This window comes from Corynebacterium sp. 045007 (assembly GCF_040743205.1).
Lineage (GTDB): Bacteria > Actinomycetota > Actinomycetes > Mycobacteriales > Mycobacteriaceae > Corynebacterium > Corynebacterium jeikeium_D.
The window spans coordinates 1-57,671 of the sequence record NZ_JBFLKW010000001.1; the positions used below are offsets into that span (position 1 = coordinate 1).

At 57.7% G+C, this 57,671-nt stretch carries 51 protein-coding genes and 2 tRNA genes (1 of these 53 running past the window's edge); 12 read left to right on the plus strand and 41 right to left on the minus strand.

What is annotated here, in order from left to right; all coding sequences use genetic code 11:
* Positions 1 to 158: 158 nt before the first annotated feature.
* Positions 159 to 243 (minus strand) — tRNA-Leu (locus AB1Z34_RS00005).
* A 202-nt stretch (positions 244 to 445) separates the two neighbouring features.
* Here AB1Z34_RS00005 and AB1Z34_RS00010 point away from each other — a divergent pair.
* Positions 446 to 841, plus strand: a complete 396-nt coding sequence (locus AB1Z34_RS00010; protein ID WP_016422268.1) for a hypothetical protein — start codon at positions 446 to 448, stop codon at positions 839 to 841.
* A gap of 33 nt (positions 842 to 874) precedes the next feature.
* Entirely contained in the window at positions 875 to 1,228 is a 354-nt protein-coding gene (locus AB1Z34_RS00015) for a DUF3817 domain-containing protein (protein WP_005511118.1), read from the plus strand.
* Positions 1,229 to 1,250: 22 nt separating this feature from the next.
* Here the strand turns inward: AB1Z34_RS00015 and AB1Z34_RS00020 are convergent, their stop codons facing one another.
* The 8 genes from AB1Z34_RS00020 to clpS all read right to left on the minus strand — a co-directional run bounded on the left by AB1Z34_RS00020 (position 1,251) and on the right by clpS (position 7,364).
* Positions 1,251 to 1,952: a non-canonical purine NTP pyrophosphatase gene (locus AB1Z34_RS00020; protein WP_016422267.1), complete on the minus strand. Its 702-nt coding sequence runs from the start codon at positions 1,950 to 1,952 to the stop codon at positions 1,251 to 1,253.
* On the minus strand, positions 1,949 to 2,710 hold the full coding sequence (gene rph / locus AB1Z34_RS00025; protein WP_016422266.1) for a ribonuclease PH: 762 nt from the start codon (positions 2,708 to 2,710) through the stop codon (positions 1,949 to 1,951). Before rph ends, AB1Z34_RS00020 begins: the two co-directional genes overlap by 4 nt.
* A 68-nt stretch (positions 2,711 to 2,778) precedes the next feature.
* Positions 2,779 to 3,561, minus strand: coding sequence for an MBL fold metallo-hydrolase (locus AB1Z34_RS00030; RefSeq protein WP_042388494.1), 783 nt, complete (start codon positions 3,559 to 3,561; stop codon positions 2,779 to 2,781).
* Between the two features lie 73 nt (positions 3,562 to 3,634).
* On the minus strand, positions 3,635 to 4,465 hold the full coding sequence (gene murI, locus AB1Z34_RS00035) for a glutamate racemase (protein WP_042389205.1): 831 nt from the start codon (positions 4,463 to 4,465) through the stop codon (positions 3,635 to 3,637).
* Positions 4,466 to 4,609: 144 nt separating this feature from the next.
* A complete protein-coding gene (locus AB1Z34_RS00040) occupies positions 4,610 to 5,284 on the minus strand; it encodes a rhomboid family intramembrane serine protease (protein WP_016422263.1) in 675 nt (224 codons plus the stop codon).
* A gap of 16 nt (positions 5,285 to 5,300) precedes the next feature.
* Positions 5,301 to 6,404 (minus strand): P1 family peptidase, encoded by a 1,104-nt coding sequence (locus tag AB1Z34_RS00045; protein ID WP_187400559.1) that lies wholly within the window; start codon positions 6,402 to 6,404, stop codon positions 5,301 to 5,303.
* 84 nt (positions 6,405 to 6,488) lie between these two features.
* Positions 6,489 to 7,040: a DUF2017 domain-containing protein gene (locus AB1Z34_RS00050; RefSeq protein WP_016422261.1), complete on the minus strand. Its 552-nt coding sequence runs from the start codon at positions 7,038 to 7,040 to the stop codon at positions 6,489 to 6,491.
* 30 nt (positions 7,041 to 7,070) lie between these two features.
* Positions 7,071 to 7,364 carry an ATP-dependent Clp protease adapter ClpS gene (gene clpS, locus AB1Z34_RS00055; RefSeq protein ID WP_005511165.1) on the minus strand — a complete coding sequence of 98 codons (294 nt, stop codon included), beginning with the start codon at positions 7,362 to 7,364 and terminating at the stop codon, positions 7,071 to 7,073.
* A gap of 81 nt (positions 7,365 to 7,445) precedes the next feature.
* On the opposite strand from clpS, the gene AB1Z34_RS00060 reads away from it, so the two are divergent.
* From AB1Z34_RS00060 to AB1Z34_RS00070, 3 genes are all read left to right on the plus strand, one after another.
* Positions 7,446 to 8,756 (plus strand): nicotinate phosphoribosyltransferase, encoded by a 1,311-nt coding sequence (locus AB1Z34_RS00060; protein ID WP_016422259.1) that lies wholly within the window; start codon positions 7,446 to 7,448, stop codon positions 8,754 to 8,756.
* A 137-nt stretch (positions 8,757 to 8,893) separates the two neighbouring features.
* On the plus strand, positions 8,894 to 10,873 hold the full coding sequence (locus AB1Z34_RS00065; protein ID WP_172620254.1) for an ATP-dependent DNA helicase: 1,980 nt from the start codon (positions 8,894 to 8,896) through the stop codon (positions 10,871 to 10,873).
* Positions 10,874 to 11,055: 182 nt separating this feature from the next.
* A complete protein-coding gene (locus tag AB1Z34_RS00070) occupies positions 11,056 to 12,639 on the plus strand; it encodes an AMP-binding protein (RefSeq protein WP_042388489.1) in 1,584 nt (527 codons plus the stop codon).
* Here the strand turns inward: AB1Z34_RS00070 and AB1Z34_RS00075 are convergent.
* The 11 genes from AB1Z34_RS00075 to AB1Z34_RS00125 all read right to left on the minus strand — a co-directional run bounded on the left by AB1Z34_RS00075 (position 12,630) and on the right by AB1Z34_RS00125 (position 26,407).
* Positions 12,630 to 13,433 (minus strand): peptidyl-tRNA hydrolase, encoded by an 804-nt coding sequence (locus tag AB1Z34_RS00075; protein ID WP_367157712.1) that lies wholly within the window; start codon positions 13,431 to 13,433, stop codon positions 12,630 to 12,632. The two genes, AB1Z34_RS00070 and AB1Z34_RS00075, sit on opposite strands and share 10 nt — an antisense overlap.
* Complete coding sequence (gene serB / locus AB1Z34_RS00080; RefSeq protein WP_042388485.1) at positions 13,433 to 14,725, minus strand: phosphoserine phosphatase SerB; 1,293 nt, start codon at positions 14,723 to 14,725, stop codon at positions 13,433 to 13,435. Before serB ends, AB1Z34_RS00075 begins: the two co-directional genes overlap by 1 nt.
* Positions 14,726 to 15,004: 279 nt before the next feature.
* Positions 15,005 to 16,705, minus strand: coding sequence for a cytochrome c oxidase subunit I (gene ctaD, locus AB1Z34_RS00085; RefSeq protein WP_005511131.1), 1,701 nt, complete (start codon positions 16,703 to 16,705; stop codon positions 15,005 to 15,007).
* 330 nt (positions 16,706 to 17,035) lie between these two features.
* Positions 17,036 to 18,052 carry a class 1b ribonucleoside-diphosphate reductase subunit beta gene (gene nrdF, locus AB1Z34_RS00090; RefSeq protein WP_016422253.1) on the minus strand — a complete coding sequence of 339 codons (1,017 nt, stop codon included), beginning with the start codon at positions 18,050 to 18,052 and terminating at the stop codon, positions 17,036 to 17,038.
* A gap of 337 nt (positions 18,053 to 18,389) precedes the next feature.
* The gene (locus AB1Z34_RS00095) at positions 18,390 to 19,835 is read right to left on the minus strand and encodes an MFS transporter (RefSeq protein WP_016422252.1); all 1,446 of its coding nucleotides are present in this window, start codon (positions 19,833 to 19,835) and stop codon (positions 18,390 to 18,392) included.
* A 50-nt stretch (positions 19,836 to 19,885) separates the two neighbouring features.
* Complete coding sequence (gene deoD / locus AB1Z34_RS00100; protein WP_016422251.1) at positions 19,886 to 20,611, minus strand: purine-nucleoside phosphorylase; 726 nt, start codon at positions 20,609 to 20,611, stop codon at positions 19,886 to 19,888.
* Positions 20,612 to 20,846: 235 nt separating this feature from the next.
* Positions 20,847 to 22,991 carry a class 1b ribonucleoside-diphosphate reductase subunit alpha gene (nrdE, locus tag AB1Z34_RS00105; RefSeq protein ID WP_172620253.1) on the minus strand — a complete coding sequence of 715 codons (2,145 nt, stop codon included), beginning with the start codon at positions 22,989 to 22,991 and terminating at the stop codon, positions 20,847 to 20,849.
* A 173-nt stretch (positions 22,992 to 23,164) separates the two neighbouring features.
* Positions 23,165 to 23,587 (minus strand): class Ib ribonucleoside-diphosphate reductase assembly flavoprotein NrdI, encoded by a 423-nt coding sequence (gene nrdI, locus AB1Z34_RS00110; RefSeq protein WP_016422249.1) that lies wholly within the window; start codon positions 23,585 to 23,587, stop codon positions 23,165 to 23,167.
* Between the two features lie 85 nt (positions 23,588 to 23,672).
* Positions 23,673 to 23,897, minus strand: a complete 225-nt coding sequence (nrdH, locus tag AB1Z34_RS00115) for a glutaredoxin-like protein NrdH (protein ID WP_005511161.1) — start codon at positions 23,895 to 23,897, stop codon at positions 23,673 to 23,675.
* 753 nt (positions 23,898 to 24,650) lie between these two features.
* The gene (gene ykgO, locus AB1Z34_RS00120) at positions 24,651 to 24,773 is read right to left on the minus strand and encodes a type B 50S ribosomal protein L36 (protein WP_005511141.1); all 123 of its coding nucleotides are present in this window, start codon (positions 24,771 to 24,773) and stop codon (positions 24,651 to 24,653) included.
* A 251-nt stretch (positions 24,774 to 25,024) separates the two neighbouring features.
* On the minus strand, positions 25,025 to 26,407 hold the full coding sequence (locus tag AB1Z34_RS00125) for a sugar porter family MFS transporter (RefSeq protein ID WP_042388477.1): 1,383 nt from the start codon (positions 26,405 to 26,407) through the stop codon (positions 25,025 to 25,027).
* 137 nt (positions 26,408 to 26,544) lie between these two features.
* Between AB1Z34_RS00125 and nadE the strand changes: the two genes are divergently transcribed.
* Positions 26,545 to 27,396: an ammonia-dependent NAD(+) synthetase gene (nadE, locus tag AB1Z34_RS00130; RefSeq protein ID WP_016422247.1), complete on the plus strand. Its 852-nt coding sequence runs from the start codon at positions 26,545 to 26,547 to the stop codon at positions 27,394 to 27,396.
* 51 nt (positions 27,397 to 27,447) lie between these two features.
* Here nadE and AB1Z34_RS00135 read toward each other — a convergent pair whose 3' ends face one another.
* Both AB1Z34_RS00135 and AB1Z34_RS00140 read right to left on the minus strand, forming a co-directional pair.
* Positions 27,448 to 28,044, minus strand: coding sequence for a TetR/AcrR family transcriptional regulator (locus AB1Z34_RS00135; RefSeq protein WP_224784081.1), 597 nt, complete (start codon positions 28,042 to 28,044; stop codon positions 27,448 to 27,450).
* Between the two features lie 176 nt (positions 28,045 to 28,220).
* Entirely contained in the window at positions 28,221 to 28,655 is a 435-nt protein-coding gene (locus AB1Z34_RS00140; protein WP_016422245.1) for a pyridoxamine 5'-phosphate oxidase family protein, read from the minus strand.
* 280 nt (positions 28,656 to 28,935) lie between these two features.
* On the opposite strand from AB1Z34_RS00140, the gene AB1Z34_RS00145 reads away from it, so the two are divergent.
* The gene (locus tag AB1Z34_RS00145) at positions 28,936 to 29,181 is read left to right on the plus strand and encodes a hypothetical protein (RefSeq protein WP_367157713.1); all 246 of its coding nucleotides are present in this window, start codon (positions 28,936 to 28,938) and stop codon (positions 29,179 to 29,181) included.
* A gap of 879 nt (positions 29,182 to 30,060) precedes the next feature.
* On the opposite strand, the gene AB1Z34_RS00150 is transcribed toward AB1Z34_RS00145, so the two are convergent.
* The 12 genes from AB1Z34_RS00150 to pgm form a co-directional block, all read right to left on the minus strand.
* Positions 30,061 to 30,228 (minus strand): hypothetical protein, encoded by a 168-nt coding sequence (locus AB1Z34_RS00150; RefSeq protein WP_367157714.1) that lies wholly within the window; start codon positions 30,226 to 30,228, stop codon positions 30,061 to 30,063.
* A gap of 379 nt (positions 30,229 to 30,607) precedes the next feature.
* Positions 30,608 to 31,243, minus strand: coding sequence for a helix-turn-helix domain-containing protein (locus tag AB1Z34_RS00155; RefSeq protein ID WP_367157715.1), 636 nt, complete (start codon positions 31,241 to 31,243; stop codon positions 30,608 to 30,610).
* A gap of 578 nt (positions 31,244 to 31,821) precedes the next feature.
* Entirely contained in the window at positions 31,822 to 33,165 is a 1,344-nt protein-coding gene (locus AB1Z34_RS00160) for a hypothetical protein (RefSeq protein ID WP_367157716.1), read from the minus strand.
* Positions 33,165 to 33,791 (minus strand): hypothetical protein, encoded by a 627-nt coding sequence (locus AB1Z34_RS00165; RefSeq protein WP_367157717.1) that lies wholly within the window; start codon positions 33,789 to 33,791, stop codon positions 33,165 to 33,167. The genes AB1Z34_RS00160 and AB1Z34_RS00165 overlap by 1 nt, the downstream gene beginning before the upstream one ends.
* 3 nt (positions 33,792 to 33,794) lie before the next feature.
* Positions 33,795 to 34,160 carry a hypothetical protein gene (locus AB1Z34_RS00170; protein WP_367157718.1) on the minus strand — a complete coding sequence of 122 codons (366 nt, stop codon included), beginning with the start codon at positions 34,158 to 34,160 and terminating at the stop codon, positions 33,795 to 33,797.
* A 2-nt stretch (positions 34,161 to 34,162) separates the two neighbouring features.
* Positions 34,163 to 34,417 carry a helix-turn-helix domain-containing protein gene (locus tag AB1Z34_RS00175; protein ID WP_367157719.1) on the minus strand — a complete coding sequence of 85 codons (255 nt, stop codon included), beginning with the start codon at positions 34,415 to 34,417 and terminating at the stop codon, positions 34,163 to 34,165.
* 302 nt (positions 34,418 to 34,719) lie between these two features.
* A complete protein-coding gene (locus AB1Z34_RS00180) occupies positions 34,720 to 35,196 on the minus strand; it encodes a hypothetical protein (protein WP_367157720.1) in 477 nt (158 codons plus the stop codon).
* Between the two features lie 4 nt (positions 35,197 to 35,200).
* Positions 35,201 to 35,614: a tyrosine-type recombinase/integrase gene (locus AB1Z34_RS00185; protein WP_367157721.1), complete on the minus strand. Its 414-nt coding sequence runs from the start codon at positions 35,612 to 35,614 to the stop codon at positions 35,201 to 35,203.
* A 1,018-nt stretch (positions 35,615 to 36,632) separates the two neighbouring features.
* Positions 36,633 to 36,708 (minus strand) — tRNA-Ala (locus AB1Z34_RS00190).
* 175 nt (positions 36,709 to 36,883) lie between these two features.
* The gene (locus AB1Z34_RS00195; RefSeq protein WP_016422244.1) at positions 36,884 to 37,615 is read right to left on the minus strand and encodes a thioredoxin domain-containing protein; all 732 of its coding nucleotides are present in this window, start codon (positions 37,613 to 37,615) and stop codon (positions 36,884 to 36,886) included.
* A 144-nt stretch (positions 37,616 to 37,759) separates the two neighbouring features.
* The gene (locus AB1Z34_RS00200) at positions 37,760 to 38,200 is read right to left on the minus strand and encodes a MauE/DoxX family redox-associated membrane protein (protein ID WP_048733317.1); all 441 of its coding nucleotides are present in this window, start codon (positions 38,198 to 38,200) and stop codon (positions 37,760 to 37,762) included.
* A gap of 54 nt (positions 38,201 to 38,254) precedes the next feature.
* Positions 38,255 to 39,910: a phosphoglucomutase (alpha-D-glucose-1,6-bisphosphate-dependent) gene (pgm, locus tag AB1Z34_RS00205; protein WP_367157722.1), complete on the minus strand. Its 1,656-nt coding sequence runs from the start codon at positions 39,908 to 39,910 to the stop codon at positions 38,255 to 38,257.
* Between the two features lie 282 nt (positions 39,911 to 40,192).
* Between pgm and AB1Z34_RS00210 the strand changes: the two genes are divergently transcribed.
* The 3 genes from AB1Z34_RS00210 (at position 40,193) to AB1Z34_RS00220 (ending at position 42,531) form a co-directional block, all read left to right on the plus strand.
* Complete coding sequence (locus tag AB1Z34_RS00210) at positions 40,193 to 40,612, plus strand: CrcB family protein (RefSeq protein WP_224433822.1); 420 nt, start codon at positions 40,193 to 40,195, stop codon at positions 40,610 to 40,612.
* Complete coding sequence (locus tag AB1Z34_RS00215; RefSeq protein WP_367157723.1) at positions 40,609 to 41,034, plus strand: CrcB family protein; 426 nt, start codon at positions 40,609 to 40,611, stop codon at positions 41,032 to 41,034. Before AB1Z34_RS00210 ends, AB1Z34_RS00215 begins: the two co-directional genes overlap by 4 nt.
* Before the next feature lie 69 nt (positions 41,035 to 41,103).
* Entirely contained in the window at positions 41,104 to 42,531 is a 1,428-nt protein-coding gene (locus AB1Z34_RS00220) for a sodium:alanine symporter family protein (protein WP_048733326.1), read from the plus strand.
* 38 nt (positions 42,532 to 42,569) lie between these two features.
* Here the strand turns inward: AB1Z34_RS00220 and AB1Z34_RS00225 are convergent, their stop codons facing one another.
* Positions 42,570 to 43,643, minus strand: a complete 1,074-nt coding sequence (locus AB1Z34_RS00225) for a PDZ domain-containing protein (protein WP_367157724.1) — start codon at positions 43,641 to 43,643, stop codon at positions 42,570 to 42,572.
* Positions 43,644 to 43,782: 139 nt separating this feature from the next.
* Between AB1Z34_RS00225 and AB1Z34_RS00230 the strand changes: the two genes are divergently transcribed.
* A complete protein-coding gene (locus tag AB1Z34_RS00230) occupies positions 43,783 to 45,261 on the plus strand; it encodes a zinc-dependent metalloprotease (RefSeq protein ID WP_367157725.1) in 1,479 nt (492 codons plus the stop codon).
* Between the two features lie 4 nt (positions 45,262 to 45,265).
* Here the strand turns inward: AB1Z34_RS00230 and AB1Z34_RS00235 are convergent, their stop codons facing one another.
* Positions 45,266 to 45,796, minus strand: a complete 531-nt coding sequence (locus AB1Z34_RS00235; protein WP_016422236.1) for a YgjP-like metallopeptidase domain-containing protein — start codon at positions 45,794 to 45,796, stop codon at positions 45,266 to 45,268.
* 68 nt (positions 45,797 to 45,864) lie between these two features.
* Here AB1Z34_RS00235 and AB1Z34_RS00240 point away from each other — a divergent pair, with 68 nt between their 5' ends.
* Positions 45,865 to 46,800, plus strand: a complete 936-nt coding sequence (locus AB1Z34_RS00240; RefSeq protein ID WP_255467777.1) for a TOMM precursor leader peptide-binding protein — start codon at positions 45,865 to 45,867, stop codon at positions 46,798 to 46,800.
* 26 nt (positions 46,801 to 46,826) lie between these two features.
* On the opposite strand, the gene AB1Z34_RS00245 is transcribed toward AB1Z34_RS00240, so the two are convergent.
* The 5 genes from AB1Z34_RS00245 to AB1Z34_RS00265 form a co-directional block, all read right to left on the minus strand.
* Positions 46,827 to 48,896 carry an ATP-dependent DNA helicase UvrD2 gene (locus AB1Z34_RS00245; RefSeq protein WP_255467789.1) on the minus strand — a complete coding sequence of 690 codons (2,070 nt, stop codon included), beginning with the start codon at positions 48,894 to 48,896 and terminating at the stop codon, positions 46,827 to 46,829.
* A gap of 119 nt (positions 48,897 to 49,015) precedes the next feature.
* Entirely contained in the window at positions 49,016 to 50,083 is a 1,068-nt protein-coding gene (locus AB1Z34_RS00250) for a TrkA family potassium uptake protein (protein ID WP_016422233.1), read from the minus strand.
* Between the two features lie 115 nt (positions 50,084 to 50,198).
* Positions 50,199 to 53,693 carry an ATP-dependent helicase gene (locus AB1Z34_RS00255; RefSeq protein WP_367157726.1) on the minus strand — a complete coding sequence of 1,165 codons (3,495 nt, stop codon included), beginning with the start codon at positions 53,691 to 53,693 and terminating at the stop codon, positions 50,199 to 50,201.
* A gap of 2 nt (positions 53,694 to 53,695) precedes the next feature.
* Positions 53,696 to 57,046, minus strand: a complete 3,351-nt coding sequence (locus tag AB1Z34_RS00260) for an ATP-dependent helicase (RefSeq protein WP_367157727.1) — start codon at positions 57,044 to 57,046, stop codon at positions 53,696 to 53,698.
* A 103-nt stretch (positions 57,047 to 57,149) separates the two neighbouring features.
* On the minus strand, positions 57,150 to 57,671 hold the 3' portion of the coding sequence (locus tag AB1Z34_RS00265) for a TIGR02569 family protein (protein ID WP_049191104.1). It continues 330 nt past the right edge of the window; only the last 522 of its 852 coding nucleotides appear in the window; its start codon lies beyond the right edge, outside the window — the gene reads right to left on this strand; its stop codon occupies positions 57,150 to 57,152.

The window sequence follows — 57,671 nt, forward strand, 5'->3', positions numbered from 1 at the left end:
CGACACCGACTACACCCACTCAATCGGCATTCAAAAAGGCCAAATCTAACCCCCGCGACACGCCGAGCCAGACACACATTTTGACCCTTAACCCGGAAAATCTGGCGGGCTGGAGAACGAAAACACCCCGTGACCTGCATAGTCACGGGGTATTTATGTGGTGCGCCTGGGGAGACTTGAACTCCCACGCCCTAAGGCACTGGAACCTAAATCCAGCGCGTCTGCCAATTCCGCCACAGGCGCCCGTCGCGAATCCGTGACAGTTACGTACAGTCCCCGTAAGCATGGACTACCTATTAGCCACCTACAGGCACAACGAACTTTCACAGCTCATTTGGACTGTACACACTTTAACGGGTTTGCCGCAGATTTCCTAATGTCCCATCCCCTGCCTATCCAGCGAGCGCGCTAGCTTGGCAGGTCACGGACTAGCTATGGTGGTTATGTGTCCACTTCACAGCATTCCAATACCACTGACAAGCCAGCGAAGATTCCCACTCGTACCCGCGTGGTGCAACTAATCTTCTTGGCTCTTGCAGTCGGCGCCACTCTTGCACTCGCCTACTGGCAGCTCAGCAGGTGGAACACAACCAGCTCATTCCAAAACCTGGGCTACGCACTGCAGTGGCCAGCTTTCGGCCTGTTCTTTATTTGGGCCTACCGCAAATACATGGAGTACGAACGCGAACGCCTGAGCGGCAATAGCGAGGCCGCATTTGAGGCTAAAGACGATGTCATGACGGAAATTCCAGACGAATTCCTGCCGACCAACCCAGATGGCTCGCGAAAGGTGCAGCGTGTGGATGAGACACAATCGACGGATTCTGGCACCAACGCCTAGGCGATAACTGCTTATTCGAGAAAAGGACTTTTAGTGACCAACATCAATCCAGATCGTCAAGAGCGCGTAAGGAAGGCACTGACGTACTTCTCCGTCACCGCCTACTTCACGGGTGTGATGCTGCTCTTGCTGTGTGCCGAGATGATTTACAAGTACCTCATCCTCGACAACTCCGCCGACGCGCCGCGGTGGTTCTTCTACACCGCCCAGATTCACGGCTTCGGCTACATGGCATTCCTCATTGCCACCGTAAACCTGGGTACCAAGGCCCGCTGGGAACCAGCAAAGTGGATTATCACCGCGCTCGGTGGCGTGGTCCCGTTCCTCTCCTTCTTCGTCGAGAAGAAGCGTCGTGAGGAAGTCGAGACCGCTTTCCAGCTGAAGTAGCGGGCTCTCGGCAGCCCGAGGGCTACCCCTTAGCCTCAACCTCAGCCAGAATTTTCAGCGCCGGAGTCAAGGCACGCAGTGCACGCCCCCTGTGGCTAAAAGCGTCCTTGTCTTCGGCGCTCATTTGTGCCGCAGACAAGGCCCCCTCAGCTTCGTTGCCCTCCCCAACTGCGGGCGCGAACACCGGATCGTAGCCGAACCCATTGTCCCCAACAGGCTCGCGCAGAATGGCGCCAGGCCAGCGGCCCTCTACAACCAGCAGCAGATTACCGGCTTCATCGAGGACGGCTGGGAAACCGCCGTCGGCAAGCGCGGACGGCACCTCCTTGACACCGGGGACGACCAACGCGCAGGCGGTACGGAAGGACGCCGTACGACGCTCATCTGGGCAGTCCCCCATCTGGGCGAGCAGCAGCTCGTAGTTAGCGACATCGTCGCCGTGAGTGCCGGACCAGCGCGCCGAGAGCACACCCGGCATGCCGTTTAGCTCATCGACGCTGAGCCCCGAATCGTCTGCCAAGCACGCGTAGCCGGTATGTGTCGCACCATCGAAAGCCTTGATGTAGGCGTTGTCCGCAAAAGTGCGACCGGTTTCGGGGCGCTCTGGGTACTCCGGGACGTCGCTAAGCGAAAGAAGTTCCACCGAATCAATACCCGCCGCACGCAGGATGCGGTCGAGCTCGACTAGTTTTTTAGAATTTCGGGTAGCGACGAGGAGCTTCACGGCAGCTCACCCGGGTACGGCGCACGCAGAACTTCCTGCTGCAGGGCAACGAGCTCACGCAGACCCTTTTCCGCCGAGTCGAGCATGTCATTCAGCTGATCGCGGTCGAAGGTGCCTTCCTCGCCAGTGCCCTGGATTTCGACGAACTTGCCCTCTGCGGTCATCACCACGTTGAGGTCGACCTCAGCGCGAGAGTCCTCCTCGTAAGGCAGATCCAGGCAGACACGGCCGTCAATAATGCCAACCGAAACAGCTGCGACTGGTGCCTTCAGCGGGGTGCCCGGAACAGCGCCCACTGCATGCAGGTAGGTCAGGGCATCAGCCAGCGCGACGTACGCACCGGTGATGGAAGCGGTTCGGGTACCACCATCCGCCTGCAGAACATCACAGTCGATGTTGATGGTGTTCTCACCGAGTTCCTTCAAGTCGATAGCAGCTCGCAAGGAGCGACCGATCAGACGGGAAATCTCGTGAGTGCGACCCTTGACCTTGCCGCGCATTGACTCGCGGGGCATGCGCTCGTGGGTAGAGGCCGGCAGCATGGAGTACTCAGCGGTCAACCAGCCCTCGCCGGAGTCACGCTTGAATCGTGGCACCGACTGTTCGACGGAAGCGGTGCACATTACACGCGTATTACCGAAAGTAACCAGCACAGAACCGGCCGGATTGTCGGTGAAGCCGCGAGTGATGGTCACCTTGCGCATTTCATCAACCGCGCGTCCATCGGCACGGCGAAAATCGGAATTAGCTGTAGTCATGCCAACTACCCTACCGCCCGGCGCGGAAGCGGTGCGACAGCTGTACGGAAACCCGATAGTCGCTGTGACTAGCCGCCTAGCTCCATGCCCAGGTAGGCCAATTCAACGTCACCGGCAAAGGTACTCTTCGCAGCACGTAGTGCTTCTTCACCGTCGGCGTATGGCGGAATGTGAGTCAGCACCAGCTTCTTAACCCCCGCCAGCGTCGCTGCCTTTCCGGCCTCAAAGCCTGTCAGGTGCATGTCCGGTGGGGTGCCCTCTTCGTTGCTGCACCATGTGGCTTCGCAGATGAAGATATCCGCATCCCGCGCCAGCTCCACCAATTCATCGGTCCACGCAGTATCTCCGGTGTACGCAATGGTCAGACCATCTGCTTCAATGCGATATCCAACAGCTGGCACCGGGTGGACCATGTTATACGGCGTGACGACGGCGCCTCCGTCCGCTTCGCCCCCACCGACTAACAGTGGCTCACCGGGGTTACTCACAACCTGATCAAAAGTGTCTTCCAGGTTGGCATCTTCTTCACTTCCCAGTGCTTTGCACATGGTGCCTATCCGGTCGTGAATGTCTCCGGGGCCAACCAGGAGATTCCGGGAACTCGCCGGGGCTGTCGGGTGGAAGCGACGCCAGACGAGCAGCCCTGGAATGTCTGCAGTGTGGTCTGGGTGCACATGAGTTAGTAACAAATCACAAGCTGCAGGATCAGAGATCTTCTGCAATTCGGCGAGGACACCGGGACCCAAATCAATGACAAAGGTTCGACCGTTATCCAGCTCAATGAGGTAGCCAGATGCTGGCGCCGATGGGCCACCCATGCTGCCTGTACATCCCAGAACCTTCAATCGCATACTTCAAGCTTGCCATGTAATTGATCAAAAACGAGCAAAAAACCAATGGAGTGTCTGGATTTAATAAGAAAGGTCACATTTGGGAATGCATAGTGACCTGGCTAATACCCGGCCCAAGGAAGCGCTTTGCCAGGGATGCAAAAACTTGCGGATCTCCAGTGGATTCGAATGTGCGCACAGGGTTCGGATTGCTCTCCGGGTCAGCGAGCATGTCGGTCTTTGTGAGGATGCGCAGAACATCCTTCGACGTCTCCTCCGCCGACGACACTAGGGCGACGTCCTCCCCCATAGCCAGCTGAATCACACCAGACAGCAGCGGATAATGGGTGCAGCCCAGAACGAGGGTGTCTACACCATCGGCCTGCAATGGCGCGAGGTAGCCCTCCGCAAGTCCCAGAATCTGGCGACCAGAGGTGATTCCTCGCTCGACAAAGTCCACGAATCGCGGGCAGTCGACCGCAGAGACATCCACGCCAGGCACTGCATCAAAGAGATCTTGGTAGGCACGAGAGCGAATTGTGGCGGCGGTACCGATTACGCCGACTTTTCCATTCCTGGTGGTCGAGACCGCACGGCGCACAGCGGGCAGAATGACCTCGACTACTGGGACTGGGTAGCGCTCGCGGGCATCACGCAAAAATGCGGCCGAAGCCGTGTTGCAGGCAATGACAATCATCTTGCAGCCGCGTGCAACCAGTTCATCGGCAATCGCTTCCGCGTGCTGACGAACCTCGGCGATGCGCAACGGGCCGTAAGGGCCGTTGGCAGTATCGCCGATGTACATAATCGACTCGTGCGGCAGCTGATCCATGATGGCACGTGCCACTGTCAGCCCACCGACGCCGGAGTCAAAGATGCCAATCGGCGCTGTTCGGTCGGGGAAGCCGCTATCCTGCGCTGTCAGCTGATTGACTGCCTGAGTTTCTGCTCCTGCTCCCACCGCTATCTGGACTCCTCATATCGTTGGTCAAACACCGAAGCTCCTATTCTAGGCCGATTTCGTCAGGAGCTGATGCCACGTACCTCGGGCTCTTAGCGACGTGCACTCTTAGCCACGTGCACGACCGCGCTTAAACATCACCGCAGCCCAGATGCCCGCAAGCCCACCGAAGAGGTGCATCTGCCAACTAACAGCCATCTGTGTTGGCAGCACTCCCCAGATAAGACCCGAATACATCGATGCCAGAATCACGCCCAAAATAATCTGCATCACCCGACGATTCACGAAACCGCGTACGACCAAAAACGCCAGCCAGCCGTAAATCAGGCCGGACGCACCGATGTGGACGGTATTTACACCGCCGACCAGCCAGGTCAGACCGCCACCAACGACCGTAATCAAGAGTGTGACCTGCCAAAATAGCCGCTTCGACGACATTGCAATCAAACCGGCGAACAACGCCCCGGGCAGAGAGTTCGCCACAATGTGCCCGTAATCTGCGTGCAGCAGCGGTGCGGTCAAAATTCCCCACAGCGTCGAGGTTTCGCGTGGGCGCACACCGAAGTTGTTCAGCGCCCCACCAAAGATGAATTCGTTGACAAGAAAGACCGTCCAGATAAGTGCCAGGTACCCAATAGCCGTACTGATGGCCGCCCCGAGCCCGCCGTCGCGATCCTGTGGAACAATCTGATTATTCCGCCGCGTCTGCACGGGACCGCCCATCGGGTACTGCGCATAGTTCTGGTAATTCTGCTGTTGTCCCGAGCTCCATTGCGGATTCATTGGCGAACTTCCTTCACTACTTGTCCAGCATCTCTGACAGCGCGGCTACTCCCGCGCGTCCCGTTGCACTCATCACGGCATCGACAATAGCCATCTGCACCGCATCGGCCGCCATCGCAGCCAACAGGGCCACCACATCCGAGCCCACGGGTTCAGCGTTTCCGCTATCCGCCGCCTCGGCCGAGCTGAGGGCAAACAGCGTGTCACCGTCCATCGGCGCATGAGCCGGCCGAATCGCTCGCGCCAACCCGTCATGACCGCACATCGCCAACCGCTTCAACTGCGCAGTTGTCACCGGCGCATTGGTTATCAACGTGCCAATCGTTGTGTTTCGCGTGCTTGCCGACGATTCCCCGTGTCCAGCCGCATCGGCGAGAATCTTGGTCCTACCGACGAAAACCTGGTCCAGCTGGGCCAATGCCTCCTTGCTGGCACCGGCAGCCGCGGGCATTCCGTAAAGGTGTCCCTCCGGGTCAATGACCGCACCAAAGGAGTTGACCACCATTGCGGCAGCCACAAAGTACTTACCATCGGCGGAGGTCACACGGGCTTGTCCAAAACCACCCTTGATTGCCCCGGCCATAGCGCCGACACCGGCACCTACTGTCCCGGAGGGAGTGTCCTCCGGGACGTCGTCAAGCGCGTGAGACAACGCCTCGCGCCCTAGTGCAGCGGTGGGCAGCGTCGGCTCCCCCAACAGCAAGTCGAAGATGACAGCACCGGGAACGATGGGCACGAGGATATCCGGACGAGTTGGGGTGACCTCAAAGCCAATGCCGCGGTCGCGCAGTTCGCGCATAGCTCCGTCGGCAGCTGCGAGGCCGTACGCGGAGCCGCCAGCCAAAACGACAGCGTGGGCGCGTTCGACGGTATTCTCCGGTGCGAGCAGGTCGGTCTCGCGGGTGCCCGGACCGCCGCCGCGGACATCGACAGCGCCGATCGCACCGCCTGGAGCGGCGATGACGGTGACTCCGGTATCCCCCTCAGCAGCATGGCCGATGGAGATGCCGTCGATGGAGTCGAGACAGCCTGCGCCGATGTCGATGCTCGTGCCCAGCGCAGCACTGCTGGCTTGGTGTCGAATGTCGGTGGGGCTGATTGCGAAGATCTCAGAATTCATTGTCGACCACGGCACCTTTCACCACAGTTCATGGCAGCTAGCCTCAGTTGATTACTGCATCCTTCGGGGTTTTGCTCGGATTCGTTACTCACCCATGAGCTGATCCAGCAGTGACTCTTGGTTGTAGGACAGCCACTGGTACATCGCGTCGGCCTGCTCGATCTGCTCGATGGAGCCATTGAGGTTCTCCATGGAAACATGCAGGTAAATACGTAGGTCATTGATACCCGCCACCCAGGCATGGGCATCACTTTCCGAAATGGATACCTGCCCCGACTCGGCGGGCTCCAGGGCGTCGATAATCGCACGCAGGGAATGGAGCTTGCTCTCTACAATCTCCGATTCATGCAGCTGGCGCATGAGGGCGTTTTCCCCCTCCACGCTCTCCTCACCCGGCTTGGTGAAGTCCGGCAACAGTCGCGCAAGCTTCGGATCGGATGGGGCCTCGGAGTGTCCGACAGGCATTCCCGTCATTTCCGCGAGCTCATCCTTCGGCGCCGACCGGGCTCGCTCCATCAGCGAGTCCGCCACAGTAGCAGCCAGATTCAGCAGCAAATCCCGCTCCGTGCCTTCAAAAGCCGTGACGTACTTGACGCCACCGCCGAGAAGGGATCGCTTGCGCTTCCAAGGACGCATGTAAATTCTCTCCCGCTGTCGAATATCGGCTTAGTCAGCCTGCTCCATTGTTGCCCACAAGCCTGCCTTGTGGAGCTTCTTCACATCGGCCTCCACCTTGTCACGCTCACCGGAAGACACGATTGCCTTACCCTCCGTGTGAACCGTCATCATCAGCGCGTGCGCCTTCTTTCGGTCCATGCCGAAGAGCATCTGAAACACGTAGGTGACATAACTCATCGAATTAACCTGGTCATCCCACACAATGCACTGCCAGGGTCGGTTCGATTCCGTCACGACATCGGCATCCATAGTGGGCATCGGTGTTGCTGCTGGCATGCTCATAGGCACCAGGATAGTACGGAGTGGCGCGCGCTCGCCGGAACCGACTGCCCCGGCCCGCTTCAGCCGACTAGACTGTTGACCGTGATTGATAAGCATTCCTCCACCGCCCTTCTCACCGATAAGTACGAGCTGACGATGCTGCAGGCATCGCTTGCCGACGGATCCGGCGAGCGCCAGGTCGCCTTCGAGGTGTTTGGCCGTCGCCTGCCGAATGAGCGTCGCTATGGCGTTGTCGCTGGTACAGCGCGTGTGTTGGATGCTATCCGCAACTTCCGCTTCACCGAGGAACAGCTGGCTTCGCTGGACTTCCTCGATGACAGGACGCTGGATTACCTGCGTAACTATTCCTTCAGTGGCCAAGTCGACGGCTACCGCGAGGGAGAGCTCTACTTCCCCGCCTCGCCCATTTTGACGGTGCGAGGCACTTTCGCCGAGTGCGTCATTTTGGAGACTGTTATTCTCTCCATTCTCAATGCGGACTCCGCCATCGCCTCGGCAGCAACCCGAATGGTCACGGCTGCCGGTGGGCGCCCGATTATTGAAATGGGTTCGCGTCGCACTCATGAAGAAGCAGCTGTGACTGCTGCCCGCGCCGCCTACCTGGCAGGTTTTAGCGCCACCTCCAACTTGGAGGCAGCGGCACGGTACAACATCCCAGCCTCCGGTACCGCTGCGCACGCGTGGACTCTGTTGCACACCAACCCAGATGGCACGACGAACGAGGCTGCGGCCTTCAAGGCTCAGATTGACACACTGGGAACCGACACCACTTTGTTGGTGGATACCTACGACATCACCGAGGGCGTCAATACGGCTATTGAGGTCGCGGGTCCGGAACTCGGCGGTGTACGTATTGACTCCGGCGACCTCGGAGTTCTCGCTCGCCAGGTGCGTCAGCAGCTGGACTCGCTGGGTGCACACAACACCAACATCGTAGTGTCCTCTGACCTCGACGAGTTCGCCATTGCGGCGCTGAGGGCAGAGCCGGTCGATGTCTACGGCGTGGGCACCTCTGTAGTCACTGGCTCCGGCGCACCGACTGCGGGCCTGGTCTACAAGATGGTCGAAGTTGATGGGGTGCCCGTCGCCAAGCGTTCTCTGGATAAGCGGAGCCATGGTGGCGTGAAGGCGGCGATTCGTACCTGTCGCCGTTCCGGTACCGCCGTGGAGGAAATCGCTTTCCCGCTCGGCTCGGAAATCCCGGATGTGGGCAACCTGCACTACCGCGATCTGACCATTCCGATGATGCGCGATGGCGAGGTCGTCGATGGTCTACCGACCTTGGAGGAGTCCCGCGATCACTTGGTTAAAGCGCTGGTCAGCCTCCCGTGGGAGGGACTTGCACTTTCCCGTGACGAGCCGGTACTGTCCGTCCGTTTTCACGGCGTTTAGGCGGCGGGGGAACTGTGTCGGACAGTACCGAGCACGCAGATTTTGCTGAGCTATCGGACGACTTTGAGGACTTTGACGATGTTGACGATGTTGACGAGCTAGCTTCACCGAGAGCCAGCGTCCATAACGCGGATAGCATCGAAGCTCTTCTCGATGCGGCAGTGAAGGGACTCGGCGGAACGACTCGACCGAATCAGGTCAAAATGTCCCGGTCGGTGGCCTCCGCCTTTGCGCGCGAGCGGCACCTAGCGGTACAGGCAGGTACCGGTACGGGTAAGTCGCTGGCCTACCTGGTGCCTGCCATTGTGCAAGCAATGGAGTCCGACGAGTCAGTAATCGTTTCCACGGCGACCATTGCGCTGCAACGCCAGCTGGTCGAACGCGACTTGCCGCGGCTAGTCAGTTCGCTGGAGCCACACTTGTCCCGCACGCCGACCTTCGCAATCCTCAAAGGCCGCTCGAACTACCTGTGCAAGTCCAAGGTCGGAAATGTCATCAAAGATCCTGTCATGGACGGTGATGAATCCGAGCCGACAGCTATGGGCGGCCCAACTGCTCTACTCAGCGAAGCGCAGCTCAGCCGAACCGCTGCCGAGGTCATGCGGCTACGCGAGTGGGCCAATGACACCGACACCGGCGACCGCGACAGCCTGGACAAGGGCGTTTCCAACGAAGCCTGGCGGCAGGTCTCCGTCACGGCTCGCGAATGCGTCGGTGCCATTTCCTGCCCTTTCGGCGAGGAGTGTTTCGCCGAACAAGCCCGCCGCGAGGCCTCCAACGTCGACATCGTTGTCACCAATCACGCACTGTTGGCCATCGATGCGCTCTCCGACGCCATGATTTTGCCGCAGCACGACTGCGTTGTCATTGACGAGGCTCACGAGCTCGACGGTCGAATCACCTCTGTTGCCACCGACGAGCTCTCCCCTGCCGGTATCACCATGATGGCCCGGCGCGCCCGCAAATTCGGCGCCGCAGAGCAGGTGGATGATGTCACCGATGCCACGGATCTACTCGGCGAGACCGTCGCATTGCTTGCCGACGCCTACAGCGGCGCACTCGAAGAAATTCCCGGTGAGCTTGGAGCAGCGCTAGCTTCGCTCCGCGATAGCCTGTGGCAACTACAGACCACGCTAGGCACCTCTAGTTCAGGCAGCTCTGGCGGGTCGGGCTCCGGTGGTTCGGGTTCTGACTCTGACAACACCGAGCGTCAGACCGTCCGCGCTGCCGTGGAGAATATGCACGACACAGTCGTGCGAATTCTAGAGTTCAGCAGCGACGATGTCGTATGGCTTGGCGAGAACAAGACAGTTTATGTCGCTCCCCTGTCCATCGCAGCACTGCTTCGCGAACGCCTCTTCGGCGAATCCACCGTCGTTTTGACCTCAGCAACACTTGCTCTTGGCGGCAAGTTCGATGCCATGGCCGCCGCTTGGGGGCTTCCCTCCGGTGGGTGGGATGGCTTGGACGTCGGCACGCCCTTTGACCCGCAGAAATCTGGCATCCTCTACGTCGCACGCGACCTGCCACGACCTGGACGCGACGGCGCCACACCGGAGCAGTTCGCGATCATGGAGCGCCTCATCCGCGCCGCTGGTGGGCGAACGCTCGGGCTGTTTTCTTCTCGCCGAGGCGCCGAGGCAGCGGCGGAGGAAATGCGCAAGCGCCTGCCTTACGACGTGCTGTGCCAAGGCGATGACTCTATCGGTGCTCTGGTTGATCGCTTCGCAGCTAATCCGCAGACATGCTTGTTTGGCACGCTGACGCTGTGGCAAGGCGTCGATGTTCCTGGCCCATCGCTATCGTGTGTCATCATCGATCGCATCCCGTTCCCCCGCCCCGACGACCCGCTTTTGTCCGCGCGCTCCGATGCGGCTAATGCCGCTGGCCGAAACGGTTTTATGGAGGTCTCAGCGACACATGCAGCGCTGCTGATGGCGCAGGGTTCTGGTCGTCTGCTACGCCAAGTCGATGACCGCGGGGTTGTTGCGGTACTGGATTCACGGTTGGCTACAGCACGCTATGGTTCCTGGATTGCCGCGTCGATGCCTGACTTCTGGCGGACGACCAACCTGGATATTGCGGCTGGAGCGTTGCAGCGGCTGACCCAAAGCTGATTCAGAGGGGGCTGTCTGGGCTCACGAGGTGACGCTGGATTAGGCATAGTTTCTGGAAAAAATCCCACGCTTTTCTATCCAATACATTATTGTGATGTGAAACACAGCACTGCTACAGTGCCCGAGCTAATGAAGCAGGACACTTGGCAGCCGTGCACGAGATTAGAAAGGCGATTTCCTGCATGCCCCTTTCCAGCAACCTCCCCGACATCGACATCCCGGAGACCTCACTCTTTGAGTTCCTCTTCGGAGAAATTGAGCCACGTCACCAGGACAAGCTTGCAATCGTTGACTCAGGCTCCGAGGTCACCTTCGGTGATCTGAAGGCCAGCATTGAGAAGTTTGCGGGTGCGCTGGCAGCACGTGGGATTAAGAAGGGCGACGTTGTGGCTCTCCACTGCCCCAACTCGACAACCTTCGCGGTCGCTCTTCACGGTGTCCTACGCGCGGGGGCTGTCTGCACGACGGTCGCATCGCTGGCAACTGCGGAGGACATTGAAAACCAACTCCGGATGTCTGACGCGAAGATGATGCTAACGACCTCCTCAATCGGTTGGGCTGGCGCCCACGGCGCTGAGGCTGCTGGTCTGCCGGAAGAGATGATTATCGGCCTGACGGGTCTCCACGGCATGGGCGAGCTGCTTGCCGAGGGGCACGCAGCCCCGGACGTCGACGTATCACCCGATGACGTTGCCGTGATTCCGTTTTCCTCGGGAACCACCGGTGTACCGAAGGGCGTCCAGCTCACTCACCGCAACTTGGTGGCCAACGTCGCTCAGGCGGGTGGAGCTACAGTCAACGCGCTGACCGAGGACACCCCGGCTGTCACTATCCTGCCGTTTTTCCACATCTACGGCCTGACTGCGCTGCTGAATCTGTGCCTGTGGCGCCGCACGACGCAGTACACCATGGGCAAGTTCGACCTCGTCGATTTCCTGTCCATCATCGCCGAGCACAAGGTGAAGTTCGCGTTCATCGCACCGCCTGTAGCTGTGGGTCTGGCCAAGCACCCAGCTGTCGATTCCTTTGACCTGTCCAGCCTGGAGACAATCTTCTCGGGTGCCGCTTCTCTCCAACTTGACCTCGCGGAACAGGTGGAAAAGCGCCTTGACTGCGTGGTCGCACAGGGCTTCGGCATGACCGAGTCCTCGCCAGCAGCTCACATCCGCATCGGCCACGATAGTCCGCTGGACTCGATCGGTCGCGCAGTCCCCAACACTCAGTACAAGATTGTCAACCTTGACTCCGACAGCTTTGAGGAAATCCCGGTTCCCGCCGAGGGGCGCTCGGAGGCAGGTGAGCTATGGATTCATGGTCCACAGGTGATGAAGGGCTACCTCAACAACCCGAAGGCGACGGCAGAGACGCTTGTCGACGGTTGGCTGCGTACCGGCGACGTTGCGGAACTCGACGAACACGGGAATGTGTACATCGTCGACCGCTTCAAGGAACTGATTAAGTACAAGGGCTACCAAGTTCCACCGGCCGAGCTCGAGTCCGTGCTGCTCAGCCACCCGGATATTGCCGATGCCGCCTGCAGTGGTGTCGTTCGCTCTGACGGTGAGGAGATTCCTAAGGCTTACGTCGTCCTCAAGGCGGGCAAGCAGGTGACTGAAGACGAGATTATGGACTACGTCGCCGACCGCGTCGCACCGTACAAGAAGGTGCGAGCAGTCGAGTTCATGGATGAAATCCCGAAGTCGGCGACGGGCAAGATTCTGCGCAAGGATCTCAAGGCCATGGAGGCAGCACGCGCTCAGTCGTGAGTTACTGCCCCAGGGGTCACCGCCACGGTGACTGAACCGGGTGCAATCTCGGTAAACCCGGCATCCTGAACCTCAACCGCGCGGAGCTCTGGCGCTGGCCACTGCTCCCGCGGTACTTCTTTCACATCCAGCGCGTAGCCACTTTGCGCCCACGCCCAAGCGTCCTCGACCGACAGACTGGCCGCATAGAGCATTGAGCCGTGTCCAACTTGCGCGGCCACCTTTCCTACGGACATATTCAGGTTTTTGTCCACCCAAATCACTGGCGGAGCAAAGGTGTCAGCGCTCTCATGGTCGCCCGGGGCGCCGGGAGATGTGTTCTCCGGGTCGTCGTAAGGCAAATCGGTGCCGGAAATTTGTAGTTTGGCAATCTCCGGGTAGGTTTCGTCGACAGGAGTTGGCACTAGTGCGCGAGCTTGCGCGCCGTCGACGTCCACGGTGACACCCGGTGCAAGCTGAGCGCGTTGCCAGCCGATATTGCGAGCGCGACGTGTGAGCTTGCGGATGCGCGCACCGTGCCAAGACGCCAGACCTTGTTGATAGGCAGAAGTGTCATCGCCTGCGCGTTCGTCCAGGCAACAAGCAACAACAGCCATCGCGGCAGCGCGGAGCAGCGCAGTGCGCGAGGGGCGTTCCTTCTTCGGAACCTCAAGCACAATAGCCATTGCCCACGGCACATCCTCGCCGTGGTCTTCCCTATCGGGTTGCGGCAGGAGGTTATGGGCGATACGGAACCACTCCGGTACCGATGATGCGTCCGTGACAGCTGGATTCTTGTGATCCTCGCGTTGCACTACTGCTCCAACGGCACGCGGCGGAAGGTGCCATCTTCGCGGTCGGCATCGTCGATTTCATCGCGGGAAATGCCCAGCATGAACAGAATCGAGTCCATGAATGGAACGTTGACGGACGTGTCAGCGATTTCCTTTAGCGCCGGCTTGGCATTGAAAGCAATACCAAGGCCTGCGACCGACAACATATCGATGTCATTGGCCCCATCGCCGACCGCAACGGTCTGATGCATCTGAAATCCCGACTCTGCGGCGAACGTCTTGAGGCTGCGGGCCTTCTCCTGCCTATCGACGACATCGCCGACCACGCGTCCAGTCAGCTTTCCGTCCTCGACCTCGAGGGTATTCGCCTTGTAAAAGTCCAGACCGAGATCCTTTGCCAGCGGCTCCAAGATCTGGATAAAGCCACCGGAGACAGCACCACACTTGTAACCGAGGCGCTTCAGCGTGCGGATCGTGGTGCGGGCGCCTGGAGTCAGCTCGATGGAGTTAGTGACTTCCTCTAGGACGCTGACCGGCAGGCCAGCCAGAGCCTTAACTCGCTCATGCAGTGACTCGGCGAAGTCCAGCTCACCGCGCATAGCGCGCTCTGTAACCGCTGCAACCTCCGCCTCGCGACCAGCATGGGCGGCCAGCATCTCAATGACCTCACCGGTAATCAAGGTCGAGTCCACATCGAAACAAATCAAGCGCTTGGAGCGGCGCTGCAAACCAGCGCGTTCAATTGCGATGTCAATGTCCTGGTCCTGTGCAAGCTCGGCCAGTGCCTTACGCAGCGGAATGCCCGCACCCGGCTTCGGGTCCGGAATAGAGACCAGCAATTCCAGGCCAGTGACTGGGTAGTCAGCAATACCGCGAATGGAATCGATGTTTGCACCGTAATCAGCAAGAGTGCGGCCGATACGGGAAATATCCTCAGCGTTGACCGGATTGCCCAACACGACAAGTGCGTGGGTGGAGCCATCGCTGCGCTCCATCGGCGCATCCAGCTGGAAACTGACAGTCATGCCGTGAGGCTTCAGTGTTTCAATGAGTCCCTCACGGAGAACACCGACCTTTTCTTCTGTGACACCAACAAGCGCACCGAGGCTCAGATTAGAGCGGAACACCGACTGTTCCACATCCAAAATTTGAACTCCGTGGGCCGCGAGCACGCGGAAGAAAGCTGCGGAGACACCCGGGCGGTCTCGGCCAACAGCGGTAATAAGCACCGGAGCTAGTCCCGGTGCCAACGAAACCGATAGAGCATCGGTATCTACAGACTGACTGGGAGAGGTAATTACCTGTTCATTCACCAATCCAGTATCGCATGAAGCCCCGGCAGAGCGCTCATCGCATAGTGGGATTCCGCACTTCAGTGGGTGGCCAGCGACAGGCGCTAGCCATCGCCTTGCTCTCTTGCCCTTCTGGCGCTCCCTGCGCCCCCCCTGCTCTTACTGCGCTCTCTTACTGCCTCTTCCCTAGGAAAGACTCTCAAAGACAAGACTAAGGCCCCATCACGGAGAACCGTGATGGGGCCTTAGCTTCGCGTAGTTATTAACTCAGAGTTGCATCAGCCATGTAGCCACTAGCTCTTAGAGCTGACGACCAACGTGGGCCTCTGCGCGCTGACGCTCAACCATGTGCGGGTAGTGCAGCTCGAACGCCGGGCGCTCCGAGCGGATGCGCGGCATCGAGGTGAAGTTGTGGCGCGGCGGCGGGCAAGAAGTAGCCCACTCGAGGGAGTTACCGTAACCCCACGGGTCATCAACAGTGACGACCTCACCGTAGCGCCAGGACTTGAAGACGTTCCAGACAAACGGGATAACAGACAGACCCAGGATGAACGCACCAACGGTGGAGATCATGTTCAGGGTGGTGAAACCGTCAGTCTCGAGGTAGTCGGCGTAACGACGCGGCATACCCTCGTTACCCAGCCAGTGCTGGACCAGGAAGGTCAGGTTGAAGCCGATGAAGGTCAGCCAGAAGTGAACCTTTGCCAGCTTCTCGTCGAGCATACGACCAGTCATCTTCGGGAACCAGAAGTAAACGCCCGAGTAGGAAGCGAAGACCAGGGTACCGAACAGGGTGTAGTGGAAGTGCGCCACGACGAAGTAAGTATCAGAGACGTGGAAGTCCAGCGGTGGGGAAGCCAGCATAATACCGGTCAAACCACCGAACAGGAAGGTCACGATGAAGCCGAGAGCGAAAGTCATCGGAGCCTCGAAGGTCATGTGGCCACGCCACATGGTGCCCATCCAGTTGATGAACTTAACACCGGTCGGGACCGAAATCAGGAAGGTCATGAACGAGAAGAACGGAAGCAGAACGCCACCGGTCACGAACATGTGGTGTGCCCACACAGCCATGGACAGACCTGCAATAGACAGGGTTGCGAAGACCATACCTGCGTAGCCGAACAGCGGCTTACGGGAAAAGACCGGAACGACCTCGGTGATGATGCCCACGAACGGCAACAGCAGGACGTAGACCTCTGGGTGACCGAAGAACCAGAACAGGTGCTGCCACAGCATTGCGCCACCGTTTGCCGGGTCGTAAATGTGACCGCCCAGCTTACGGTCGTACAAAACACCAAGAGCAGCTGCAGTCAGAATCGGGAAGATCAGCAGAGCCAGGATCGAGGTAACCAGGATGTTCCAGGTGAAGATTGGCATACGGAACATGGTCATGCCTGGTGCACGGAGGCACAGGACAGTGGTGGTCATGTTAATGGCGGAAGCGATGGTACCGACACCACCAACACCGACACCGACAATCCACAGGTCAGAACCGACACCCGGAGAGTGAATCGGGTCAGACAGCGGGGAGTACATGGTCCAACCGAAGTCAGCAGCACCACCCGGGGTCAGGAAGCCCGACAGCATCAGAATGCCACCAATGGTGGTCAGCCAGAAGCCGAAAGCGTTCAGACGCGGGAAAGCCACGTCCGGAGCACCAATCTGAAGTGGCAGAATGTAGTTAGCAAAACCCCAAACAATCGGGGTACCGAACAGAAGCAGCATCACCGTGCCGTGCATGGTGAACATCTGGTTGAACTGCTCGTTAGAAAGGAACTGAAGTCCTGGGGCGAAGAGCTCAGCACGGATAAGCAGAGCCATCAGACCGCCGACAAAGAAGAACGAGAAGGACATAATGATGTACATGATGCCCAGCTTCTTGTGGTCGGTCGTGGTCAGCATTTCCCACGCCCAGCTGCCCTTACGCTCATGTCCGAACGGCTGCGGCCGTTCCGGCGCTACAACGCCATGATCTGGACGAGGCGCTACTGCAGTCATTCTTCCTCCTTACTACGCGAAGATTTCCTGTAACTCACTACAGGGATTTTAAGTTTTGTCCTTGTGAGAATAGTGCAGGCGAGTACGCGACGGCGAACCCACCTACCGCTATGTGCCAGATTCTAGTCTGAACCTTGGAAAAAGTTAAGGCTAAGGGATTTTCCGGCTCACTTCCCCACTCAGCTAAGCACACTATTAGTTTCCTGAGAATTGTCTTAACCTGGGCTAACGCCTATTTAGCAGGAACCGTCGAGGCTAGGACTACTACCCCCGTGTGTGTGCTGTCACCAGAGTGAGGCTCGATGCGGAATGTTCCCTACACCTGTGCTTTTAGAAGTCCCAGTCCTCATCCTCGGTTACTTCAGCCTTACCCATGACGTAGGAAGAGCCGGAACCCGAGAAGAAGTCGTGGTTTTCGTCAGCATTCGGCGACAGGGCCGACAGGATCGACGGCGAAACGCGAGTCTCGTCGGCCGGGAACATACCCTCATAGCCCAAGTTGTTCAGAGCCTTGTTGCCGTTGTAACGCAAGAAACGCTTGACATCCTCGGTCCAACCGAGTTCGTCGTACATCTCTTCGGTGTACTGAATCTCGTTGTCGTAGAGATCAAACATGAGGTCGAAGGTGTAATCCTTCAGCTCGTCACGTTCGGCCTGGGTCAGACGCTCCAGGTTGCGCTGGTACTTGTAACCGATGTAGTAACCGTGAACTGCCTCATCACGAATGATTAGGCGAATAATGTCCGCGGTGTTGGTCAGCTTGGCGTGGCTGGACCAGTACATCGGCAGGTAGAAGCCCGAGTAGAACAGGAAGGACTCCAGCAAAGTGGAAGCAACCTTCTTCTTCTGCGGATTATCGCCCTCGTAGTAGTCGAGGATAATCTTGGCCTTCTTCTGCAGGTACTCATTCTCCTCGCCCCAACGGAACGCATCCTGAATCTCAGGAGTCGACGCCAGCGTCTGGAAAATCGACGAGTAGCTCTTTGCGTGCACCGATTCCATGAAGGCGATATTGGTGTACACAGCTTCCTCGTGCGGAGTCAGCGCATCTGGAATGAGTGATACTGCACCTACCGTGCCCTGGATGGTGTCCAGCATGGTCAGACCAGTGAACACGCGCATCGTGGTGCGCTGCTCCAGTGCGTTGAGCGTATTCCAGCTCTTGATGTCATTCGACAGCGGCACCTTTTCCGGCAACCAGAAGTTACCGGTCAGACGATCCCAAACCTCGAGATCCTTGTCATCAGGAATCGTGTTCCAGTCAATAGCCGCAACTGGGCATGCACGCGACTCTGGATTCTTCTCACGGTGGGCCGGAGTCGAGGGTGGGCAATCATCGAAACTCACGTGGAAACCTCTCCCTTTTTCATTGATATTGCCGTTTTTCGAACACACCTTATATATAAGGAACGTCCTTCACTCTTTACGAGTTCAAACAGCGACTGCAGCGGTGGCTATTCCAGCCTTGTCCCACTACAAAACGTCAGGCTCCCGATGAAAGGAGCCACTACCCTTAGCAGCTTACCCACACCCGCATTATTAAGCACGCGGCCTAGAAGAAATCGCCCCACTTGCCGAGTCTTGTTCCCGGTGCCCCTCCCCTAACCCCACGTCACACAAAGAACAAGGTGCTTGACGACGCAATGTCCGTCGTCAAGCACCAAGCGCAAGATGTTGCGCGAACCTAGGCGTGAACCTTCTCTCGGTTTTCCGCCGTGTCGTTGATGATGCGGTCGGAGATGACGTACACCAGCAAACCTACGACAGCCATGAGCGCGAGCAACCAAGCGATGGTAGCGGAGACCCCTTCTGCTTCAGACTGCGCGATGGAGAGGGTGCTGAAGAAGGCCGGTCGAGAATCAACAAGCATGGCCGTTAACGCGATGCCAACCGGTACGGCAATGTTGATCGTCAGATTGTAGAAACCGATTGCAACACCGGACTTGGCGGCAGGAATGTTCTGCAGTGCGGTCGCGACCAACGGCGCATACATGAGCGCGAACCCTGATGGGAACAGAATCATGGAGACGATAACCGTGGCAACACCGGCCCCCGGCAGCACTGCGGGGATGAGCAACGCCACGATGATGATGCTGATAGCCGCGACAATGGCCTGCTTCGAGGGCAGGAACTTGGCAACCTTGCCAGACATTACACCGACGATGACAGCGCAGAGGTAGCCCGGCGCGAGGATATAGGCAGCACCGTCGAGGTTGATGCCATAGAGCTCGTCGACCATATACGGCAACAGAATGGCCGAATACCCCAACTGGACCATGTAAACCACGAGCACAACAATCAGCGCGCAAACGTAGCGAGCATTGGTAAAGAACGACGGGCTGACCACGGCGTTGTCATGTGTCCGGATGTGCCAGACAAAGAGCGCGACGCCCAGCGCAGCGGCAACCAGCCACCACCATTGGAACTGCTGCATGAACAGCATCACCGCAGTGGCGATGACCGCGATGAGGAACAGGCCAAAGATATCCAGGTGACTCTTCTGCTGCTGCTCCTCCGGAACTGTCTTGATCAGGAACGGAATGGCAACTATCAGAATGAGCGAAATCAGGAACATAGCCGGCCAGGAAATGTAGGTAGCCACGATTCCCGAGGTCAACGTTCCAATCAGCAGCGCGGCTTGGAAGGCCGCGGTGGAAAAGCCGAGGTAGGTTTTCTGATCTTCTGGGCTTAGGTACTTGGTGACATAGATGACGTAGAGTGTCTCAGCCGCCGCCAGGCCGGCAGTTTGAATAATGCGGGCAGTAAGCACGATTGGCCATACTCCCTGGAAGAAATAACCCAGTAGAGAGCCCACGGCGACGAAGCCGATACCGACAATCATCAATTTGCGGATACTGATGCTGTCCGCCAATGCGGCGTACACCACCGCTCCAATGCCAATCAAGATACCGGCGAGTGTCGCCTGCAGACTGGCCGTGGAGACACTGAGGTCCAGAGATTCCGCAATCGGCTTGGTCATGAACTTAAAGCCATTGTCCAAGACCAAACAGAATACAAAGGAAAACAGCAAGACCGGGACTGCGGCCTTAGGGTTTGGCGCGGCAGCCTTGGACGCTGCGCTTTCACGGGGATTCACGTTCAAGCTGGTATTGCTGGCGGGATTGCTCATCGCACTGTACCTATTTCACACTTCAAGCCAATTGATTGCGGACCAGGACACTAGAGTCGAGCCAGCGGCAATGCCAGCTCCATCATCGTCGTGAAGGCCTTCTCACGTTCTTCCGGAGTGGTCTTTCCACCGGTGACGATGTTGTCCGACACAGTGAAGATTCCCATGGCCTCCACACCGGCCTCGGCGGCGGTGGCATAAAGGCCAGCAGATTCCATCTCCACCGCCAGCACACCCATGCGTGCCCAACGGTCGTTCACATCATCCTGGAAGTTGTAGAAAATATCGCTGGACAAGATGTTGCCGACGTGTGTAGTGATGCCCTGCTCGCGGGCACGATCGCGAACATCTTCAATCAGACGGAAAGATGCGGACGGGGCGAACGTTCCCGGCAAGTTGTACTGCGATAGAAAATTGGAGTCCGTCGATGCCGTCTGGCCGATAACCACGTCATACAGGTCCAGCTCCGGCTGCAACGCGCCGCAGGAACCGACGCGAATCAGCTTCTTGCAGCCGAAAACATGGATAAGTTCCCAGGAGTACAGCGAGATAGACGGAATGCCCATACCGGATCCCATGACGGACACTTCCTGCCCCTGGTAGGTGCCGGTAAAGCCCAACATGTTGCGAACTTTGTTGAACTGAACGACATCGTCCAAATAGGTCTCCGCAATGAACTTGGCACGCAGCGGGTCACCTGGCAACAAAATGGTTTCTGCAATCGGCGCACCCTTTGGGTTGATGTGTGGAGTGCTCTTACCAGTGGTATCGGACATGGCTTCCAGCCCCTTCCCCCACTAGCCGTGGGTGAAAATTATGCGAACATTGGTGTACCACTGCCCAGGTTAATTACCTGGATTACAACCGTCAATAGTGATATTTACATTTGTTCCCAATTGGGTGGAGTGACGAAAAAGGCGCGAGAATCTCCCGGCAAAACTCCGGGAAATTCTCGCGCCTTCAATGCGCTACAACTGAAGCACTAGATGCCTAGCCCTCAAGCACGCTTGCTTAAAGCATGCAGGATACGCAACCCTCGACCTCAGTACCCTCCAGCGCAACCTGACGCAGGCGGATGTAGTACAGAGTCTTAATACCCTTGCGCCATGCGTAAATCTGCGCACGGTTGAGGTCACGAGTGCTCACCGTGTCCTTGAAGAACAAGGTCAGCGACAGTCCCTGGTCAACATACTTGGTAGCGACCGCGTAAGTGTCAATGATCTTCTCGTAGCCGATTTCGTAGGCGTCCTGGAAGTACTCACGGTTGTCATTGTCCAAGTGCGGAGCCGGATAGTATACGCGACCGATCTTGCCCTCCTTGCGAATCTCAATCTGAGATGCAATCGGGTGAATCGACGAGGTCGAGTTGTTGATGTAGGAAATCGAACCGGTCGGCGGCACTGCCTGCAGGTTACGGTTGAACAGGCCGTACTCCATGACGTCGGCCTTCAGTTGCGCCCAGTCCTCAGCGTCCGGAATGTGCGCGGTGGAGTTCTCGAAGATCTCCTTGACGTGCTGAGTCTTCGGCTGGAACTCTGCCGGATCGAAGTTATCGAAGTACTTGCCGCTGGCGTAGTCAGAGTTCTCAAAGTTGACGAACTTCTGACCGCGCTCGCGAGCAATCTTGTTGGATGCGCGCAGGACTGCGTAGAGCACTGCTGCGAAGTAGGCGTTGGTGAAGTCCAGGCCCTCTTCCGAGCCGTACATAATCTTCTCGCGGCCAAGGTAGCCGTGCAGGTTCATCTGCCCCAGGCCGATGGCGTGAGATCCGTCGTTGCCCTTGCGAATCGATGGCACCGAGTCAATAGAAGTCTGCTCACTGACCGCAGTCAGGCCACGGATGGCAGTCTCGACAGTGCGACCAAAGTCCGGCGAGTCCATGGTCATCGCAATATTCAGCGAACCGAGGTTACAGGAAATGTCCTCACCCACGTGCTCGTAGGACAGGTCCGCATTGTAGGTCGACGGGGTGTTGACCTGCAGAATCTCCGAGCAGAGGTTCGACATGTTAATGCGGCCCTCAATCGGGTTCGCGCGGTTAACCGTGTCCTCGAACATGATGTACGGGTAGCCGGACTCAAACTGAATCTCAGCGATGGTCTGGAAGAACTGACGCGCGTTGATCTTCTGCTTACGAATACGCGGGTCCTCGACCATATCCGCGTAATTCTCGGTGATGCTAATGTCCGCGAACGGCTTACCGTAGACACGCTCGACATCGTACGGGCTGAAGAGGTACATGTCGTCGTTACGCTTGGCCAGCTCGAACGTGATGTCCGGAATGACAACGCCGAGCGACAGCGACTTGATGCGAATCTTCTCGTCCGCGTTCTCACGCTTGGTATCCAGGAAGCGCATGATGTCCGGGTGGTGCGCGTGCAGGTAGACAGCGCCTGCTCCCTGGCGAGCACCCAGCTGGTTAGCGTAGGAGAAGGAGTCCTCCAGCAGCTTCATAACCGGGATGACACCGGAAGACTGATTCTCGATGTGCTTAATCGGAGCGCCCTGTTCACGCAGGTTGCTCAGCAGCAGCGCCACACCACCGCCGCGCTTGGACAGCTGCAGCGAGGAGTTGATGGCGCGGCCAATGGACTCCATGTTGTCCTCGATACGCAGCAGGAAGCAGCTCACCGGCTCGCCGCGCTGGGCCTTACCGGAGTTGAGGAATGTAGGAGTAGCAGGCTGGAAGCGTCCGGCGATGATCTCATCAACCAGGTGCTGCGCGAGCCCCAAGTCGCCGTCGGCAAGCGTAAGAGCAACCATGCACACACGGTCTTCGTAGCGCTCCAAGTAACGCTTGCCGTCGAAAGTCTTCAGCGTGTACGAGGTGTAGTACTTGTAAGCACCCAGGAAAGTCTGAAAACGGAACTTGTGGGCGTAGGCCTGCTTGAACAGCGCCTTGACGTCCTCAAATTCGTACTTCTCCAGAACCTCAGCCTCGTAGTAATGGTTCTCTACCAGGTAATCGAGCTTCTCCCGCAAGTTATGGAAGAACACAGTGTTCTGATTGACATGCTGCAAGAAGAACTGTCGCGCAGCCATGCGGTCCTTATCGAACTGAATCTTGCCGTCTTCACCGTACAGATTCAGCAGCGCATTGAGCGCGTGGTAATCCAGCTTGTCCTCGCCCACCGGCTCCGCGACCTGCTTGCCCATTTCCGACACGTTGACTCCTTTAATATTCATTTGCCTGCGCAGGGTCTGTTCAATCACTGCCCAGAGCAATCCAATCTAGCTATTTTCCTCGCGCACCGCTTTACGACGGCTTCCGCGAGCGCACCCATTCGGTTGTCTCAGTGCCCCTTCCCTCGACACTGAGGCTAGCCAACTTAAGCGCTGGCTCTACCGTGGAAGAACTCCTCTAGCCCTTCTCTGACTCGCTGCACATCATGGTCGGTTCCCATCAGCTCGAAGCGATATAAATATGGAACCTTGCACTTGTAGGAGATGACATCCCCTGCTTTACAGAAGTCCTCACCGAAGTTGAGATTGCCGGCAGCAATCACACCTCGGATGAAAGAGCGGTTGTGCTCATTATTAAGAAATTTGATGACCTGCGGAGGAACTGGCCTTGAGTTACCGCCGCTGATGGAAGCGCCGCCACCATAAGTCGGGCAAATGAGGACGTAGGGCTCATCGACGATAAGCTCCGGCTCATTACGACGGATGGGAATGCGGGCATTTTTGATATCTAGCTTTTCAACAAACTTGTGTGTATTCCCCGTCGCCGAGGAGAAATACACCACCAGCATGAGAGCTTCACCCTTTACATCGCAAAACCCCCGCAATCTTCGTTTCCCGGGTGGTCAACGAAATCTGCGGGGAGGTGTGTGATTCTTAAGCTGCCTGGAGAGCCTTGATGCGGTCCGGGCGGAAACCCGACCAGGTCTCAGTGCCAGTGTCAACGACCGGCGCCTGGAGATGACCGAGAGCCATGACGTAATCCCGAGCCTCATCATCCATGGTGATGTCGACGATATCGTAGGCAATTCCAGCCTTATCGAGGGCGCGAGTGGTAGCGCGGCACTGGACACATGCAGGCTTGCTGTAAACGGTAACCATGACTCTCACAAACTTTCTGGCTTTGAGTAAGACCAATGAATCGGATCGACTTCGTACAAACAACGGAAGCGGCCGAGGAATCAGCGGATTGATTGAATGACTGAAAGCTCCCGGAGGTCCATGAGAAACCGAGTACGGGTGGCCGACAGATCCTTTTAGCTATCCTTGGCTCGACATCGAAAACACTACACTTGGTGCCTAGAAAACTCTAGTCATACTAGATGTAGTACTCACAACCATGGTATTCCCTGTTCGGAGATCTCTGGCGCACAAGATGTTGTACACAGACGCACCACAACCTTGTAATTTCACGCTAAAAATTCTAGAAAATCGTAGAAAAACAACTATCGGCGCATTTTGGTTAAACCAATTACTGCAAGACGGCTCGAGGCCAATCACACCAATACCAGGCGCCGCACCGCCCCTCCCCTTCCCTGTCCCTCCCCTGCCCAACTTCGGACTCAGCAGCGATCTCAAAAAATCACGGGCTGCACATGTGAACACGGGCTGCACATGTGAAACTGTGTAAGTTTATGACACTTTCAAGCCATTTTTCGAGCCATTTCTGTCATAAACGTAGTCAGTAACTTCCATGGCCCCACCGCCGCCAGCCATAAACGCAGTAACCGCCTGAACCTCCCCTCCCTAAAAACCAAAAACCGCAACCTTTAGCCACAGTAAAACTGCGACTTCAGATTGCGGTTTTGGCAATAAATGAGGAAGCTATTTGCTTCGCGCTAGCCTAAATAAGGCTTAGCCCTGGCGGGCCTTGAAGCGCGGCTCCTTCTTGTTGATCACGTAGACCTTGCCACGACGGCGCACGACCTGAGCGCCCGGCTTGTTCTTCAGCGACCGAAGGGACTTGCGGACCTTCATTCGGGCGCTCCTTTCTACTCGGCTCCGAAACGGGAATGTGCACACTGCACTCTCCCCGGACAATCACCCCAGTGACTGCCTGGCAACGCACCCTTCCTGATAATCCGAAGAAATATCAAAGAGTATGCGTTACGACACGAGTTGCCATACTACCTAATAAGCGGAATAACTCCAAAAATCCGGGGGAAACATGTCCTTTGACGGTCAACCCCAAGATTGCAACTCCCCACGTTGCAACTGCCTCCGCTTCTCTATTTGGCAGCGGCAATCATGTACTCGCGGACCTCGGCAAGTGTCTTGCCAGAAGTCTCCGGCACCGCCTTGATGGTGAATACCAGCGCAATCGCACCCGTGATGGCAAAGAAGAAGAATGACCACGCACCACCGACAGCATCCACCATCGGGAGAAATGCCTGCGCCACAAACCAGTTCGCAACCCAGAGCGCGAGCCCTGCCAGCCCCATACCCAGGCCACGGGCTTCTGTCGGGACAATCTCGGAAATCAGGAGCCAGGTCGCCACCGACACAGCCGCCTGCTGAAATACGATAAATACAGTCATCAGCAGAAGCGACATCATGGCACCCGTCGAAGAGTTACTCGACAGGCCATAGACGGGCGCCAGCACGAGCAGCGAGCTTGCACAGCCCACCAAACCGATAATCAGCATTCGCCGGCGACCAACGCGGTCAATAATGCTCATACCGATTGCACACGAGATCACCGAGGCGATACCGATGATGATGGAGGTGTAGACAGAGCTTTCCGTCGACAAGCCAACCTTGTTCATCATCGTCGGCGCGAAATACATAATCGCGTTCGCACCCGTGACCTGCTGCGTCACGCCAATCAGCATCGCAATGATGACGGTGCGTCGCACCCACGGGGTTTTCACAGCCAGACGCTCTGCTGCACGCTGATCGGCGCTTGACGACGCCTCACCAACGGCAACCTCAGCCAAGGTCGCCTCATCTCCCTGCATCTGACGCAGCACGGCCAGCGCCTTGCCCTCCTGTCCTCGACGGACGAGGTAGGCCGGTGTGTCCGGCAGAACCAGCATGCCGATGAGCAGCACGATGCCGGGGACAGCGCCGAATCCAAGCATGAGTCGCCAGTTACCGGAGGAGGCTAGGGCGGAGTTGGTGAGGAACGCCACCAGCTGACCAATCACGATCATCAGCGAGTTCAGGCTGACCAGGCGTCCACGCACATGCGGTGGTGCCATTTCGGAGATGTACATCGGTACGACGATGGAAACACCACCGATACAGACGCCGAGCAAAGTACGCGCAGCACCCAGCGAAAACGCACTAGCAGCGAAAGCGCACCAGATACTGCCGATGATGAAGCCGACCGCTCCGAGCAGGATGGTGCCACGGCGCCCCAGGGAGTCCGCTACGCGACCGCCCAGGAACGCACCGATAGCCGCACCGACCAAGAGCATGGCGGTGACAGTGGACTCCTGTCCTGGAGTCAGCTCAAAAGAGCGCTGGATATACAGCAGCGCGCCCGAGATGACACCGGTGTCGTAACCAAAGAGGAGGCCGCCCAGAGCGGCGATGATAGCCACGGCTATCGACCGAGATGTGGTGGTTTCCCGGTTCGGTCCAGTCTTATTCTGTTCGGTTGTACTCACGCTGGAAATCTTGCCACCGTCCAGGCAAAGACCCCCTATCCGAACAGCACTTACTCGATAAAGATGAGAGTTTTGGCACTCTTCTGGCAGGAAAATCATCCCTTTTCCCGTCCGGAACTAGCGGTAGAGTGAGGCTCATGACCCCAGTAGGCACACAGGATTTCCCGCATCCCCTCCAGTCGGAGATTATTAACGACCTCCACGTCCAGCCCACCATCAATGCCGCCGAGGAAATCAGCCGCCGAGTCGATTTTCTCTGCGATTATTTCCGCACCGCGCACGCCAAGGGATTCGTGCTCGGAATTTCTGGCGGCCAAGACTCCACGCTGGCCGGGCGTCTAGCGCAGTTGGCCGTCGAAAAGCTTCGCGACGGCGGTGAGGATGCCACTTTCATTGCCATTCGCCTCCCCCACGGCGTCCAGGCCGATGAGGACGACGCACAGGTGGCACTGCAATTCATTCAGCCTGACCAAAGGCTAACTATCGATATCGCACCGGCCACCGCCGCGATAACCACCCAGGTCACCGATGCCCTGGCCGGCAGCGCTATCAGCGATTTCAACAAGGGAAATATTAAGGCCCGCATGCGAATGATTGCCCAGTACGCAGTGGCGGGTGTTGACGGCGCTTTGGTCATCGGCACAGATCACGCCGCGGAGGCGGTCACCGGCTTCTACACCAAGCACGGCGACGGCGCCTGCGACCTCGTCCCGCTGCAGGGGCTGAGCAAGCGCCAGGGCGCGGCCTTACTCCGTCACCTCGGCGCACCAGCCAGTACGTGGGAGAAGGTGCCGACGGCCGACCTGGAAGAAGACCGCCCTGCGCTTCCCGACGAAGTTGCGCTCGGGGTGACCTATACCGCCATCGACGACTACCTCGAAGGCAAGGCTGTCTCAGATGAGGATGCCGCGCGAATCGAGCACCTCTACTCCATTTCCCGGCACAAGCGAGCCGTCCCGCCCGGACCGGCCGATTCCTGGTGGCGCTAGGCTACTGCCCCGGGCCACCGATCTAGCGTCCCGGACAGAGCAGCAAACCCCTTAAGAGAAGGCCTCCGCGCCAGCGTCCCAAATAGCCCCAACTGCGGCCAAGCTGTCTGCCGCACCGGCTTCAGCGCTGGGTTCCAGCGCAGGTGAACCATCCTGGACGAGCTCGGCGGTCACCAAACCGTGGGCGAACGCCCACATAGCCAATCCCTTAGGCTCATCGCCGGCAACCTTAATGAATGCATCGCGAATCCAGGCATCCAACGACGAAGGCGAGACGACATTCACGAAATTAGTGCGACTCATCAGCCGGTAACCATGCGGATCGTCGAGAACTGCCTGGCGGTACGCCTGCAGCAGAGACGCCGAAGTGCATTCCTCATCAATGGCAGCATGAATACGCTTGCCCAGATTCTCGAGGCTCTCGGTCAGCAACAGCTGAAGGAGCTCTTCTTTACCGCTGATGTGCTTGTACAGCGATGGCGCCTTCACATCGAGCCGCGCCGCTAGGCGGCGCATGCTGATAGCACTCCAGCCCGATTCGCGCAGCATCGCGCGCGCTTCATCTACGATCTTCTGCATACGTGGAGACTGCCTGCGCACATCGGGCTGCGCTGGCACCCCATCGGTCGATTCTATGGTGCACGTCACATTTGCGACTGTAACGGGTTGAATCTCACTTAGGGCGCTTTTGGGTAATTTAACCCAACAATTTTAAAAAAACAGCTAACGGCGGTGCTCAGTCGCTAAAAGCTGCCTTTGCACGCTACAAGCTTTGCTTCACGACGGACCCCACCGTCGTCAAGCAAAAGCGCCATATGCCGCGGCTACACTTCGTAGCGATTCGGCTCCTCACCGAGGTGGAAATGGCGACCCGAAACATCGTTCGGGGTAATGCGCACGTAGTTGTACTTCAACGTCGGCAGCCAGGGCTTCAGCGGCAGCTCATCTGCAGCGTTAATATCCGCGCGGGAGGTGAGAACCTCTGCGTCCCCCTTAACGATGACCGACCAGGCCTTCTGAGCATCCTTGTCAACAAAGTCGGCCTCAAAAAGAACATCGTGGTTCAGAGAAACAGTAAAGAGCTTCGACCCCTCGGCAGTGCGGAAGTAAATGCTCCCCTCATGAACGACGTAGTTCAGCGGGAAAAGGTCCATATCGTCTTTACGACGAACAACCAGTCGCCCAAAAGTCTGCGTAGCCAGCAGCTCAAGGGATTCTTCGGTGGACAGTTTCTGAATAACGGAGTCGTTGTGTGCCATACCCCCAGTATTCCACCGTTCAGACAAAGTTGCTACAGCCATACGGATTACCAATCATTGAGGTAAACGGCGAGCACACTACCCCAGGGCAGATACAAGAAAACCCCCGGTCATAACGACCGAGGGATTTCATACTGGTGGAGCTAACGGGGCTTCACAAACTAGCAGCCTTTACGCAGGTAGACGGCTTACGGAAAAAATTAACCGTTCGGGCGTGCCAGATTTGTGCCACATTTTCCAAAAACAGCCGCCGAACCAACTAGAAAGGATCAACACAATTATGTCCAGCTACACCGCCCACGCGCTCCGAGAACTGCAGGAACTCACCGTGAGTATCGTCTGCCCCGAGCTCCCACTAGCCGAGGAACTCCAGGAGGGCGTACCGCTCACCATTGAACACGTGAACACCCTCACCGACACGCTTAGCCGTATCGCAGGCCGTGACACACACAAGGAAGTTCAAATGGCTCTTGAAGCCGCCCGTGACGCGCACCAAGCCGCGCCGGGCGATACCAACAACGACTAGAGAATTAAGCGGCCGGCCCGAGCCCGCTAAGTGTAAGAATCACGAGATTTTTACATAATCGCTGGTTGGGCCGGTGCTGTAGAACGCCCTGTAAGCGATTAAGGGGTGTTAGGGTACGTGCTGCCGTCGTTCAACGCCTTAGAACGCGTTTGTGAACAGGGGTTTTAGGTCGTGATTCCAACTTAAGCCCTACACACGCACGGAAGCTATTCCGGTAAATCTACCGATACTGCAGCCCCACACATGAAGTGTTAACTCTGGCGTTAATAACGCGCGATAAGCCCAAGACACGGGAGCTATAAGGTGGTGAACCACCACCCCACGGCAATGCCAGCACGGAAACTATGCGCGGATAATGGAGAATCCTCCAACACGCGGAAGTTCTTCCGAGTTACCAAGGGGTCAAATTGACCCCTTGCATAAGTCAGTAGCACGGGTGAACCTATGCCCGAATCCGGGCAATCCATCCAAGACACAACGGGGTAGCGAATCACGACACCCCAGGAGCTATTACCAACACCGCGCAATTCCCAAATTGGGATTTTCCACCCCGGTCATTATTGGCCGTGCAGGCGCTCACTTCCGAGCACATGCGCAACCGCGGTCATTACGGCCATGGTTGCCAGGAAACCAATAAAGGGCACGCACTCACCGCGTAACCCTGTAATTCAAAATCCAGAATTATGGATTATGACCAAGGTTCACGGGAACACATCGAGATATTTACAACTTTTAAATAGCAGGCAATTGGGCCACCGTCACCAGCGCCGAATCTTGAAAGTTTTAAAATCCTTAACATTCACAGCTTCACGGGTTCAAAACTGAACACCTGCCAGGGCCGCCCAAATTTCACACCGGTGTGAAATTCACTCCAGCCACCTACCGCCTGCCAAACGGGGAACGCTCCAGCTCCTCAATCGCACGCGCCCGCTGCGCATACGCCGCCACAATCTCTTTCGCAGGCTTAGGCTCCATTGCTTCCAGCGACCGGATCAGCGCCGTGAGCTCATCAAACTGCAGTTGCCACTTACCAGCTTCTAACTTCATGCAAACACCTCACATGCCCTTTACGTTTTGACACCGATAGTTTACGGCAACCCACACCCTTAAAACAGCCCGCCACCTGCAGCAACCGCCACCGATTAGCAGCGACCCGACCCCTGTTTTTGGGCCCGTTCACCACCGCTAGCCGCCGGGGGAGGTACCGCAACAACGCAGTGCCCTTTAGCGCCGTGGGCACCGCCAGGGCTACCTCCCCACCGCATTAATTAGCACTACAAAACACAAGGAGAGAGAGACAAGCCAGCACCAGGAGCCGAGAGAGTCGCGGGCGAGCCACCGCCCTAAGATTTCCCGGGGGCCTGCACGGTTAAGATGACCGCACACCGGGTGCAGACTGCAGCACGCCCGGCTTATCCAACACCGACTACCCCGCCTGGCGCGCCGCCATTTCTTCTTTCACCCTCAGCACGTCACTGGTTCTGTAGGTCCACTTTTTGCCGTTCCAGAATCCTTGTAGTTTTCCAGCGCGCCGCCAATTGCGGACCGAGGTAGCAGACACATCACACCAGGTTGCGACCTCTAGCGTGCTGCCTGCTGGTGGGTGCTTTTCGGGTGGGTTGATAGCGTTCTGCAGGGTATCGGCATACAGCTCTACTTCATCGAGCCAACTAACCCCGTTGCTGCCCGAGCGCAGGGACCACCACGGGGCCGAGGTAACCCACTGTAGGGCTGCTAGTTGGTTGCTGTGGCCTGCTAGCCACCAAGCAAGTGCTTCACCGCTGCGATCGCGTGGAACGCCTGTAGCGCCGTCAGCGCGCGCCTGCAGCACGCCGCACTTGAGTAGGTCCTGCAGCTCTATCGACAACTGCAGCCAAGACAGATTGCACGGTGGTGTTGAGCGTGGATTACGCCGCCTGATTTCCCCGAACCTAGCGACACGGCCATGACCGCCGATTAAGTCATTAAGGTTTTCTGCCAGGCGCGCAATAGTGGTTAGTGCTGTGGTGAGTCTGGTTTCAATGGCCTGTTGTTCAGGTGTGTTTGTGGTGTGAACCATCATGTTTTCATACTAGTTCACTTCGCAAACGTTTTCGCGTGGTGTTGAACCGTCTCACACTGCTATCTGCTGCCACTCACCGGAAAAGTGCGGAAACAACCAAACCCGTACATAACCAGCGCAGCAATGCCCTCCGGCCGGCAGGTCAGACTGGGGAGGGGGTCACCCCCTGGGCCTGGATCCCCACGGTCAGGCACAGCCCTAGCGCCTATGCCTACCGGGGGCCATGTGTCCTGGGGCCGGGGGTTATCCCCCTGGGGCATATAACTCCAGACCTGTAACCGGCCCTCACACCTACGCCACCGGGGCCGGGACCAGCTTCACGGAGGGTATCGCCCCCAGGGTCTTTCACCACAGGACCGCCCGGCGCGCCGGGCTGCTCCCTTTCGCCTAGGACGTCCTTTTTCTTACCCCCCTGTCCTAGGTGACCTAAGTGTCCTATGTGCTGGTCAGGGCGTTTTTTGGTGTCCTATGTGGTGTCCTATGGTGTCCTATCTTCGTGTCCTAGGTTAGGACGGGTTAGGACGGTGGTTAGGACACTGGAAACCACCGCCTACCTGGGGTTAGGTCGGATAGGACGGTTAGGACGGGGTACTAAGTGAGGTAGTGAATTCCCGCCATGCTTCACCCTTACCGATAACCCAACACTGCTTATCGACGTAGCGAATAGCCTTAGCGTCGATCAGCTCAGTGACCATTTCTTTCGCGTCGTCCCGATACCTACGACAAGCATTAGTGATCCTGCTTACGCGCGCCTGGTCGCTGTCTTTCAACGCTTCATAGACCTTTTGGCACACGTGATTCATGCGAGCCCTGTACTCCGATTCTTCACGCGTCATTTGCTTGACCACGGCTGAGGTCTGCAGGCGTTCGTTACAGGACTCACGTACTTTCTTTGAGTACGCTACGAGCGCGCCCGCGCGCCGCCAATCATCATCGGTAAAGCCGTGCTCTTCCGCGTGCCCTCTAAACACTGCCAGCAGTGCAGCGACACGCACCCGAGTTAACAACAGGTGCGAGTCAAGCCCGCCTGTATAGCCCTTAGTGAGCCGCAACCTACTGCGCTGCTTCACCTGGCTACTTGCCTTACCGCATGCCTGAATCGCTGTTCCCGCCTTAGGGAATTGCACCGCGTCCAACTCTGGCCCAACCTTAGGCAACTGGCTAGGCACGTTCGGATCTAGCAACTCCGTCCACATGAACCGGTGGGGCAATCCATCATCGGGGTTATCCAGCAGCGCCCCTACCCTGCCCCGCTGGGCTCCGATAATCAGCCCGGTGGAATACGTGCCCCCGGCTACGGTGTCCACACTGTTTTTCGTCGCATTACCGACAGTGCTACCGCTGTAGAGCTTCAGCAGGTTTTGCCTAAGTGTGGCACCGTCGCGCCTCATCAAGGCTTCGGCGTTGCTGATTTCCGTCTCCGTAAACAGCACCCGGGGGTTAGGTTTAGGGGCCGGGTCATCTTTGCCCGGCGCGGGTGGCACAAACGCGGATACCAGCGATTCACCCGAGCCTAGCGGCCGCTCTTCCAGCACTTCCGGGAAACTGGTGCGGATCAGTGAGCAGGCCTTAGTAGACCGACTGATTACCGAGTCCTTGCCCATACCGGAATCACCGACCAACACAAGATAGGCGTTAAGTGGCGTGGGCCCCAGCCCAGCGTTAACGGTAGTTGGGTAGCTTGCCGCCGCAATCCTTGTCAGCGTCACAAGCAGGAATGCAACCGGTGGCACATAGTGAGCCCGGGCGTAATCCCGTAGGTGCTCGAGCGTGTCTGAGCCGTCGAATACGTCCCTATGCAGCTGCTCCCACTCTTGTGCGGTTAGTACCGAGTCCAGCGGAATATCCGCACCGACCCTATCCGCGGTTGCTTCCGCGCGCTGCATTGTCTGCTTCACGTCGCTTGCAGTCATCTTAGGCATTAGGCCACCCCCTGAGCTGGAGAGTAAGCCCGGACCTGCTGCCCGTTAATCAGCGTGCGTTGCCCCGCTGACTGCGCATACAGAACACGGTCCACCACTTCACCAGTACCGACCAAAGTTGCTTCATCTAAGCAGCGTTGGATACCCGCCTGAGCCTGCACCAGGGACGCAAAACCAGACTGTTCAACCAGCAGGCAGGCCGCAACATTAATCAGCCCAAGCTCAGCGAAACACAGTGCCTTGCCGTCGCTGTAGCAATCACTTCCGGTAATCCGCTGCATTACCCGGACGCTTACCGAGCCTTGCCGCTCATGCAGGCGCTGCCCGAACTGCACAATGTTCACAGTCTCCTGGCCCCGGCCAGTCTCCAGCAGCTCCAGGACACCACCTAGCAGCACCTCAAACGCCGGTTGATACAACCGAGGAAACGCCTGCACGGTTAAACCGCGCCGGGCGATAGCGTACTGCACTGTTTCCGCCGTGCTGGAGACAAGATAGGCAAGTGTTTGTACCGCAAAGGACTCCCACACGCTAGGTGTTCCCTGCCCTACTGGGTTAGTATGGCGGTAGAAACTTGCTTGATTGTCCCCGTGCTGGCCCGGCGCGGGGATATTCTTTTCAGCCATGGGTTACGCCACCTCCCCGCCGTTGTCGATAGCCGGGTGGGTTACCGCACCACTGGGGTGCATACAGGTGGTGAACGGGCGTACTCCTGTATGCCGCACGCCGTCGGTATCGACTTCTTCATACGGCTCTAGCCCGGTGACACGCAGGGGAATGTCATTGCTGTAGTGCGTGGCTGTATCAAGCCGGTGTACCCGAACTTCATACGCGATAATCTTCTGCAGGGTTTCCAGGACAGTTACCGCAAGGTCTGCCTGTTCGGACGCGCTCATATCGTCTGCGAGTGTGTACAGCGCTTCTATGGCCGCGTCGATTAGCCCGTTTTCCTTGAGGTAGGCAAGTGAATCGGCTGGGGTGTAGTTGGTAGTCATTGTTACGCCACCACCTTGCGGGTGGCGCGGGACTCCATGAGGGTATCCAGCTCGAGCATGTCCACACGCAGGGTGCGGGGTGTCGGATAGTAGCCGACGAGCTCCCCGGCGTTGACCATGCGCCGGATAGTTTTCTCGCTGATTGCCCAGCGGTCTGCAGCGTCTTTTACACTGCCCATAAGCCGGGGCTTAAGCTGCTTGCCGCGGGCGGCTGCGGTGGTGGTTTTCGTGGTGGCGCGAGTTGCTACGCCTGTCATTGGGTAAAACCCTCTCCCCCGCACCTGTTTTAGGCACGAGTAGTAGCCCTCCGACGAATCAGAGGAAGTACTACAAAGCGCCTACTTTCGACGCTAGGGGTAATGGAGTCTTTACCATCTACCGTTATTAACCTATTCCCGGAACTGGGGAGCGCGCCGCTCCTCCCAAAAGGAAGAAGCCCAGTCACTACACGCTCAAACGTCGCACCATGAAGTTTTGAACCGTTCTTTCAGTGGTGCTAGAGATAACGGCTACATCTCCTACTTCGAGACCTTAGCACACCCCTGGGTGCTAGAGCCCACTACATTGAAAGCGCTGCACGCAAGTGCGCATACTCAACAATCAGCACCCGCTTTTTCTGTAACGCTGCAATCTTCGGGGCTAAAGTCTCTTGCTTAATCCTAAGTTCTGGCAACGCGCCCCTGTGCCGCTCACCCCGCTTTAACGGCTGGCGTGGGAAAACTATGTACACCTGCGTGCTGTCCTTATTGCGACCGTATTCCAGCCGGATTTGCCGACGCATATCCCGCCCGGTCACTTTTCGACTGCCACCAACGAGACGGGGAACGCCGTGCTCAAAACTTCCGTCTATATGCGCGCCCTGGTCTGCCTTAGTGTGTACTAGCACAAAACGGCCGTCAGCATTGCGGCCCCGCGCACCTATCGCAGTGCGTGGCACCGCGCTTAGGTCGCCCATAATAAAACCGTCATGCACTACACGCACGACAGGCCGCCCGAGAATATCAACCGGCCACCGCTCACTTTTCTTTTTTGCCATGCCCCTACTCCTGCCCTGCCCGGCGCGCCGCCGTAACCGACACGTCCACCACGTCCATAAGCTCCGTTGTCCGCTCAGCCCGAACCTGCATGTAAATGCCCATAATCACACTCAAATCATCATCACCGAGAATGCGGCCAATCTCTTTTACATGCGCACCCTCTTCCGCAAGCCGGGTCACCAACCAGCGCCGCCCCGAATGCGGTTTAATCCGCTCAGACACACCCGCCCGCTTAGTAGCACGATCCAGCACCGACCGGTAAGACGTGTCCATAACAATTTCGCCCGCCCCGGTGGTGGTGAGCAATCGCGCCGGGCGTGTGCCACCACCGAGCTCATCAGCCAGATTAAGGGCCACCGGGTCCGGGGCAACATGCTTAGCCAGGTGCTCCCACAACAACGGCACCATTGACGGCATAAAAGGGACCTCCCTGTTACCCGCCTGACTCTTAGGCTTTTGCACCAGCATGTACGTGCTACCGCCGTCCGGTGTAATCCGCTGGGCATTCTGCCTAACCCGAATCGAGTACCGGGGGCATACGGCACCGGTACATCGCAAATAATATCGCCTACCTCCAGGGCGATTGCTTCACCGATACGCAGGCCGTGGAACAGACACAGCACGGTTAGCAGCTTGTACGACGGCTTCATTGCAGACACCACGGTATGTAGTTCTTCCGTGGTTGGCAGATACGGTAATTCCCGCTCCCTGCGCCGTTTAGCCGCCGCGATCTCTACCGGGCTACGGTCTATCAGCTCACGTCGCTGAGCTTCATCACACGCTGCTTTAAGCCGCACATAGGCCTTGTGGTTAGTTTCCGGGGTGTCATAAGCGCGGGCGATACCGTCCCACCACGAATAAATGTCAGCTTTAGTCAGTTCCACAAGGGGAATACCGGCAAGCCGGGTAATGTCCGGGTCCACATCACCAGGTGGTCGCGGGTCGGTAATGCGGTTGCGGACGGTACGCCGGTAGATCTGCAGCGTGGACGCGCGGACCGTAAGGCCGTCGTGATACTGCTCTAGCCATGCTTCCACGGTAAGGGCGTGGCGCTGCTGCGTTAGCTGCTCTTCCGCCGCGCGCTGCTCTGGTGGTGTCCACTCATTGAAACTGATTAGCTTTTCTTCTTCATTGAGCCAGCCCTGAGCAAGGCCGCGGGTTTTGAAAGTGTCCGGGGCTTTACACTCCTGCCCCCGGTAGGTGTAGCGAGCCTGGAATCTTCCAGACTTGAGTTTTCGGATACTGCCGAATGCCATTGTTTCCGCCTGTGGTGGTCATGTCGGGCGTGCCAGATTTGTGCCAGATATGCCAGATTTGTGCCAGATTCCAGTCTATCCGAGTCCACAACAGGACATTAATCATGTAGACTGAAACCAGTCGCTACCAGGGTAGATACAAGAAATCCCCCGGTCATAACGACCGAGGGATTTCATACTGGTGGAGCTAACGGGACTCGAACCCGTGACCCCCACACTGCCAGTGTGGTGCGCTACCAGCTGCGCCATAGCCCCAGAATCAACATCGAAGTGGCTTTCACCCTCCGCTGTGGACTCCTCAAAGGCTACATGGCACTGTCATGTATCACCAAATCCGCATGTAGAACACTCTTTTACGTATTCGCCGAGTGCCCCAGAGTGGATCTGCCGAACATGAACCGAGGATGAATCGTGTGAGCGTGCACGGATCCTAGCGCAGGGCTACCTTGACCCACTGCCCCAGTCCGCCATCACCGGAAATGTTCTCCAGAATATCCTTGCCGTCGACAAAGACGTGCGGCGAGGAAACCTTGCCCAAGCGCTTCTCAAGGTCATCGAAGTTGGCATTTGCGCTTGCCTTAGCCTCGGTGGTGTCGATGCCGGAACGGACTTCGCTGACAATTTCGTCAGCAACACCGAGCTGCTCCAGACGGTCAGCCAACTCATCATCGCTCCACGTGACAGAGTTCTGCTGGTCAGCCATCATCATTGTGCGGAAGTTCCAATATGCGCGAGCATCACCGGTCTCAGCAATCTTGCGGGCAACCGCGAAGACGCGAGTGGAGTGACCGTCACGCTGCTCCTTCTCCTGACCATCCAGGAAGTTCAGCGTGCGGTATTCAGCGACAAGCTTGCCGTCGTTTAGCGCCTTGAGCTCATCATCGTGGCCCTCTTCGCTCATCTGAGCACAGTAGTGGCACGAGAAGTCCTCAAAAATCGTGGCTGTTTTAGCCCCTTCGGCGCCGTCCTTGCTCAGTCGGATGACATCGCCGTCGAGTGCGACGGAGAAGTCGACGTCCTCATCTGGCAGTCCCTCAATCGGCTGCGACCGGCCGATGTAGATAACGCCACCAATAACAACTGCAACGACAGCAAGAAGAGCAATCAGGCCGACGACGAAGCCACTGCCCTTTTCATTTGGATTCTTAATCTTCTGACTCACACCGCTTACGATAGCGGTGTTTTCTTGCCAATGACACAATTGCGCCTGAGAAAACGGAAATGGTTGTTAGGCCGCATCGCTAGGCCCCATCACCTTGCCCCATTCCCCTGGCCTATCCCCTAGGCTTCCCCTCTAGCCAGCGGGCTAGGCGTAAATGGCAAACTTCTTCCACGGCCACACGTACACAAATACAGCCAAGGCCAGAAAACCGATGTCTCGGGCGATTGACTTTAGATATGAAACCGCGTCAGCGTTCTCGTCGTAGCCACCGCCACCAAAGCAACCGCAGTCAATCTGCAGGCCGCGCGCCCACGCCGAGATAATGCCGCCGATAAACACCAGCAAGAGCGCGCCAGACAACACCGCTACCGGGCGCAAGAAAAGCCCCAATACCAGCAGGAGTCCGAGGATAACTTCGAAAGCGGGCAGCGCAACCGCTACCATCGGCACCAAATCGCTCGGCAGCAGCTCATAAGCTTGAACTGCCTGACGCGATTCCAGCGGGTTCAGTAGTTTGATAAGACCCGAGTACAACCAAACTGCAGCCAGGCCGAATCGTGCCACCACGCCTACGAAATTCTTCATACACAGAAATGTTAGTACAGGCTAACTGTTTACAGCTAGCCCAATGGTTACCGATTACCCGTTCAGAACTGCCGAAACCACGTCCTGTGCCTCAGCCTGAACCTGTGCCAGGTGATCCGCGCCTTTGAAGGACTCCGCGTAGATCTTGTACTTATCTTCAGTGCCCGACGGACGTGCCGCGAACCAAGCGTTCTCCGTAACCACCTTGAGGCCACCAATCGCAGCGCCGTTGCCCGGTGCTTCAGTCAGTTTGGCTGTAATGGTCTCCCCTGCCAGGGTGTCGGCCTTGACCTGCTCCGGCGAGAGCTTCTTCAGGATTGCCTTCTGCTCACGGGTTGCGTCCGCATCGGTGCGGGCGTAAGCCGGGGCACCGTACTTATCGGCGAGTCCTGCGTAGAGCTGCGATGGAGTCTTCTCGGTCACGGCCTTGATCTCGCTGGCCAGGAGGTCCAGGATGATGCCGTCCTTATCGGTAGACCACACAGTTCCGTCGTGACGCAGGAACGATGCACCAGCGGATTCTTCACCGCCGAAGCCGATGGTGCCGCCGAGCAGACCCGGGACGAACCACTTGAAACCGACTGGAACTTCCACGAGCTTGCGGCCCAAATTGGCAACGACGCGGTCAATCATCGACGAAGACACCAGCGTCTTACCGACCGCGGTCTCCTGCGACCAGCCCGGACGGTGTGCGAAGAGGTAGTCAATGGCAACGGCCAGGTAGTGGTTCGGGTTCATTAGACCCGCGTCTGGTGTGACAATTCCGTGGCGATCGGAGTCCGCGTCATTGCCGGTGGAGATGTCGAACTTATCGCGGTTACCAATCAAGGACGCCATCGCATTCGGCGAGGAGCAGTCCATACGAATCTTGCCGTCTGTATCCAGCGTCATAAAACGCCAGGTCGCATCAACCAGCGGATTGACCACGGTCAGGTTTAGGTTATGTGCATCGCCAATTGCGCCCCAGTAATCCACCGACGCACCACCCATTGGGTCGGCGCCGATACGCACGCCGGCATCACGGATGGCGTCGAGGTTGACAACATTCGGCAGGTCCGACACGTATGCGTTGAGGTAGTCGTGCTTTACGACGAGGTCTCCGGCCTTATCCACCAGCTGGCGCTTAACCCCATCCAGGCCCTTAGCCAAGTATTCATTAGCACGAGCTGCAATCCAGTCCGTCGCATCCGCGTCCGCCGGACCACCGGTCGGCGGGTTGTACTTAAAACCACCATCCCGTGGCGGATTGTGGGAAGGGGTAATCACGATGCCGTCGGCACGCGCGGCGCTACTCCCCGTCGGACCTCCCTCCACGTCGCGGTTGTACGTCAGAATCGCGTGGCTGACTGCCGGAGTCGGCGTGTAGCGATCCTGAGCGTCAACCATCACGGTGATGCCGTTGGCCGTGAGCACCTCGAGGGCGGAAATCATTGCCGGCTCGGACAGGCCGTGGGTATCGCGACCGACGTAGAGCGGGCCTTCAATGCCCTGGCCCTTGCGGTAATCCACGATGGCCTGAGTGGTGGCGTGAATGTGGTCTTCGTTGAAAGCGCCGTCGAGGGAGGAACCGCGGTGACCGGAAGTACCGAAGACGACCTTCTGGTCGGGGTTATTCGGGTCCGGGTGCTTTGTGTAGTAAGCAGTGACCAGTTCCGCGACATCGATAAGGTCGGATGGCTGGGCCAATTGCCCGGCGCGCTCATGAGCCATTGTGGGTATCCTCCTGCTGAATCGGCGAACTGCGCAACCACCGATTTCACCGCCGACGAGCCGGCCGGAATGGGGAAACCGGATTTAAATGCGCTTCCTCTTCCCCAGTGTCCCCGTTTTAGGGTCGGCGCGCATGGCAAGAACCACTCGGTAAGGCAAACTCGCCCCTGCAATAGGGTGCAGTAGGTAGATTGTCGCGTGCCGACGGGAACACCTCCTGGTGAAAGATTCCGAATTGTCGGCGCCTACCTCCCCTTTCGCCACTGTGCTAGCGTTTTCACCGTGAATGAGGAATCTGTCGTTGCGAAACTGCCATCAGCAGGACGGGCGCAGGTTCTCATGGCCCTGGTTGTCGCCGGCGGTGCCGCTATTGGCGCGGTAAGTCGCTTTCTGCTCGGCGCGGCAATCGATGCGATTGTGAGCTCGGGAACTAGCGCAGTTTCGACCACTGTCATCAACTTGTTGGGCTGCTTTCTCTTCGGCCTGGTCAGCAGTATCGCGTTTGCTAATCCTCGGCTTTCCGCTTTCTGCGGTACTGGCTTTTGTGGCGGTTTCACCACTTTCTCCGCATTTGTCATTCTCTTGTTGGTGCAAGCGGACACGTCAGTCGTACTGATTGTGAGCGTCGGACTTATTCATCTGCTGTGCTGCCCTCTCGCCTACTGGTTGGGCACCAAGTGCGCACGGGAGGTCGCGGAATGACCGGCGATCTCCTCGGCTCTTTTTCCTCGGCACTCTCTGCCATCCTCGCTATCGCAGTTGGCGCGGCAGTAGGTGGAGCGCTGCGCTATGCGCTGGCCGAACTTGCGGTGAAGTGGGCTGATTCCAAACTGCCCGGAACGTGGACCGCGAATATGATTGCCTGCTTCGTCGCCGGTGTCGCTGCTGTGGTGTGGTCGCGGGGAACGTCGGTAAGCAATGGCATGACGCCTGCTCTGGCCTATGCGACGGTAATGATTGGCTTCGCCGGCGGCCTGTCGACGTGGTCCACACTCGCCGGAGAGATCGTACGCCTTAAGAACCAACACTTTTGGAGGGCATGTGGGTACCTTGCTCTCACACTGATTGGCGGAATAGTTTTTGCTTTCGTCGGAATGTGTTTACCCCCACTTGTGGCGAATTAGTAGCACAATAATCATTTTCTGAGAAATTAATGATCGAATTTAGGCTTTCTACCAGTAAAGTTCCACAGCATGGAAAGCTTCAGCGATTTTGCCTCAGCGGCGGATAGTTTTATTTGGAGTCCGTATCTCCTGATCCCCGCGCTGATCGGCACCGGAATCATTTTGACCATTCGCCTGGGTGCAATTCACCTGGTCAAACTCGGCCCGGCACTGCGCCTCGGACTCATCGACCGTAACGACGAAGACGCCGAGGGAGATATCACCAACTACCAGGCGCTTGCGACGGCTCTCGCGGCAACAGTCGGTGTCGGCAACATTGTCGGTGTCGCTACCGCGATCGGCCTGGGTGGACCCGGTGCGCTGTTCTGGATGTGGGTGACCGGCCTGCTAGGTATGGCATCGAAGTACTCCGAGGCATTCCTGGGCGTGAAGTACCGTCAGGTCGATGCAGCTGGCGAACAGTCCGGTGGTCCGCAGTACTACCTGCGCAAGGCCATCCCGAATGGTTTTGGTAAGACGCTGGGCATTCTCTTCGCCGTCTTCGCTGCGCTGGCAGCGTTTGGTATCGGCAACCTGACCCAGGGCAACGCCGTGGCCTCGAACCTGGAAAACAGCTTCGACATCGATCCGACGCTCTCCGGCATGATCATGTTCATCCTGGTAGGTGCGGCGCTGATGGGTGGCATTAAGTCGATTGGCCGCATCACCGCCGGCTTTGTGCCGATGATGATTGTGCTCTACATCGGTGCGGCCGTGTGGGTGCTCGTCGCCAATGTCTCGGCGCTGCCCGAGACCTTCAAGCTCATCTTCACCGATGCTTTCACCGGCACCGCGGCCGTTGGTGGGTTCGCAGGATCCACGCTGATTCTCGCCCTGCAGATGGGTGTTGCCCGCGGCCTGTTCTCCAACGAGTCGGGCCTGGGTTCCGGTGCTATCGCCGCTGCCGCCGCATCGACCACTCACCCGGTTCGTCAGGGTCTGGTCTCCATGACTCAGACCTTCATTGACACCATCATCGTCGTGTCCTTCACCGGCCTGGTTATCATCAGCACCGGTGTTTGGCAGGATGGCAACGTCGACACTGGCGCTCTGACTGCTGAGGCATTCTCCCGCGGTCTGCCTGGCCACTGGGGTGGCACAATCGTCACGCTGTCGGTTGTCTTCTTCGCATTCTCCACCATGCTGGGCTGGTCCTACTACGGTGAGCGCGCATTCGAGTCCCTGGTCGGTCGCCGCGGCACCGGTCTCTACCGTGCGGTCTTCACCTGCGTAGTCTTCGTCGGCGCTGTTACTCATCTGGAAACCGTCTGGTCCGTCGCCTCGGCTCTCAACGGTCTGATGGCGCTACCGAACCTCATCGGTCTGATTGTCCTGTCCGGGCTCATTGCGCGCGAGACAAAGGCCTACCTCAAATTTGACCCGCAGTTGCGCGCAACGGCTGCAGAGATTGATAAATGGCAGTCTCAGCAAAACTTCGAGGCCTTCAGCAAGAACTAGCTGAAACTAGTAGCTGCTCGTAGGGACTACGGCAAAAACTACGAGCAGGTCTGCGCGGTCTCCGGCTTTTCGATTGCCGCAAGCGCGTCGTCAAGCATAGAGACCTTTACCAACTTCATATCGCCGCGGTCGGCAGTCACAGCCTCTGCGCAATTGCCTTCTGGCACGAAGAACATCTCGGCGCCCTCATCTCGGGCGGCCGAGATTTTGTGTGTAATGCCACCGATTTCGCCCACGTTGCCGGCAGCGTCAATAGTGCCGGTGCCAGCGAGGTGCTGCCCCTCGGTCAAATCGCCTGGACTCAGCTTGTCAATCACTCCGAGCGTCATCATGAGACCCGCAGACGGACCTCCAATGCCGCTGAGCTGGTACTCAACCTTGGTGTCGTCCGCGGATTGCGCCCCCATCCCAACGCCGAGCAGCGCGGCATTCTTCTGATGCGGATTTTCCGCCAGTGTCACAGAAATATCGACGGCTTTCTCGGGGTCAGAGTCCTCGCCCTTAGCAGTCTTCTGCTTGTCGACGGTCGCAGACTTGACCCTCAACGTGACAGTATCGGCCGGGTTGCGTCCGGCAATAATCGCCTTGACTTGCTCGGGCTTGCTTACGGCCACCCCATCCACGGCGAGAATCACATCGTCTTCATGCAGTCGCCCATCGACGGGACTATCCGGCACTGTGTAGGCGACGGTGACTTCCATCGGCAACCCGAGATGTGCCAGCGCAGCGGAAGTGGCGTTGGCCTCCGACTCGGTGAATGCAGCCTTGTTCTCCTCTTCCACCTCGTCCTGACTCTGGCCCGGAGGGAAGACCGCCTCAATAGGGACGATATCGTTGTCACGATCGAACCACAGGCCAATGACCTGCGGCAATGTCAGGTTATGTCTGACTGCGACGGTTGTCATATCCAGCGTGCCCTTAGAGCGTTCGGAGTCCGCAGCACTGCCACTGACCGAGATAATGCTCTTGCCCTCGACATCGCTGAGGACATCGAAGACCGGGCCAGGCCCCTGCGCGGCATAGGGCACTGTCAGCGTTGGCAGCGAGAGCACAGTTGCCAACGCGGCGATGGGCACAGCGCCCGCAACAAGAGTTTGGGTACGACGATTCACAAATAACACCCTACATTCTCGCTATCTGCCTACTGGACACCTGATGAATCTTGTCCGTGTGTGTTCGCTGGGCGCGAAGTTGCCAATAAAGTGGTGCTTTTAAGTACTCACGCGGGTCATTGCCCGGTACGGTGGGAGCATGAGTTCTAACGGATTTGGCTTTGGTCCGAACGACAATGATGACGATCGCGACGACGCTGGCAACAATGACTCCGGTCAGGGCGGTCAGGGCGGCCAGGGCGGTCCTTTCGGTTTCTTCGGGTTTCCCTTCGGTGGCATGGGCGGCGCCGGTGGCTTCGGTTTCGGCGGCCCCGGGCAGCCCGGCAGCGGCGCCTCCGGCAAGGGGGACCAGCCGAACTTGGGCGATATTCTCAACCAGTTCGGCGAGATGTTCTCCGGCATGGGGCAGCGATTCCAGGAGTCTAACTCTGGCCCTGTCAACTACGATGCGGCCGAGCGCGTTGCGCGGACCCGTCTTGGTAACCCGGCTCCGGTGAAGGACTCGGCCCGCGAAGCGCTGACTGACTCCTTGCGCCTGGCCGAACTGTGGCTAGATGATGTCACCTCCCTGCCGGCTGGTGTCAACCGCGTAGAAGCGTGGAATAGCCTGCAGTGGTTGGAGAACACCAAGTCGACATGGACTCGCCTTGTCGATCCCGTCGCCAGCCGCATGAGTGATGCCTCCCTCGAGGGTGTTCCAGAGGAAGCTCGCGAGATGATGGGGCCGATGCTGGGCATCATGCGCCAGATGAACTCGATGAGTTTCGGTACTCAGCTAGGAAATGCGCTGGCGGAGTTGGCACAGACGAGCCTGACTGGTTCTGACCTCGGGCTGCCGCTACACACCACTGGTGCGGCGGTACTGCTGCCAACGCATCTCGTCGCTCTCGCGGAGGAACTCGAGGTTCCAGCGCGCAATCTGTTTATCTACGCCACTGCCCGCGAAGCTGCCCACCAACGTCTCTTCGACCGCGTGCCATGGCTGGCTGAACGCATGATTTCCTCTGTCGAGGAGTACGCTGCCGGCATCGTCATCGATTACTCGGCGATTGAAGAGGCCGCCCGCGGTCTGGATATTGAGAACATGCAGGATCCGCAGCGTATGCAGGAGGCTATGAGCGAGCTGCAGAATATGGATCTGAGCCCGAAGATTCGTTCTCGTAACGAGAATGCTCGTACTCGTTTCCAGACGCTGCTAGCACTGGTCGAGGGATGGGTGGACATGGTTGTCACCGATGCCCTCGGTGAGCGTCTATCGGGTGCCGCACAGCTGGATGAAGCCTGGCGTCGTCGCCGCGCCACCGAAGGTGCTGAACAGGCGCTGGAGAAGGCCACCGGCATTGACCTCGGATCCCCCAAGGTGCGTGAGGCAACCAACTTGTGGCACCGTCTGACCACCGCTGTGGGCATCGAGCGACGCGACAAGGTCTGGGATCACCCGGACTTCCTGCCCGTGGCAGAGGATTTGGATGAACCCGCGGCTTTTATTGATTCGGTTCTTGGCGGCTCGGAAAACGATGACTTCGACCCGATCGCAGAGCTTGAAGAGCAGCTGCGCAAAGAGGCCGAAAAGCGCGCGGCTGAGGGCAACGACAGTGACGCCGACGACGATAAGTAGCGAGTTAGCTCTGGGTTCCCCAGCGTTGATACGCCTCTAAATAGCCCCGTGCCCGTTCGTGGTACGGGGCTTTTGCCGCCCAATACCAGAACTCTTCGGTATGACCACCGTCGACGAAAGTGTGCACCAGTTCGTGCACAATGACATCGTCGAGGACGTACCCCGGGACGTCGGCAAGCCTGTGCGAAATGCGAATGCGCCCAGGACTATCGACACCGCCGGTGACGGATGCCCACCTGCGCGACATGTTCTTGACCCATTTGATTGACTCGAACCGCGGGCGATCTTCCAGCACCGTACGAGAGAGCAGCCGTGCGCGGCGCTCCAGCTCGGAATTATCCAGGTTGCTGCCAACTTTCTTCCGCACTCGCGCAACAATTTCATTGACCTGCTGTTTTTCCGCAGCGGCGCTGAGATCGTCCGGAACCATGACAATGATCCGGTTTCCCTCCGCGCGGGCGGACACAGTACGGCGGCGGCGCTTCGAGCGCCGAACCTCAACATCCGGGCCGTACTCAGGTCGCTTGGTGCTCATGCTTTTTAAGCGTATATGCTCTGCGCTGCGATTGCGTAAAAGCTGGCCCCGGGGTAAAAGATATTTTTATGGGGGAATACAGGGATACGTCTCGGGGGCGGGATGGTACGGCTGGCGTAATAGGTTCGCACGCACCCGCTGCACAAACACTTGCCGCGCCTGCCACGGACTACGCGCTGCGGCCGGAGGTACCGATTGTCATGCGCCCAGGCGCGCGGATTCAGTTCGGCGTGGAACCGGAGCGCAGCATGATTCTGCCGCTTTCCGACGGCACCCCGCCGGGGCCTGTCTTCTCGGCGCTTCTTGCAGCTCATAGAGGTAGCACCTTAAGCGAGGCCTTTACTGACAGTCACGACAAACTGTCACCGCAGTTCATTACCGCACTTATCTCCGACCTTCACCGAGCCGCGCTGGTCCAAAAACCACCGACACGGCGGAGGATTACGCTGATCGGTCGGGACAGCTTGCGCACCGGACTTTTAAAGGAGCTTCGTCGCACGGGTTGTGGTAGTTGGACGACGGCAATGTCGCCCACTCGCAATGCGACGCTAAAAATATCTCAATCCACACCGGAAGAGATCGGGCTCGCGGTGGTCACGGGCATGGAAGTACCGAGCATGCCCTTGGTTCGCGCTCTGTTTCATCGTGGAATTGAGCATCTGCACACGCATTTCCGCGATGGGGCACTGATTCTTGGGCCGCTTGTTCAACCAGGTCAAGGGCCCTGCTCGATGTGTTTCGAAGCTTATCGACGAGACCACGACCCCGTCCGGGCACTGATTGCGCTACAGCTTCGCACTTTTACGCCCGTGGCCGCACCGGAATGGCTGAACACAGCGGTGCCACTGTTGGTTGGGCAGCTGCGGCGGCCGGATCTCTCAGATCTATGTGCAACGGAGGTGCGCATAGATCTGGAAAGCCTCGATATCACCCGCACTACTGTTGCTCCCCACCCGCAGTGCCCAGTGTGTGGTCATGGCAACTCGCATATGCAGTTCATGTAATTCGAAGTGCCTTGAGCAGAATCTGACTAGGAATTCACGAAAGAATTGACGATTCCCAAGATGCCTTCGCCGAAATGATTGAGCTTCGCTTCTCCAATTCCGGGAATCTGCAGAAGTTCCTCCGGCGTAGTCGGCTGCTGCTCACCGATGGCCAGAAGGGTCGCATCGGAGAAGATCACGAATGCGGGGACCGTCATTTCCCTCGACATTTCCAAGCGCCATGCACGCAATGCTTCCAGTAGTGCAGGATCCGCACTGACTGGGCACTCTTCACAACGCCCTGAGATCCGCTCGGCATCGGTGTGCAATGGCTTAGTACAGCCCTTGCACTGTTTGGACTGCTGACGCTTACTGCGGGAACTAGAGCTCCTTGAGCTTCGCTGTGCCTCAGCCGAGTAGTCAGAGACATCAATGTCGAGTTCATCGAGGAATCGTGTGCGGCGACGTGACCTGCGGCCGCCTTCTGTCCGCGACAATGACCAAGATAGCTCCAGATGTTCGCGGGCTCGAGTAATGCCGACATAGAACAGACGGCGCTCTTCTTCGATGGCTTCCGCCCCCTGCGCAGGAGAACGGTCGAATTTATTCAGCGCATGTTGGATAGGCAGCGAACCGTCGGTAAGCCCAACGAGGAACACCGCATCCCACTCCAGCCCCTTGGCTGCATGCAGGCTAGCCAGCGTCACGCCATCCAGCGTCGGTGGATGTTTGGCCTGCTGCCGGGTGTGCAATTGGCCGAGGAGCGCCTGGATATTGACCTCGGTGTTGGCATGAACGATGTCTTTACACAGGTCAAATAGGGCGCGTAGTGACTGCCAACGTTCCCTGGCACCAGCGCCTTCCGGCTCTTGGTCAGTCATGCCAAGACCCGCGAAAACCTGCTTGACCAAATCCAACAGATTCGTGCCCTGCAATGTCGGAACAGTCCGTGAGGAACGGGAAACTCGCACAAGTGCAGCGATGGCATCGCGGATCTCGGGACGCTGGTAGAAACCGTCCCCGCCACGAACCTGGTAGGCGACTCCTACCTCGGACAAAGCCTGCTCAAAAACTGCGGACTGTGCGTTGATGCGGTACAAAACGGCAATCTCCGATGCCGGCGTACCCACGTCGATAAGTCGCTTGATGCTGCGCGCGGTCGCGCGAGCTTCCATCGGCTCATCGTCGTACTGGTTAAAAGTCGGCTCCGGGCCGTCTTCACGCTGCCCAATCAGCTTCAGCCGCGAGCCGGCGATACGCCCCTGCGCACGGCCGATGACATTGTTGGCCAGCTCGACGACCTGTGGGGTCGATCGGTAGTCCCGCTGCAGGCGGACAACTGTGGCTTCCGGGTAGTCCCGAGAGAAGTTCATTAGGTACTGCGGAGTCGCCCCTGTGAAGGAGTAGATCGTCTGGTTGGCGTCCCCGACAACTGTGAGGTTGTCACGGTCTCCCAGCCAGGCGTTGAGAACTCGCTGCTGTAACGGGGTGACATCCTGGTACTCATCGACGACGAAGCACCGATACTGGTTGCGGAATTCCTCCGCCACTGCACGGGAATTCTCCATCGCACCGGCGGTGTGGATGAGCAGGTCGTCGAAGTCAAGCAATAGCCCGTCAGGAGTGGTTTTTATGTCCTCGTAAGCGTGATAGCAATCGACAATTTTTTCCGCAGACAGAGGTGCCGTGCGCCCATGCTCCCGCAGCGCGGCCTGGTACTGATCCGCACCGGCCAGAGTGGCCTTCGCCCACTCAATCTCGCCCATGACATCGCGGATCGTTTCCTTGGAGGTGTCCAGGCCCACCCGGCGTACTGCTTGGGCGACGACACGGAATTTCTTGTCATCCAACAGCTGCCAGGGCATATCACCGGCGACTTGGGGCCAGAAGTAGCGCAGCTGGCGAAGAGCTGCCGAGTGGAAAGTACGCGCCTGGACTCCAGGCGTTCCCATCTTTGCCAGGCGGTCGCGCATCTCCCCTGCTGCACGCGAGGTAAATGTCACCGCTAATACCTTCTGCGGCTGCACAAACCCCTGGTCAATGAGGTACTTGATGCGATGAGTAATTGTTCGGGTCTTACCTGTACCGGCTCCAGCAAGAATGCACACCGGCCCCATCGGAGCCGTTGCTGCCTCGCGCTGGTCTGGATCCAGCCCAGCTAGATAATCCGGTTTGTTCACATCCGCCTCTGAGTAAGTCAAAAGTTGTTAGACCCCATTTTTAAACTGGTCGAGTGCTATTCGTCATTGCTGTAGACACGGCGGACGTACAGCAGCCGGTCGCCTGGCTCCACCGACTCACACTCCGGTGAATCAATTCGGTACAGCTCACCCGAGCGCACCACGCCGAGTGCAATATCCGCGAGGTGCCGTGGGCTGGCACCGATTTCCTCTTCGGTGACCAGCCTCTCTGCAACAGAGAATCCTTCATCCGGGCTCAGGAGGTCTTCCATCATCTCAACCACCGAAGGAGTCACCGTGGCCAGCCCCAGCATTCGGCCGGCGGTTTCAGAAGAAATAACCACTTGGTCTGCACCTGACTGCGTCAACAAGTGGCGGTTTTCTGATTCACGCACCGAGGCCACAATTGAGGCACCCGGCGCCAACTCACGGACCGACAACGTGACCAGCACCGCTGTGTCATCTTTGTTCGGTGCAACGACTATAGAGCGGGCACGCTGAATACCAGCTAACTTCAGCACATCGGATTTGGTAGCCGACCCATGCACCGTCGCCAAGCCTTGATTCGAAGCGTGATCGAGTGCTTCCTTGTCCGTATCAATAACAACGATTTCTGCCGGATCTACGCCGTCCGCGAGAAGAGCTGCAATGGCAGAACGACCCTTGGTGCCGTATCCGATAACGACGGTGTGGTTGCGCAACTGTCTCCTCCAGCGCTGAATTTGCAGGGTTTTCCGAGATTCTTGGGTCAAAACGGTCAGAGTAGTACCGACCAAGAGAGCAAGGAAGGCCACGCGCAGTGGCGTAATGATCAAAATATTGAGTAATCGAGCCCTCTGTGTCACCGGCGTGATGTCACCGTAACCCGTCGTCGACAGGCTGACAGCCGAGTAATACACCGCATCGATGAAGGTGAGAGGCTCCGTATATCCGTTGCGGTCGTAGTAGACCACGACGGATGCAATCAGCAGCAAAAATACGGCGTAGTTCAAACGACGTATGATTAGCCGCCAAGGATTCTTCGGCGCGGACTCAGGCAGGCCAATGACTCCCAGCAGTGCATGCCCGGGAAGATCATTGAGCCCGGTTTCGTATCCCGAAGATTTCCGAATTGGATTACGCAACCGCTCCTCGCCTGCCTTTCATGAAAACTCCTCCCGGTGAAAAATAGCGCATACAAACTGCTGCTTTCACCTGGATAACTGGCCACGGCCACGCGGCAGTTACATACGTAGATGATTATCCAATCAGCTCGCGCATTTTCCTGTCTAACTCTATCCTGCTTGGCAGTAGCGCTTCATCTGGTATTAGCGTCCGTCCTGCCGAAACGTAGAAGAACCCGGCTTCAATGTCTTCGGGGGCAGTTTCCATTCCCATCTCGCGCAGCCTATCCGACCACGCCAGGCGGTAAATCGCCAGCTGTAGCGCCGCTACTTCCCTTTCCTTTCCGCGCGGCATCTGGCCTGTCTTCCAGTCAATGACGCTCCACTTCCCGTTGTCGTTAAACACCGCGTCGATTCGGCCGACGACCCGCCTCTGCCCGATGGCAATTTCAAACGGCACCTCTACATGCGTTGGCGTGCGGTCAGCCCACACAGATGCCTCGAAGTTCGCCTTCAATTTCTCCAGTTCGCGTTCGGACGCGACTTGTTCTGTGCCGAGGAAGTCATCCAGTTGATCCCCGAAGAGATCCTCATCGTCCAGCAGACTGTGTGCACCGAAGCGATTCTCCAACCAAGCGTGGAATGCCGTACCTCGGCGCGCGAATCGGTTTGGCTTAAACGGCACCGGGCGTGCTTTCCGACGAGCAAACGCGACCGGATCCGCAATCATCGCTTGGTATTCGCTAGTGGACATGCTTGTCGGCATTGGTAGATGAATCTCCGCGGCCTTAGCTCGAAGGATTTCATCCACGAGAATGGTCGTTTCCGTTTCCCATACCTCAGACAGGTCACCTGCAATGGGGCGCTCATCCTGGTCTTCGCCCATGTAGCGCATGACGCTTTCGGCTGCTCGCTGCACACTATCTCGGCGGTTGCCCAGGGTATCGACGGGCCAGACCACCCCATCAACCGCAGTGTCGCAGTCCAAATCGACTTCAGTGTCCTCTACCTCAGGGTCCTCCCCATCTGTCCACGACACCACATAGTCACTGAATTGAGTGGCGATGGCTGCGAAGTCCGCCGACACGTCGGTGGGTTTCTTCAAGCTCGGATTAGGCCGCCTGCTTGCAGTGACAATGAGCTTTTTCGCGGAGCGAGTCATGGCAACGTAGAAGAGGCGCTGTTTTTCTTCCCTCTCCACTTCTCGCAGCTCTTCCTTGTAGGCTTTGATCACCTTGTTGAGGTCGGTCTGGTTATCGGTGCCTGATATGTCCAGTTCGGGGGCGTTGCTGTCGACAGAATCAGCGACAGGAGCCCAATCGCCTGCTGCAAGCTGCGTTGCATCCTCTGTTGTTTCTGCACTAGCCGTTAGCGGATCCACTTGAGTAATTGCGCCAGGAGGAAGCTGAACTGAATTGGTCAGCCACGATGACAAATCAACTCTGTCGAACTTGCTAGTGGTGATGCCCGGAACAGCAACCGTTTCCCACTCCAAGCCCTTTGACTTGTGCATAGTCATGATTTGGACACAGTTTTCCGGCATGTTCATAGGTGCCCGTTCCAAGCCATCATCGTGTTCGACAGCGAATTCCAGATAGTTCAAAAACCCTGTCACATCGTCCGAGATATTTTGAGAATACGTCGCAGCGATATCGACAAACCTATCCAGATGTGCGGTTGTCGGCCTGGTTATCGCGGTAGCGGAACCGTACTGTCCAGCCGCTGCTTCTACGCGAATTCCAAACTCAGTAGCGATGTCCTCGACCAGTTCCGGCAGAGGCTTATTCAGCGAGAACCGGCGTAGTTTTCGTAGGCTTGCACCCAACTGTGCGATGCGCACCATTGCTTCATCTGTGTAGTTCAGTGACTCGCTGCAGACCAACCGCCCATTTTTTTCCACACTGCCGCGCGCCAGCGGGGTGCCGTCGTAAAAACGAATATCCGGGTCGGCGATGGCGTGCCCCAGCCCCACCGCGGACGATGCTGCTTCGGCATCTTCCACGAGCTTGTCATACTGGCGAGCGAGCTGGGAAAGCGGTGAGGAGTCTGAAGTTTCTTCGACGTTGCCCTTCTTGCGGGCCAACTCGTCCTTTCCTGCGATTGCCAGCTGATCTACACGAGTGCGAAGTGCCTCCACGTCTGCGGCACCCAAATTGAACTGTGGGCTGAGTAGCAGACGCAGAGCATCCTGGTCTGAACTGGGGTCGACCAATATCTTCATCACCGAGGTGATATCCATGACCTCGGGCAAGTGCAGTAATCCAGCGAGTCCTACAATGATTGCAGGCACACCCCGCTCAGACAGTGCATCTAAATAGACAGCCGATTCAGCATTTGTCCGAACCAGGATGGCGGCATCGAGCTTGTTGCCAGCTGCTTCACATTCGCGTAATTGCGCCTCCATGCAATCTGCGATGTATGCAACTTCTTCCTCACCGGTTGCAGTGAAAGCAAGCTGCACCTCGCCCTGGCCTGCTTTTGGCCCCGCATCCAGTGCCTCTACCGTACGAGCCTGCCCCGCAAAAGCACGGTCGGAGACTGCGTTAGCAAGCTGCAGCACTGACTGCGGGTTTCGCCAAGAAATGGTCAGTTGCTTTTTCTCCGCTGGCTGTCCATCCGACCGCGGAAAATCATTGACAAACTGCACAAGGTTTTCGGCCGTTGCTCCTCGCCAGCCATAAATTGCCTGCATCGGATCGCCGACAGCGGTGACACAACCACCGGAGAACAGCGCACGCAGGAACAGCCGCTGTGTGTGCGACGTGTCCTGGTACTCGTCGAGCATGATGATTTTAAAGCGACGCCGCTCCTCCTCCCCGACTTCCGCGAAGTCGGTGGCTAGCCGGGCCGCCCGAGCCATCTGCATACCGAAGGTGGCGACATTTTCTTCATTGCACCGAGCTCGAACCTGCTCTACCAGCGGCAAAATCTCTAATCTCTCCCGCTGCTTATCGACGATGCCCTGTAGATCGCCAATTAGCCCCTCGCGTTTACCCTTCTGCGGGGTCTGCTCAATATTGCTGATGAACGCTTCGGTTTCCTCGCGAATCGCCTGCGGGGTAGACAAGTTTGAGTCGATGTTCGACCCCAGCTCAATAATGCGACTGGCCAGCGTTGATGGCGCAATATCGACATCAATTTCGGTCACATTGCGAGCTGTTTCCCAGGCCAACTGCCACTGCGTCGCGCCATCCATAATGGTGACCCCCGGCTCCGTCGGCAGCAAAAGACCATAATTGCTCACGACTTCAGAGGCATAGGCATCGTAAGTAAGCGTGGTTGGGGCAATGACCTCGAGGCTTGCTAGCACCTCTGGTGAAGCTTGTGCACGAAATGCAGCGGAAGAAGCAAGGGCATTCAGCTGTTGGCGGATACGGACGCCGAGCTCGCGCGCTGCCTTCCTGGTGAAGGTCAAACCTAGAACTTCTTCTGGGCGGATAAAGCCGTTGGCGACCAACCACACGACACGGGCAGCCATTGTCGCTGTTTTACCAGCACCGGCACCGGCGACAACAAGCATTGGTTCCATCGGTGCACCGATTACCGCCGCTTGTTGCGGGGTGGGCGGAAAGTCCTGCCCCATCATCTCCGACAGGGTGACGGGATCAATGATGGTTCGTTCCTCCGACATGACTACCGATTCCCTTCTGCTGCCGGGCACGCCTTCGAAAGCGTGCAGAACTTGCAATGATTACCAGCGAGCGCCAAGGCACGCGGGCCAGACGTCGCACGTGCTACCTGCTCCACGCGACGCTCCCAGTCAGCCAACTTGTCTTCCGTGAGCTTTGACTGTTCTCGGCTAGTGATAATGGTCTTATTGTGTGACTTTCGCGGAAATACCAGGTATGCCCCAGATTGTTCAATGCCTTCGCCGTTGTCCACAGTAAGCCCATCTCCGCTTTCAACGAGCTTCCCCTTCGACAACGCCAGCTGATATGTAGCTAGCTGTGCGTGTCCTTCTACTTCTTTACCGGAGGGCGCTGTCTTACCGGTTTTAATATCGACGATTTGAACTGCACCATCAGCGTCTTCAATCAACCGGTCGATTCGTCCGACAATCACGATGTCATCGTTGATGTTGACATTTACTGGGACCTCGGTTCCGATATCTTTCTTAGTCTCAATCCACCGCTGCCAATCCTCCAGCCCGGTCAACCAGGTCTCTTCCTCAGTACGCTTACGCCACTCCGGATCATCGGACAGGTCCCCAAAAACACGCCGGATCTCAGACTGAGCCTCAGGCACAGTCACTCCCTTGGCGACTGCTTCTACCGCCTGATGCAGTAGAGAGCCCAGATACATGGCCGATGTCGGTGCTGATTTATCCAACATGGCCTTCAACGGACAACTCAGGGTTGCTTCCACCTTGGAGGGATTGATCCTCATCGGCTTCTTGTCATTTACCGGCTTCGAAGTCGACGGTGCACGGAGCCCCCACCAGGTGTCTGGATGTGCGCCAGCAACCTCAACCTGCGCCAATCGCGCGAGTTGACGTGCAGCTTGTCGACGCCGCGTCTCAGTCTCCGCATCGTCCACAACGGCTGCACGCAGTTCTGCCAGCAGTGACTCCACAGAGAGCACCCGTGGCAGGCCTTCACCGGCCCATGCGACATCTTCTGCCTCTGCAACATCCGGATTGCCGGCGTTTGCTTCATTAGCCGTAGCCCCGACTCCGTGCGCAGACGACGATGCTTCCGACTGTTTCACCAGCTCCGTCACCGAATTACCGAGCTTTTCAACGAGCTCGATAATAAACGGACTGGGAACTCCAACATCGTCAGGAGAATCGACTGCGGTCAGCAGTACCCTGTCGCTCGCCCGTGATACCGCGACGTGCAGCAAACGACGTTCCTCCGCCAGCGCATCCGCCATGGAATTGATGTACTCCCGCGGCTCAATTCCGTGATCAACGAGACCGATGAACTCGTTCTGCTTCATCACCGAGCCAGTCACACCGAGGCTGGGCCACTGGCCTTCCTGGACTCCGACAACTGCTACTGCTTTCCACTGCCTGCCCAGAGCCGCATGGGCTGAGAGAATGCGCACGGCATCGCGCTCTACCCCGCTACGGTCACGTGCGCCGATGGGCAGCTCCTGCTCTTCCACAGAAGCGATAAAACCGTCAACCGTCAGTTTTGGATTCAGCTCCACACGGTCACCAGCAAAGTCGAACAGTGCCATCACAGCATCCAAATCGCGGTCAGCCGATGCGCCAGCTGTACCGCCGCGCAACGATGCCGCCACCAGATGGTCTGCCAAACCAGTGGACTGCCAAATTGCCCACAAAGTTGCTTCCACACCATCGCGCAACGCTTCACGAGCTGCGCTCAACAGATCCAGCGGCACCTGCAGCGCCTGACGTTCACGCTGCGACAGAGACTCAATAAGCTCCAGCTGTTCAGCTGTGAGTCCCTCTGCCTTCAAGATTCCGATGAGCTGAGTCATCGCGGCCCCGCCGAACAGGTCGGCCTTTCGGATTCCGCGCAGCAGACGCTCTTTGACAATCGGATCCATGTTGACCAATGGGCCGGAGAGGAACTCGTCCCACTCCACGTCATCGAGCTGGTTCATAGTTGCCCGCAACGCCACCATCAGCGCTCGCACCAATCGCTGATGACTTAGCACGATGTCCGTTGGGTCAATCTGCACAGGCACACCCGCACGCGACAACGCACGGAACAGAGAGGACTCCCCTGCACCGGACCGGACGATGACCGCCATATCCTTCCATGCCACTCCCTCGTCAATATGAAGGCGCCGGAAGTAGTCCGCGACTGTGGCTCGCTGTGCACGTTCAGAAGGATGAATAGCTATTTTTACTGCACTTTTAGCTGCGTACGAGTTTTCCGCTGCGACGGTATCGCTGTTGTTTCCAACTTCGGATTCACTAGCTTCTTGTGGCCCAGCTGAACCGACAATGCCACGGTATGCAGGAGTCTTAGGCAAGCGCTGAGAAACTGCGTTGACTAAATCCGCGATATCAGCGTTACAGCGGTAAGACTGCTGCAAGTGGATTGCCTTGCACTCGGCCTCACCAGTCCCCCGGAGATAGTCATTATTAGCACCGCGGAAATGGAATACCGATTGATCTTCATCACCAGTAATGACGGCTACGGCCGCCTGCGACACAAACCGATCCACAAGACGCGCAGCTTCCGGGGATAGGTGTTCAGCATCATCGACCAGCACCACCGACTTTCCCCACCGAGCCAGTGCTTGCGCGTCTGTATCCAGCTCCATCAATGCCGCAGAGACAATCTCTGCAGCGTTCAGGCTGGGCTCCCACGCCAACCGCATAGTCTGCTGATACTCCGCCATAAACTTGCCAGCCGCACACCACGACTCAATGCCATAGTCCACGCCGAGCTGCTGAAGCCTCGGGGCGTCAATCCCCCGCTCAGCTGCACGCAGCAGAAAGTCACGAACCGCACGGGAAAAACCGACTAACGGAAGAGCCGGGCGCAACCGCTCTGGCCAATACGCACCACCATCTTCCGCATGACCGGCCAAAAGTTGCCGCACGACAGCATCTTGGCGTGCACCAGTGGTCAACGATGGTTCAGGCTCTCCCCGACTGACAGCGGCATCACGTACTACTGCATAGGCAAGCGAATGCACGGCACGCACCATGCCACCTTGACCTGCCCCGACCGAACCGCCTTCCCCCAGTTCAGAGGAAAAACGCCTGTCAATATCCCGCCTCAATTCCGCAGCGGCCTCTTTTGACTGTGACACCACCAAAATGCTGTCCGCCGGAATGCCCGCCTGCATGTAGTCCACCGCGAGATCTGCCAGCAGCGAACTCTTTCCAGTCCCTGGGCCGCCTAAAACGCGCACAACAGACTGGTTTACAAGCTTGTTCTCTACCACGAGCGCCTGATTATGGGAAGGGAAAAGCGCCTCTACCGCAGTACCCAACCACTGCCGACGACGAGGAGGTTCCTCCTGGACGAACCGAACCTTCGGCATTCCATCTACGTTCATGTGCACCATTGTGGCACAACCTCCGGACCGATACTCGAACACCCATTCGAAATAAGGAGAAAAATACCCCCACCCCAAAAACTCCCGTAAATACTGCCCGGCGTTACTTAGACACAAACGCGCGAACTAGCGAAGCCGCGCGGAACAGACCGCGATACGCACCCGGCTGCGATTCTGGACTAACAGCGTGGACAAAAAGTCGATAACACATCGCACGAACGAGCAACTGACCGAAATCCGGCAGGTGATCGAAGCGCCGCAGTAGCTCCTCATCAGCCCCCATCATGGACAGACAATCCACTGCCGCCAAGGCAGCTGTCCAACCACGGACATGCCACGCTGGCACGATATCGGTGAGAACCGGGGCGGCCGTGCCGTCGTAAAGCAGCGTGCCGACGAGGTCTGCGTGACAGACCTGCAGAAGCTCCGTTGGCACAACCATCTCTGCCCGCAGCTGGAGAAGATCACCGGAGATCGTGAGAGCCTCGGCACAATCGGCGCGGGGGACGCTATCCGCGTCGAGAAGCTGCTCGAGGATGCCGATTGGGTCAGAGTCCCAAGCTGCGCGATTACACATGACGAAGTAATCGGGCTCTTTATCAAGGAGGAACTGTGGCCGTTCAAT

What these genes read in the sequence shown, in the direction of transcription:
- nrdH (WP_005511161.1), bottom strand. Translation starts at nt 23,897, where the DNA reads ATGGTTACCGTTTACAGCAAGCCTGCATGTGTCCAGTGCCGCGCTACC.
- AB1Z34_RS00070 (WP_042388489.1), top strand. Translation starts at nt 11,056, where the DNA reads ATGCCCCTTTCCAGCAACCTCCCCGACATCGACATCCCGGAGACCTCA.
- AB1Z34_RS00185 (WP_367157721.1), bottom strand. Translation starts at nt 35,614, where the DNA reads ATGCCGTCAATGGTGCCGTTGTTGTGGGAGCACCTGGCTAAGCATGTT.
- AB1Z34_RS00175 (WP_367157719.1), bottom strand. Translation starts at nt 34,417, where the DNA reads ATGACAGGCGTAGCAACTCGCGCCACCACGAAAACCACCACCGCAGCC.
- AB1Z34_RS00230 (WP_367157725.1), top strand. Translation starts at nt 43,783, where the DNA reads ATGAGTTCTAACGGATTTGGCTTTGGTCCGAACGACAATGATGACGAT.
- AB1Z34_RS00050 (WP_016422261.1), bottom strand. Translation starts at nt 7,040, where the DNA reads ATGCGTCCTTGGAAGCGCAAGCGATCCCTTCTCGGCGGTGGCGTCAAG.
- AB1Z34_RS00235 (WP_016422236.1), bottom strand. Translation starts at nt 45,796, where the DNA reads ATGAGCACCAAGCGACCTGAGTACGGCCCGGATGTTGAGGTTCGGCGC.
- clpS (WP_005511165.1), bottom strand. Translation starts at nt 7,364, where the DNA reads ATGAGCATGCCAGCAGCAACACCGATGCCCACTATGGATGCCGATGTC.
- deoD (WP_016422251.1), bottom strand. Translation starts at nt 20,611, where the DNA reads ATGTCCGATACCACTGGTAAGAGCACTCCACACATCAACCCAAAGGGT.
- AB1Z34_RS00095 (WP_016422252.1), bottom strand. Translation starts at nt 19,835, where the DNA reads ATGAGCAATCCCGCCAGCAATACCAGCTTGAACGTGAATCCCCGTGAA.
- AB1Z34_RS00170 (WP_367157718.1), bottom strand. Translation starts at nt 34,160, where the DNA reads ATGACTACCAACTACACCCCAGCCGATTCACTTGCCTACCTCAAGGAA.
- AB1Z34_RS00155 (WP_367157715.1), bottom strand. Translation starts at nt 31,243, where the DNA reads ATGATGGTTCACACCACAAACACACCTGAACAACAGGCCATTGAAACC.
- AB1Z34_RS00260 (WP_367157727.1), bottom strand. Translation starts at nt 57,046, where the DNA reads ATGAACGTAGATGGAATGCCGAAGGTTCGGTTCGTCCAGGAGGAACCT.
- AB1Z34_RS00045 (WP_187400559.1), bottom strand. Translation starts at nt 6,404, where the DNA reads ATGAATTCTGAGATCTTCGCAATCAGCCCCACCGACATTCGACACCAA.
- AB1Z34_RS00200 (WP_048733317.1), bottom strand. Translation starts at nt 38,200, where the DNA reads ATGAAGAATTTCGTAGGCGTGGTGGCACGATTCGGCCTGGCTGCAGTT.
- AB1Z34_RS00150 (WP_367157714.1), bottom strand. Translation starts at nt 30,228, where the DNA reads ATGAAGTTAGAAGCTGGTAAGTGGCAACTGCAGTTTGATGAGCTCACG.
- AB1Z34_RS00030 (WP_042388494.1), bottom strand. Translation starts at nt 3,561, where the DNA reads ATGCGATTGAAGGTTCTGGGATGTACAGGCAGCATGGGTGGCCCATCG.
- AB1Z34_RS00040 (WP_016422263.1), bottom strand. Translation starts at nt 5,284, where the DNA reads ATGAATCCGCAATGGAGCTCGGGACAACAGCAGAATTACCAGAACTAT.
- ctaD (WP_005511131.1), bottom strand. Translation starts at nt 16,705, where the DNA reads ATGACTGCAGTAGCGCCTCGTCCAGATCATGGCGTTGTAGCGCCGGAA.
- nrdE (WP_172620253.1), bottom strand. Translation starts at nt 22,991, where the DNA reads ATGGGCAAGCAGGTCGCGGAGCCGGTGGGCGAGGACAAGCTGGATTAC.
- AB1Z34_RS00140 (WP_016422245.1), bottom strand. Translation starts at nt 28,655, where the DNA reads ATGGCACACAACGACTCCGTTATTCAGAAACTGTCCACCGAAGAATCC.
- AB1Z34_RS00245 (WP_255467789.1), bottom strand. Translation starts at nt 48,896, where the DNA reads ATGGGGCCGGTGTGCATTCTTGCTGGAGCCGGTACAGGTAAGACCCGA.
- ykgO (WP_005511141.1), bottom strand. Translation starts at nt 24,773, where the DNA reads ATGAAGGTCCGCAAGTCCCTTCGGTCGCTGAAGAACAAGCCGGGCGCT.
- AB1Z34_RS00165 (WP_367157717.1), bottom strand. Translation starts at nt 33,791, where the DNA reads ATGGCTGAAAAGAATATCCCCGCGCCGGGCCAGCACGGGGACAATCAA.
- AB1Z34_RS00220 (WP_048733326.1), top strand. Translation starts at nt 41,104, where the DNA reads ATGGAAAGCTTCAGCGATTTTGCCTCAGCGGCGGATAGTTTTATTTGG.
- rph (WP_016422266.1), bottom strand. Translation starts at nt 2,710, where the DNA reads ATGACTACAGCTAATTCCGATTTTCGCCGTGCCGATGGACGCGCGGTT.
- AB1Z34_RS00145 (WP_367157713.1), top strand. Translation starts at nt 28,936, where the DNA reads ATGTCCAGCTACACCGCCCACGCGCTCCGAGAACTGCAGGAACTCACC.
- nadE (WP_016422247.1), top strand. Translation starts at nt 26,545, where the DNA reads ATGACCCCAGTAGGCACACAGGATTTCCCGCATCCCCTCCAGTCGGAG.
- AB1Z34_RS00255 (WP_367157726.1), bottom strand. Translation starts at nt 53,693, where the DNA reads ATGTCGGAGGAACGAACCATCATTGATCCCGTCACCCTGTCGGAGATG.
- AB1Z34_RS00240 (WP_255467777.1), top strand. Translation starts at nt 45,865, where the DNA reads ATGGGGGAATACAGGGATACGTCTCGGGGGCGGGATGGTACGGCTGGC.
- nrdI (WP_016422249.1), bottom strand. Translation starts at nt 23,587, where the DNA reads ATGCTGGTGGTGTATTTCTCCTCGGCGACGGGGAATACACACAAGTTT.
- AB1Z34_RS00160 (WP_367157716.1), bottom strand. Translation starts at nt 33,165, where the DNA reads ATGCCTAAGATGACTGCAAGCGACGTGAAGCAGACAATGCAGCGCGCG.
- AB1Z34_RS00180 (WP_367157720.1), bottom strand. Translation starts at nt 35,196, where the DNA reads ATGGCAAAAAAGAAAAGTGAGCGGTGGCCGGTTGATATTCTCGGGCGG.
- AB1Z34_RS00215 (WP_367157723.1), top strand. Translation starts at nt 40,609, where the DNA reads ATGACCGGCGATCTCCTCGGCTCTTTTTCCTCGGCACTCTCTGCCATC.
- pgm (WP_367157722.1), bottom strand. Translation starts at nt 39,910, where the DNA reads ATGGCTCATGAGCGCGCCGGGCAATTGGCCCAGCCATCCGACCTTATC.